Source organism: Sphingobium sp. FW305-3-2-15-F-TSA7, assembly GCF_058787155.1.
In genome coordinates this window covers 173,306-230,976 of sequence record NZ_JBYSZM010000002.1, presented here as the reverse complement: position 1 = coordinate 230,976, position 57,671 = coordinate 173,306, and the positions used below count along the sequence as shown (strand labels likewise).

Sequence of the window (57,671 nt, the reverse complement as noted above, 5' to 3'; positions counted from 1 at the left end):
CTTGAAGGTCAGGAAATTGCCGCGATTGAGCAGGGTGATGCGCTCAGGATGCGCCTGCATCTCCTTGATGTCGACGCCGCCGCAGAAACCGCGTCCCTCGGCGCGGATCAGCACGACATTGACGTCCGGATTGCTGCCGGCCTCGCGGATGATCGCGGGTAGGCTGTTCCAGATCGTGCTGTCGAACGCGTTGACCGGTGGCTGATCGAAGACGATCTCCGCGATACGGTCCTTGATCTGGGTATGGATCGGCATGGTTCAGGCCATTTTTTGCGAGGAAGAGGAAAGGGCGGCGAGGCGCGCGCGCGCCTCCGCTTCGATGCCGGCGACAAGGTCGGCGCAGCCGGGCAGGTCGCCGAGCCGCCCGGCGACGAGCCCGGTCGCCATCAGCCCGTGATCGGGATCGCCCTCGACCACGGCCTTCTGGATCAGCATCGGCGCGGAGGCCGCCATCATCGCCTGGGGCAAGGTGAGCCCACCATGGCTGGTCATGCCCTTTGCCGCCCTGAACAGATCGCCGAACGACGCGCCGGTCTGGCGCTTCATCTGCAGCCCGCTTTCGATCGCGCGCCGCCAGATGCCGATCCCGGTGGACCGCTCGATCCGGTTGAGCAGCGCGTTGCGGATCATGCGCTGGGGCATGCCATCGACCTTGGTCGAGACGAGGATGTCGTCGGTGCCGGCGGCGGTGTAGCGCGCCTTGGTGACGTCGGGGATCGGGCTTTCGCGCGTCATCAGGAAGCGCGTGCCCATCGCGATGCCGACCGCGCCATAGGCAAGGGCAGCGGCAAGCCCGCGCCCGTCGCCGAAACCGCCCGCCGCGATCACCGGAATTTTCACGCTGTCGAGCACCTGCGGCAGCAGCACGGTCGAGGCGACCGAACCGGTATGGCCACCGCCTTCGCCGCCCTGCACCGTCACCATGTCGACGCCCAGCTGCACCATTTTCTGCGCATGTTTGACCGCGCCGACGGTGGGCACGCAGAGGATGCCGGCATCCTTGAAGCGCCCGATCATTTTCGCATCGGGGCCGCGCCCGAAGCTGACCGCGCGCACCTGGTCGCCATGCTTCAGGATGATCTCGACGATCTCGGCAGCGCCCGGCTGGAACATATGGAAATTGACGCCGAAGGGGCGGCGCGTGCCCTGCTTGACCGCGAGGATCGCGGTTTCGAGTTCCGCCGGCTGCATCACCGCGCCCGCCAGGAAGCCGAAGGCGCCGGCCTCGCTCGACGCGATGACGAGCGACGGCGTCGCGATCCAGCCCATTGCGGTCTGGATCACCGGTACCCGGCAGCCGAGCCGCTCGGTCAGGATGGTGTTGAGCGGATCGGCCATCAGCCGGCGTCTCCGTCCTTCTTCGCAGCGGCATCCCTCTTGTTGGCTTCGGCCATCGACTTGCCGGTGAGCCCGGCCAGGCTGTTACCCGTCACCAGATCATTCTGGGCATGCGCGAAATGGTGCATGTGGAAAACGGCATCCATCGCGGTGCGCTTGCCGCGCAGATCCTCGACATGGTTGATCGCCTGCTTGGTCAGCGACAGGCCGAGGCGCGGCATCTCGGCGAGTTTTTCGGCGACGCGGCGTGCCTCCGCTTCCAGGTCGGCGCGCGCGACGATGCGGTTGACCATGCCCAGCTCATAGGCGCGGGCAGCGGGCATGCGTTCGCCGAGCAGCAGGAATTCCTTGGCGACGCGCGGCGGCAATTCGAAGGCATGGGCGAAATATTCGACGCCGGGAATGCCCATGCGGACGACGGGGTCCTGGAAGAAGGCGTCGTCCGATGCGATCGTCAGGTCGCAGATCCAGGCGAGCATCAGTCCGCCGGCGATGCATGCGCCCTGTACCATTGCGACGGTCGGCTTGGGCATGTCGCGCCAGCGGCGGCACATGCCCAGATAAACTTCCTGTTCGCGCGTGTAGAGGAATTCGGCGCCGGGCTTGTTGGTGTGATCGGGCCAGAGCAGCTTGCGGTCGAAGCTCTTCGTGACGTCGCGGCCCGGCGTGCCGATGTCATGGCCGGCGGAGAAATGCTTGCCGGCGCCGGCAAGCACGATCGACTTCACCTCGTCATCGTCGACGGCGCGGCGGAACGCGTCGTCGAGCGCATAGGTCATCTGGCTATTCTGCGCGTTGTTGAAGCTCGGCCGGTTCATCGTGACCCAGGCCACGCCATTTTCGACGCGGTAGAGCACGGGTTCGTCGGTTTCGTAGACGATATCGGCCATGGTCAGTGCCTCCGGCCCGCGGGATTGTCCTTGAGCACGTTCGCGCGGAGATTGTGCGGATCGAAGCGGGCGATGATCGCGAGCTGTTCGGCGCTGGGCGCGGGCGTCTGCGCGATGCTGTCCGCCGCTTCGAGTGCGAAGCCGGTGGCGTCCTGTACCTGATCGAAGCCGACGCCCGGGTGGAGCGAGATCACGCGGATCGCATGGTCGGTGCCGCCGAAATCCATGATGCAGAGATCGGTGACGATCAGCCGCAGATCGACGAAATCGAACCGGGCGCCGGGCACGCGCCGCGCGGGATTATAGCCGACGCTCGACACCATATCGACTTCGCCTTCGACGAAGACGCGCTTCGAATGCTGCGGCACGAACATCGAATTGATGTGGTAGATCGAATTGCCCGGAAAGCCGCGCGCGCCGAGCATCTGCACCTTGGGCCGATCGTACGTGCCGCCGAGATAGGAGATGTTCATCTGCCCGAACCGGTCGATCTGGCTGGGGGTGACCATGGCGTGGCGCTTGCCGGGCCAGACTGCGGCGTCGAAATAGCGCGAGAAGGGCAGATAGCCCGCGGGTTTGCGGTCGTCATAGCCGCGTGGCCCGATGGGCACCGGCTCCTCGACGAGCCAGGCCTCGCCATCGGTCATCATCAGTTCGGGCGTGTGCGTCACCTTGGCGAGCGAAGCGGCAAGCCGCGGCGCGGGGCCGATGCCGGTCGCGACCAGTTCGCCATTGCCGCGCCAGGCTTCGGATGCGGCGACGATCAGCTGTTCGCAGAGCGTGAATTCGGGTGAGGTGGTCATGATCGTCATCCCCTCAGAAAATGGGCAGGGGAAGGGCGGAGACGGCGGCAGCGCCGCCGACGCGGTCGAGATAGCCCGCCTCGTCGGCGGCGATCGTGCGGGCGGCGAACGCATCCCAGCCGCCGTCCTCGCGCGCGCTGTCGGCATAGGCCTTCAGATGCTTCATGTCCCAGCCATAGAGCGGCGGCATCGAGGTGGGATGCGCGCCCAGCGGCGCTTCGATCACGCCATGGACGAAGCAGCGCTCGACGATGTTGGCACGGGCATCCTCGGGATAGCTGTGGTCCATGCGGTCGACCACTTCCTCCGCCGAAACGAAGGTCCTGTCCGCGGCGCGCGCGAACCAGTCGTCATAATAGGTATCGGGGCCGAGCGCCTGGATATTGCCGAGCCGGTCGGCGCGATGGACGTGAAGCAAAGCGGCATCGAGCTTGAGCGCCGGCATCGCCAGCAGCACTTCGCCATCGTCATAGGGCGACTGCACCGTCCTGAAGCCGCCATGCGTCATCACATCGGTGCCGAGTCCGACATGGGTGGGCAGGAAGGGCAGGCGGAACGCCGCAGCCTTCAACCCCCATTGCAGCATGCCCTCGTCGAGTTCGAGCACATCGAGCGTGCCGGCCTCGCGGCTTTTGCGGAAATAGGGTTCGAGCGGAATCGCATCCATCGAGACGAAACCGAAGATCAGCTTCTTCACCTTGCCCGCGGCACACAGCATGCCGACGTCCGGGCCACCATAGGCGACGATCGTCAGGTCGGTGAGATCAGAGCGCAGGATGGCGCGGACCAGCGCCATCGGCTTGCGGCGTGGGCCCCAGCCGGCGATCCCGATCGTCATCCCGCTCTTCAGCGATGCGACGAACTGCTCGATGGTCAATTGCTTGTTCAACCCGCTCTCCCGTCCTGCAGACAGGTGTTGCATGGCGGGCAGGCGGTTGGTCCGCTACCACCATATGGAGAGAGACATTCGCGGCCGCCGGTAGAATGGGTGTGGCGAAGGACGTGGAGATGGCGATGGCTGAAAATGAGCGGCGCGTGGCGCTGGTGACGGGCGGTGCGCGCGGCATCGGGCGCGCGATCGCCGAACGGTTGCTGGCGGACGGCATGGCCGTCGTGATCTGCGGCCGCAATGCGCCCGAGGATCTGCCGCGCCATGGCGAGGCGGTGGTCGCGTTCGAAGCGTGCGACGTCCGCTCGGCCGAGGATGTGGACGCGATGGTGGAGCGCATCGTCGCGCGGCACGGCCGGCTCGATCTTGCGGTCAACAATGCCGGCGGCTCACCCGAGGCGCCGGCCGCCACTGCGTCTCCGCGTTTCTCGGAACGCGTCCTTGCGCTCAATCTGCTCGGCCCGCTCCATGTCGCGCAGGCTGCCAACCGGATCATGCAGGATCAGGCGTCGGGCGGCTCGATCGTCAATATCGCGAGCGTTTCGGGCACGCGCCCGTCGCCGGGCACTGCGGTCTATGGCGCGGCCAAGGCGGGCCTGCTGAACCTTACCGAATCGCTCGCGATGGAATGGGGGCCCAAAGTGCGCGTCAATGCGATCGTCGTCGGGCTGGTCGCGACCGAGGCAGCGGTCGAACATTATGGCGGAGAGGCGGGCATGAAGCGCATCGACGCGATGCTGCCGCTCGGCCGCATGGCGCGCGGCGAGGATGTCGCCAATGCCGTGCATTTCCTGGCGTCATCCGATTCCGCCTATGTCAGCGGCGCACGGATCGCGGTCCATGGCGGCGGCGAGCGCCCCCTCTTTCTGAGCCTCGCCGAAGGGCGCTGAATATCTAGAGCCTGATCGCTTGAGGTGGAAGCGCTTCGCGCTTCCGCCGATGGCGTGAATCAGGCTCTATTCATATGGTTGAGACCATGATTCACACTCCAGATTGATTCAATCTTACGTGATCATGGTCTAGGCTCAGCCGAGAACGGCGACGCTTCTCAGGATCAGGCGGACGAGATCGGCCTGGCGGCTGACGCCGGTCTTGCTGAGAATGGTCTTGCAATAGCTGCGGACCGTATTCTCGGTGAGATCGAGTTTTCGCGCGGCCTCGGCAAGGCTCAGCCCCGCCGCGAGCAGCGCCGCCAGATGCGCCTCCGACGGCGTGAGATCGAAGATCTGGCTGACCAGCCGTTCCAGCGGCTGGCCCGTTTCGAGCCCCGAGACATAGATGACGGCCGCGGGTTCGGCATCGCTGACATGGCGCGTCGGCGTCTCGATCGTGCGGACGAGCATGCCGAGCGGCCGTTCGATATCCGAGTCGACGCGCAGCGCCTCGGTAAAGCGCTCGCCGCGCCTGCGCGCGGCAATGGCGCGGGTCACCAATTGCTGAAGCGCGGTGTTGCCGGCCTTGTGCGACAGGGCCAGCCGGTCATCCGCCGTGCGGATGTCGTCGCTTGCCCCCAGCAACTTGCGCGCCGCCACATTGGTGCGGATCACCTGTCCGGTGCCGTCGAGAATGAAGGTGCAGATGGTCAGCCGGTCGAGCGTATCGATCATCGCCTGGAGTTCGGTTTCGTCGCGGCGGATGCGCGAGAAAAGCGCAAGCGCCTGTTCGAGATGCGGACGCAGCACGATCAGCATATTCTTGTGCGCCTGGGTAAAGTCCCCATCGTCGGGGCCGCTCGTCAGCCCGACATTGGCTTCCCAGCCGCCCGGTTCGCAAACATACATGCCGAGCTCATGCGCGATGCCGTAAGGCCGCATGATCTCCTGATAGAAAAGGTTCTGCGAAAGCGCCTCGGGCGAGGTCACCTCGCTCAACGTCAATATGTCGCCGGGCCGGGTCAGCGCGTTGCGCAGCGGATCGAGATGGCCGAGATCGGCATGCGTCTCGTTGATGCGGCGGGCCTGGTCGTCATCGATCGCCGGCGGGCGCCCCCATATGATCAGCGGCGGCGTGCCTTGCCGGCTCAGCCGCAGGACCAGGCCGGCATTGCTGCATCCCATGCGCTGGCAAAGGGCGGTCAGAAAACCCTGCCATGGTATCGGCTCGATGGGGCCCTTGTAGATGAGCGTCACCAGCTCATCGACCGCTTCCAATGGTGTGTCGATCCGCATGCCCCGCCTGTCCGCAGCCCCGATCCTCTACAGTCCCGCCGTACGCCGCCTTGCCATCCCCGAATAGGGGTTGTGAAGCGCCCGGGTGTCGATCAGGCGAGAATAGTGACGGAAGGCCGGACCTGTCGGGTGAGGGCCCGGTCGAGGAGAGACTGAGTGCCAGAGAGCAAACGGACAATTCCGCATATGGTTTTCGCGTCCGCGGCGCGCTTCGCCGATATCGAGGCGATCCGTGGCGAAGATGGCAGCACGCTGCTCTATCGCGACCTGGAGGCATCCGTCCGCCGCGCCGCCGCCGCCTTTTGCGCGAGCGGTATCGTCGCGGGCGACCGAGTGGCGATCTGGGCGCCCAATTCGGTCGAATGGATCATCGCCGCGCTTGGCGTGCAATCCGCCGGCGCCGCGATCGTGCCGCTCAACACCCGGCTGAAGGGGCGCGAGGCGGGCTATATCCTGCGCACCAGCGGCGCGAAACTGTTGCTGACCGTTTCGGCGTTTCTGGGCGCCGATTATCCCGAGATGCTTGTGGGCGAGGATCTGCCCGATCTGGAACGGACGATCTTGCTCGCGGGTGACAGGGGCGGAACGAATTGGGCCGACTTTCTGGCCGAGGGCGCGTCGGTCGCGGCGTCGGAGGTCGATGCGCGGCTTGCGGCGCTCGACGAGGATCAGGTCTGCGACATCCTGTTCACCTCGGGCACGACCGGGCAGCCCAAGGGGGCGGTCACGACGCATGGCCAGAATATCTGGGTCTATCTCCGCTATTCGGAAACCTATGGCCTGCGCGCTGCCGACCGGTTCCTGATCATCAATCCCTTCTTCCACAGCTTCGGCTACAAGGCGGGCTGGCTCGCCGCGTTCCTGACGGGCTGCACGGTACTGCCGCATGCGGTGTTCGATGCGAAGGCGGCGCTGCAGCGGATCGAACAAGAGAAGGTGACCGTGCTCCCCGGGCCGCCGACGCTTTACCAGAGCATGCTGGCCACGGATTATCGTAGCCATGATCTCTCCTCGCTCAGGCTGTCGATCACTGGCGCGGCGTCCGTACCGGTCTCGCTGATCGAGGAGATGCGGACCGATCTCGGCATCGATATCGTGCTGACCGCCTATGGCCTTACCGAAACCTGCGGCGTCGTCACCATGTGCCGCAAGGAAGACGGGGTCGAAACGATTGCCAACACGGCGGGGCGTCCGCTCGACGGCGTCGAACTGCGCATCGTCGACGGCGCCGGCGAAACGCTGCCGGTGGGACAGGCGGGCGAACTGCTCGTACGCGGGCCCAATGTGATGCAGGGCTATTTCAACAATCCCGAAGCGACCGCGGCTGCGATCGACGGCGAAGGCTGGCTGCGGACCGGCGATGTTGCGGTTCTGGATGCCGCGGGCAATGTGAAGATCACCGATCGCGCCAAGGATATCTTCATCGTCGGCGGTTTCAACGCCTATCCCGCCGAGATCGAAGGCCTGCTCGCCGCCAATCCGGCGGTGATGCATTCGGCGGTGATCGGCATCCCCGACGAACGGCTCGGCGAAGTGCCCAAGGCCTATGTCGTGCTGCGCCCCGGCGTCGGTGCGACACCCGAAGAGATCATCGCCTGGTGCCGCGAGAATATGGCGAACTACAAGGTGCCGCGACAGGTGGAGATCATGGATGCGCTGCCGATGAACGCATCGGGCAAGGTGCAGAAGTTCCTGCTCCGGAACTAGGCCGTGAACTCATAAACGGCCGCTTTCGGCAGAAGGGTGGAACAACTGGGATTGGGTGGTTAGCTGCCGTTTTAGGGCTTAAAGTGGCGGTTCATTGTGGGGGGGCATCCAATGGACGATGAACTGAACTGCGAAATCTGCGGAGGCGCAGAATTCAGGACTATTGTGCAGCACGGTAGCTACATCGTCATGTGCGCAAGATGCCGAACGGGGCCGGCCACAAGCTTTTTATCTGTCGCTCCACACCTTATCGGATCGTATCGAGCAATGATCGTTGATGACGAATTCAACGAAACGGAGGTTGTAGCCGAAGGTTCTGGACCATCATTCATCAGCGCCGTTCGTTCGGCCGCAAATGCCGGTAAACGGGTGGAGATTATCTCTGCGGTTGCATGATGGCAGCAGTAGAGCAGTGACCGCTAATGGGGCGTGCCGACTGGCAGGATTCGGCGGTCGTCCATGGCGAGCGGATGGCCGGAGTTGGGTGGAAAGAGGTCGTCAGGGCTTCACCGTGAAATTGGGCAAGCCAAGCTGCTTCTTGGCTCGCAGGAACGTTTCTCGCGAAAGAGGACCAACGATCTTTTCGGGGTTGTTTCCCCACCCTCGCTTTTCCTCCGGAATACGCCGAAAGTAATAATCGCCGTGGTCGGTCGCTACGACGATGTATCTCTCGCTTGCTCCTGCCGCTTTGATGCCTGGCCCAGGGAGTCCGTCGATAGCGCATCCATTTCCGGGCCCATCAGGGCATCGAAACAGGGCAATTTGCGTGTCCTCAATGTACCGGAGATAGAAGGGGTCTGAGACTTCAGTATATTGGTCACATGCGCCGCAAGTCGACAAAGCGATAAGGGGAATGAGCAAACGGCCGACCCGCATAGCCCATTTCTAACCGTTGAAAAGAGCGGCCGCAACTGAGGTGGAAGAGACCCGGCGGTTTTCCCACCCGACAGCGGATGGTCGGTGTTCGGGGGCACCGCGCCACGCCAGGGCGCTGATGGCGAAGATTGGCGGAGAACAGCCGGACGGCTTTTAGTTGAGCGATGCGTGCTAACTGCCGTAGAGACTGGCTTTCAGGAGAGGTAGATGCCCATTGTCAACAGCATCTTCGGGTTCGGGAAACAAGGTCATCCATCATTGACCTTTACCGTCGATCCCAACACCCTATCGGCCGCAGAGCGAATAGATCGTGGTGGCCACTGTTCCTGCCTGGCATCGCGCACGAAGAAGGGAAGCCCAGGCGTTCCAAGCTTGCACACGGAAACGCAGGACATTTCGGCACCGGGATGGCAGGCTGTGCTGAATCTGGTCACCGCCGGTCACGCCGAGTCAGTCACGGTGCTGGAACCGTCAGCGGCAATACCCACTGATCAGTGGTCCGACGTGATCACGTTGCCGTCCGAAATACAGTCGGTTGCGACGATACGCCACTTGCGCCTTTACGGCAGCCACTTGCGAAGGCTTCCGCCCGAGCTCGGTCGGCTAACAGTGCTTGAGAATCTGGACGTCTATACTTCCTACTCGCTGCATTGGTTACCCTATGAGGTGACTCGTTGCACGCGTCTGCGCCAAACACGGATGAGCAGGCGCGCACTCTATGGTAACATCAAAACGCGGCTGCCATTCCCAAGATTGTCAGCGCCGGTTGACACTCTGCTACCGCAAACTTGCAGTGTCTGCGATGAACCATTCGGTGAACGTGCCGTTCAGCTTTTCTGGACCACGCAGCGAATCGGAACGGACGTCGCTCCCTTGCTGATTCACGGTTGTTCTCCGGAGTGTGTAGCCCGTGTTCCCGACGCGCCTGATGGCTACCATAGGAGACCCCATCGGGGCGGCGGCGGCGTGGGTATGCCCGACCCAGACTTCGATTGAACCGCTGCTCTCAATGGTCGCCGTCACGTGTTGGTGAAACACTTCCGAGTTTGCAGAACTGGGTAGTTAGCGGACGCAGGTCTTGACGGCACTACGGTTGTCTGAGACCAATCGCCGATGCTCTTGCGCTCGGTTTGGCTCAAAAGAGGCCTTCTCCTATTTGCCGTAGCTATCGTGCTGTGGAGGCTTGCAGAACAGCGATCGGAAAGGCTGGCTATACTCTCGTTGGTCGCGGGCATTTTCGTTGCCGTTGTCGTCGCTGGCTGGCTGTTCTCGATGAGCCGTGAGCGCTGATCAACGTCCGCTATTGGGGCGGAAGCGGGCAGGCCGCTTTTATGAGTCTACGGCCTAGAGGCTGATCCAGCTAGATCAGCTCATCTTGTCATTCCCGCGTTCGCGCACTGGTGTCCGGGATTCGGCTGGGCCGTGCTGGAAGGAGGTATTTCACCTCCACCGTAGTCATTGCGAGGAGCGTAGCGACGAAGCAATCCATCGGTTGATGCATCCCTGGATTGCTTCGCTCCGCTCGCAATGACGATGGAGGGTTGTGGCGGCCCCAAATCATGTCTCGACAACGAGAAGAGCGGCTCATCACCCGGAATTGCTACCCCGCGCCGGACGCCCGAAATAAAATCCCGGATACCAATGCGCGTTCGCGGGAATGACAAGATGGTTGGTGTTTCGACTCTGATTTTTCTTTGTTTTCCACATTTTCCAAGTCGTCAGGTGATTCTACCTGACTAGAAAAGGCTCAGAGAAAATGGCGGGGGGGGCCGGGAGCCCCGCCGCCATCAATGGTCGCAGCCTTCTAATCAAAAGCCAAAGGACAAAGCGAATTTGACCGAGGGCGGCGCGCCATAGGCAATGAAGTTGCCGCCGGTGGACGCAAAATAGCGTTCGCCGGTGATGTTCTGGGCATTCACCCGGGCGACCATGTCGGTGCCGTGGAAGGTGAAGCTGTACGAAGCGCCGAGATCGTAGAGCGTATAGCTCGGCAGGAAGAGCGAGTTCTGCGGATTGATCGCGCGCTTGCCGGTATAATAGGCGCCGCCGTTGATCGAAAGGCCGGGGATGACGGCGTCGAGGCGATATTCGCCCGAGATCGACCATTGGGTCTTGGCCGTGTTCTCGATCTGCTTGCCGATGAGCGTGAGATCCGACGTCAGACCCTGTTTCGCCCTGAGGAACAGCGCGGAGGCGTAGATCGAGAAATCCTGCGTCACTTCGCCGGTCAGGCTCAGTTCGGTGCCGCGATATTTGGCCTGGCCGTCCTTCACGAACACGTTGGCGGCGTTGGTATAGGTGAGCTGGCGCGAGATGTCGAAATAGGCCGCGGTGAACAGCAGACCCTTTTTGGGCTCGATCTTGATGCCGCCTTCATATTGGGTGGAATCGCTGGCGGGCAGGATCTCTCCGGCGTTAACCGCGGTCTGCGGGGCGCCGGGGGTCGATTCCAGACCCTCGATATAGGTGCCGTAGACGCTCACCCATTTGACCGGTTTGATGACCAGGCCGCCGGAAAGCGCCAGCGGCTTGTCCTTGAAGGTCGTGCGCGTGCCCGCCGCGGCGGTCTCGGCGGTTTCCTTGTAGATCGACTTGCGCGCGCCGGCGAGGACGCTGATCAGATCGCCATTGGGGCCACCGAACTTCGCACGGTCGAAGATGTAGAAGCCGGTGTCGTGGATCGCGGTGTCGCGCGTCGGGTCATAGGCCGATGTGCCCGGGAAGGTGAGTGGGCGTAGCGCCACGGGATTATACGCATTCTGGACGCAATTGGCGGCCAGGCCGAGTGCGACGCAGTTGGTTGCGTTGGTGATGGTGAGCGCCGGAGCCGAATATTGGCGGCGATAATTTTTCGACGCGCCCAGCAGCAATTCATGGACGATCGGGCCGGTGGCGAAGGTACCGGCAATCTCGGCGCGCATATTGCGGTTGCGGTAGAGCTGGCCATCGGCGGCGGTGAGGTTGAGCGTGCCGTTGCCGGTCACCGGATCGAAATTGTTGAGCCGGCTGAAGCGGCGGTCGCGGTCGAGATAGGAGATGCCGCCTTCGACGATCGCGTTCCAGGCGGGTGAGATATCCCAGGAAATGCGACCGAGGATATTGGTGGCCTTGGCGACGTTGTAGAAGCCCTGGCCGCCGGCATTGTTGCTCGGCGACGGCAGCTTCGGGACGATCTTGAGCAGGTTTGCGACGGCGGCCGGACCCGACAGCACCGTCGGCTCGGTCACTTTCTTGTAGATGCGCTCGACGTCGAGATTGATCTGGATGTCGTCGGTCGGATCGAGCTGGAATGCGCCCGAGATGAAGGTGCGGCTGCCCTGGGTCCGGTCGATGCCCGATTCGACGCCGCCGCCCGCGATATTGATGCGTGCGCCGAAGATGCCGGCGCTCGCGCTGGCATCGACATGGGCGATCATCTGGCCGTGATCATTGCCCGACAGGTTGACGTAGAGCATCGGATCCTGGGTCGGGCGCTTCGTCGTCAGGTTGATGATGCCCGATGGCGTGGTGAAGCCGTAATAGAGTGCGGAGGCGCCCTTCAGCGCTTCGACGCGCAGCTTGTTCTCCAGCGGGATGTCGATCAGGTTGACGATCGGCAGCGATCCGTTGAGGCGGTAATTGCCGCGATTTTCCACGGGAATGCCGCGGATCGAGAGGTTGTTGTAGACGGTGGTGCTCGTCTGCGAGCTGGTCACGCCGGGCGTGTTGCGCAGCGCGTCGAGCAGACCCTGTGCCTGTTGTGACTTGAGCAGCTGCTCGCTGATGACGCTGACGGTGAGCGGCGTGTCGATCTGGAGCGCGCCACGGAAGCTGCCGGCCTGGACATAGTCCGCACCATAGCTGTCCTTGCGGTCAGCCGTGACGACGATATCCTCGAGCACCGGTTCGGCGCGGTCGCCTGGGGTGTCCTGCGCGAAAGCGGCCGGCGTCATCGCGATCATCGCGGCGGTGCTCGCCGAGATCCTGATCAGCGTCTTGAGATTGGTGTTTTTCATGATCTACCCCCCTTTTTCTCTGATTTGCCGCCCGGTTGCTCTCGGGCGTGCGTCGGTCGCCTATACGGACAACCAAGTCTTGATCATTGATAGTCGAGTCTTTCTGTCATGAGCCTGTCACGTAGACCGGGCTCATGACCGATAATCGCGCTTGTTGTCGGGCCCCCGTACGCAGCGTCAGGGCCGGATCTCGTCCGCGACGATCGGCTGCTTCTCGACACGGATATTGGTCTTGTTGTCCGAGAACGCCTTCCATTCGGGCGAGGTCGCATTGAGGTGCGCGCGAACCGTCTGCGTCACCTTGTCGCGCCGGGCGAGGCCGGTGTCGCCGCGATAGCCGAGCAGCAGCAGCGACGACCAGCTTCGCCCCGCGGCATAGCGCGGCAGATAGATGCCGTAGTTCGACAGCGCGCCTTCGCCCAGCCAGCCATCGACCTGCGGCAGCAGATAGCCGTCGACATAGCGGAGATATTCGTCGGTCGAGACGAGATAGTCATAGGGAATGACCAGATAGACCGGCGCCGGATCTCCCGCCTTTTGCGCGGCGGTGCGCGCGCGCATCATCGTGCCGGGCGCGGCCTCCGCCGATGTGACCAGGCTGAGCATTTCGGGGGACAGGCCGCCGGGCGTCCGTTCTTCGACGGTGCGCCAGCGGGCGAGTTCGGCGGCACCCCTGAAATCGAGGATCACCATCAGATCCCAGGCGGCTGAATCGATGTAGCGATTGGCGAGCACGCGATAGGACAGCAGATCGCCGCCGGCCCGGAGGGCTTCGAGCCGGGGCAGCAGCGACGCCTTCACCGCCGCGCGGAAATCCGTCCGGGCCGCCGGCGCGACCCTGTAGGTCAGGATCAGTCCCTTGGGGCCTTCGGCGCGCCAGTCGGCGACGCGCAGCGTGTCCTGCGCGGAGGCGGCGGGCATGACGAGTGCGGCGGCCGCGACCGATGCGGCGGCGAGAATGGCGCGGATGGTTTTTCTCATGGATGGCTCCCTGGGGTGGCGGCCGCGAGCGTCGGCGTCGCCGCCAGCATCTCGCGCGTGAAATCATGGTTGGGATGGTCGAAGATCGCGTCGCGCGATCCCTGTTCGACGATGCGGCCGGCGTGCATCACCAGCACGCGATCGGCGATCTGTTCGACCACGCCGAGATCGTGCGAGATGAACAGGCAGGCAAATCCGTGGCGCTGCTGCAACGATGCGAACAGCCGCAATATCTGCGCCTGGATGGTGGCGTCGAGCGCGGATACGGGCTCGTCGGCAACCACGAAACGCGGATGCGTAACCACCGCCCGGCCGATCGCGACCCGCTGGCGCTGACCGCCCGACATCTGGTGCGGATAGCGATCGGCCAGGTCGGACAGCCCGACCTCCGCCAGCACCTCATCGACCCGCGCGCGCCGCTCGCTCGCCGACAGTTCGGGATGGTGGCGCAGCGGCTGGGCGACGATGTCGCGCACGCGCATGCGCGGATCGAGCGAGGAATAGGGATCCTGGAACACCAATTGCGTCGCGCGCCGGAACGCGGTCAGCCCGGCCTTGCCACCGGCATGCGGATCGATCCCGTCGAAACGGATCGTGCCGCCGGCGATGCCGGTGAGCCCGAGCACGGCACGGCCGAGCGTCGTCTTGCCCGATCCGCTGCCGCCGACGACCGCGACGGTTTCGCCGGGCGCGACAGTCAGGCTGACGCCATCGACAGCTCGAAAACTCTCGCGTTGTCCGCGCCGGCGGAAGGAGACCGTCAGATCGTCGACCGCGAGCATGGCGCCGTCCGGCAATGGCCTGGCCGGTGCACGGCTGGGTAGCGAGGCGACCAGGCGCTGCGTATAGGGATGTGCGGGCGCGGTCAGGATCTGGCCGGCCATGCCCTGTTCGACGGTGTGGCCCTTTTCGAGCACCACCGCACGCGACGCATAGCGCGCGACCAGGCCGAGATTGTGGGTGATCAGGATGACCGCGGTGCCGCATTCGCTCGCGAGCTCGGCCATCACGTCCATCACTTCGCGCTGGCTGAGCGTGTCGAGCGCGGTCGTCGGTTCGTCGGCGATCAGCAGCTTCGGTTTGAGCAGCATCACCGATGCCAGCATGATCCGCTGGCGCATCCCGCCCGAAAATTCGTGCGGATAGGATGCCATGCAGCTTTCCGGATCGGCGATGCGCACGCGGCGCAGCATCGCGATGCACGCCTCGCGGCGCTCGGCTGCGGTCATGGCGCGATGGAGCTTGAGCGCTTCCTCGATCTGCTTTCCGATCGTCATCGACGGGTTGAGCGAGGTCATCGGTTCCTGGAACACCATGCCGATCGCACCGCCGCGGATCCTGCGCATATCGGCGTCGGGCAGGTCGATAAGCGACCGGCCCATGAAATCGATATTGCCGCTCACGCGTGCGACTTCGGGCGGCAGCAGCCCCAGGATCGCGCGCGTCGCCATGGTCTTGCCGCTGCCCGATTCACCGACGATCGCGACACATTCGCCCGCATCGACTTGCAACGAGAAATCGTCGAGCAGCACATGCGCGCCGGCAGCGATGCGGAGGCCGTCGATCCGGAGCAGCGGCGCGGTCATGACCGGCCCCGCCGATCGAAACGGTCGCGCAGCGCGTCGCTCAGCAAATTGGTGCCGAGCAATGTCGCGGCGATGCACAGGCCCGGGACGATGGCCAACCATCCGGCGGTGTTGAGATAGGGGCGGGCGGAGGAGAGCATATTACCCCAGCTCGGCGCCGGAGCGGGAATGCCGACGCCGAGAAAGCTCAGCGCGCTTTCGGACAGCAGCACCCAGCCGAACATGCTGGTGGCGAGCACTGCGACCTGGGGCAATGTGTTGGGCGCGACATGGCGGAGCATCGCGTAAGCGGCGCTGTTGCCCATCACTTTCGATGCTTCGAGATATTCGCGGGTGCGGATCGACAGCACGCTGGCGCGCACGACGCGCACGACCGAGGGCATATAGGCGATGGTCAGCGCGATGATGATGCTTGTCGCCCCTTCGCCCAATATCGCGATCAAGGTCAGCGCGAGCAGGATGCCGGGAAGCGCCATCAGCGCATCGTTCACCGTCATCAGCACAGCCTCGACGGGACCACGCAGGAAGCCCGCGAGCGTGCCGATCACCATGCCGAGCGTCGTCGCGCAGGCGACGGTGACCAACGCGATCGGCACGCTGATCCGGGCGCCGGCCATGGCGCGGCTCAATATGTCGCGGCCGAACTGATCCGTGCCGAGCCAATGCGCCGCCGACGGCCCGGCGAAGCGCGCGCCGAGATCGATCGACAGCGGATTGAACGGCGTCCAGACACAGGCGAGGAGCACGGTCAGCACCAGCCCGGCGATGAGCAATGCGCCGATCCGTTCGGACCAGGAGGAGCCGGGCATCCTCATTCGCCCAGCGCCACGCGCGGATCGAGCAGGGGATAGAGCAGGTCGGTGATCAGGTTGACGATCACATAGACGATCGCGGTGAAGAGCAGGCAGCCCTGCACCACCGGATAGTCGCGCGACAGCACGCCATCCACCATCAGCCGGCCAAGGCCGGGCAGGGTGAACAACGTCTCGACCACCGCCGCGCCGCCGAGCAGATGACCGAGCGTGAGCCCGACCAGCGTCATGGTGGGCGCAAAGGCGTTGGGAAGGACGTGGCGCACGAGCACGCGACGCTCGGACAGCCCCTTGGCGCGGGCATGGGTGACATAATCGAGCCGCAGCACGTCGAGCGCGCTGGCGCGCATCATCCGAATCAGCACGCCGCTTTCGACGGTGGCCAATGTCACCACCGGCAGGATGAGATAGGGCAGTCCCGCGGCGAGCCCGTCGCTGAGCGGGACATAGCCGACCACAGGCAACCAGCCGAGTTTCACCCCGAAGATCAGGATCAGCATCAGGCCCAGCCAGAAACTGGGGATTGCCATGGTCAGCGTTGCGGTGGTGACGATCGCATTGTCGGTCGTGCTGCCGCGCCGCGACGCCGCGATCAGGCCGAACAGTATGGCGACCAAGGTCGCCAGCGCAACCGCGGTCACCACGATCGATGCGGTCACCATGAAGCGATCGAGCACCAGCGCGCACACCGGCTCACCCGTGATGATCGACGATCCGAGATCGCCCCGCGCGACCTGGTCGAGCCAGTGGAAGAACTGCGCCCAGAGCGGCCGGTCGAGGCCCATGCGTTCATGCAGGGCCGAGATCGCGGCCGGGTCGGCGGCATCGCCCAGCATCACCTGTGCGGGGTCGCCGGGGATCAGGCGGACCAAAGTGAAGACCAGGATCGCGACGATGAGCAAGGTCGGCACGGTCAGCAGCAGCCGTCGGCCGAGATAAAGGGCGGTGGTGCGGCTCATTTGATCGCCACTCCCCACAGCCGTATCTGCGCCGCCGCCCATCCCTTGTACCCGATGACATTGGCGCGAACCGCGGCGATATGCCCCTGGTTGAACAGGATCACCGCCGGCACCTGATGCATGAAGCGGCTATGGAGCCGGTCGAGAACGGCCTGGCGTGCCGCGCGATCGCCGGTCGCGCGCGATTGCCGGAGCAGCGCCTGCGCGCCAGCATCGCCCCACACCTTGCGCGGATCGGCCGCTTTGTCGCCGATGAAGGATTCATAGCTCAGCGACGGATCGAGCCGCGCCGAATAGGCGAACATCATCGCCTGATATTTGCCGCTATAATAGCGATCGAGCTGCGCCGCCCAGTCGAGCGTCTCGATCCGGATATCGATGCCGGCTTCCAGCGCCATGGCCTGGACGAGGATCGCGGCGTCGAACAATTCGGGATAGCGGCGATTGGTGACGAGGCGGATCGGCTCGCCGCGATAGCCCGCCGCCGTCGCCAGCCGCCTGGCGGCCGCGATGTTCGGGCGCGGCATCGCCGCCTGAACGGGGCTGTGATAGGCGCTCGACGCCGGGACGATCGATCGGTTGGCGCGCGAGGTGCCTTCGCTGATCGCATTCACCAGCGCAGGCACATCGAGTGTCATCGCGATCGCCTGGCGCAGCCGGGCATCGGCCATTCGCCCATCGGCGGTCTGGAACAGCAGGGCGAAGATATCCATCGCCGGCGCGACCGACAGGCGGATATCGCGTCGCGCCTTGAGCTGCAGCGCGTCGAGCGGCTGGATATTGTCGAGCACATCGAGATCGCCGCGCAGCAATGCCGCCTGGGCGGAGACCAGATCGGGAATGACCAGGAAGCGCACGCGATCAACCAGCGCATGCTTGCCGCCGCTATTGCCGTCACGCGGCCCCGGCAGCGCGCGATAGCCGGCGAAGCGCGCCAGTTCGACATATTGATTGCGCTTCCAGCCGGCGAAGCGGAACGGGCCGGTGCCGATCGGCACGCGCCATGCGCCATCGGGGCCCACCGAATTGCGATGGAGGATTGCGGTCGCGCCGCAATCCACGCGCGCCAGCGTCTGGAGAAAGGTTGGGGAGGCGCGGTCGAGTGTGATGCGCACGGTCAGCGGATCGAGCGCGCGGACGTCGACGATTTTCGCGAAACCGCCACCGGTGAATTCGCGCAGGCAGCGCCAATGCGTCGCGGGATCGAGATAGCGGCGGAGCGACCAGACCACATCGGCGCTCGTCATCGGCGCATTGTTGTGGAAACGGATGCCGGGACGCAGATGGAAGGTGTAGTTGCGTCCGTCGCCCGACACGTCCCAACGCTGCGCCAGCATCGGGCCGATGCCGGCATCCTCGCGATAGGCGACGAGCCCCTCGACCATATGCATCAGCACGGCGTCGGTATTCTCGTCGCGGGTCACGCCGGGATTGGTGGACGCGATGTCCGAATTGAGGCGCGCGCGCAAAAGGCTTGGTTGTCCCACGGGCACGACCGCGCTCGCCGTGAGCGGCAGCACGGCCAGCAATCCAAGGTAGAATGGTCTAGCCATATTGGGTTGCGCTGCCGTCCATCTCCAGCGTGTAGCTGGTGAAATTGGGATCGATCGCCGGCAGCACCGCGATCTCCATCAGCCCGATCGCCGGTTGCATCACCAGAGTGATGACGGTGGCGGACAGATTGCTCATCGCAGAGGGGCGGGGCGGGCGGCAGATCGACCAGGGCGACGCCCAGTCGTCGAGCAAGGCTGCCTTGATGTCGTCGACGGTCAGTGCGCCGACCTTCGGCGCGACCAGCGCACGCAGGCGGCAATCGCGATACAGGCTGTCGGGCATGGACAGCAGGCCGCGTTCCTGAAGCTTCGCCAGGGCGACGGGGCTCTGCCAGTGATTGGCATGGACGAGCACGCCATCCTGCGGTTCGACCTGGAAGGTCTCGTCGGGCGCGCATTCGAAATTGAAGATCAGCCCGTCGCGGTGGGTCAGCACCATATTGTTCGAACCGGATTTGGGCGTGGTATAGGCGGAACGCAGCGCCAGCGCGAAATGCGATTGCTCGAGCGCGTGGCGGCGCAGGAGCGCGAGCGGCACGCCGATGCCGCGATAGTCGCGCTCGCTTTCGAGATAATTTGCGGTCACGCCGATCCCGACCGAATTGAAGCCGAACCGCCCGAGCGCGCCGGCTTCGGCGAACATCAATATATCGGGCCGGTCGTCGTTGCGGATGCGCAGCACGATGGAGGCGTCGGCGCTTTCCATCTTCCAATCCCAATTATGGGCATGGATCAGCCGGCCATCGGCGGTTGCCTCGGGTGCGGCGACGAGCGCGGTGCAGCCATCGGGTTCGACATCGGCCAGCAACCGGTCGCGCAGATCGCGATTGAGCGCGAGCTTGAGGATCTCGGTGCGCGCATTGAGCATGACGATGTGGTGAAAGGGCACGTCCGCGCCGGCCGCGATGCCGCGCATCTCCTCGACATAGCCGGGTTCGAATGCCTCGATCTTCGGAAGATAGGCGGCAACCACTTGCTGAAGTGCAGCATCGTCGAGCTTCAGATCGCTGACCTGCGCGGCATAATGCGAAATGCCGGCACGGATCTCCGGCTGCGCCTGGACGCCATATTGCCGGCCGCGCTCATGGGGTGCGCCCGAAATCTCGATCAGTCGGCAGTGTCGAGTCATCGACCGATTCCCTGTTCCACGTTTTCATGACGCTATCATTGTCCTTTTCGATCGAAAAGAACAAAGTTCAACGATCGGCGCGATAGACGATCCGGCCGCCGACCAGCGTCATCAGCACGCGGGTATCGGCAATGCGTTCCGGCGCGATTTTTCGGATGTCCTGCGAAAGCACCACAAGGTCGGCGAGCTTGCCCGGCGAGATCGTTCCGCGCTGCTTTTCCTCGCGCGCGGCGTAAGCGGGATTGGCGGTATAGGCGGCGATCGCCTGGTCGACGCTCAGGGCTTCGTTCGAGTGCCAGCCGGTGGTTTTGTCTCCAATATGGCGGCGGGTGACGGCGTAGTAGATATTTTCGAGCGGATCGTTGGGCGAGACGGAAATGCCGTCGAAGCTGCCCGGCCAGTCCGATCCGATATCGATCGTCATGCCGGCTGCCGCGGCACTCGCCCAGGGAAAGGCGCTGGCCGCACGTGCCGGGTCCAGCGCCGCATCGATGGATCCGAGCTGTTCGATCAGATGCGACGGCGTGATGTCCGCGATTAGCCGCATCGCGCCGGCGCGCGCGATCTGGGCGGCGGTCGGATACCACATATGGATCAGGCGGAACCGCCGGTCGCGTGCGCCATTGGCCGCGATCGCCGCGGCATAGTCGTCGAGCACCATCGCATGGCCGGCATCGCCCATCACATGAACGGCAATGTCGAATCCCGCCGCATCGGAGCCGATCATGTCGGCGCGCAGCCTTGTCGGATCGTCGACGCGGTAGCTCAGCCCGCCACGCCAGCCCGGCGCATTTGTGAACGGCGCCGACATATAGGACGCGTCCATGAACGCCTTGAGCGTGCCGAAACGGATCCGCCCCTCGGATGTGCCGGGGCGAATGCCGAGCCGCGCATAATCGCGCCATCCGGCGAGCGGCAGCAGCGCATCGACACGGACGCCGAGATCGCCCGATGCCTGGAGATCGCGGAAGATGTCGAGATTGGTGTAGCTGCGTTCGACATCGACCGAAGGTGTGCGTTCCTGTGACAGCGAGTCGATCCGCGTGATATCGTGGATGCCGGTGATGCCCTGGGCATTGAGCGCCTTGATCAAGGCGCGGGCGGCAATCAGCGCTCGGGCGCGGGTCGGCGGCGGCAATGTCGCCGCCATGCGGACGCTCGCCGATCCCCTGAGTTCTCCGGTCAGCGCGCCCGATCGGTCGCGGACATATTCGCCGTTGAGCGGATCGGGCGTGCCGCGCTCGATCCGTGCGAGCCGCAGCGCCAGCGAATTGACGAAGCTGCGCCCGTCATAGCGGCGGATCAATATGGGATGATCGGGCGCGGCCGCGTCGAGTGATGCGAGTGAAGGCGAGAAGCGGACGAATGCGGTATCGCCGCGCTTTGCCGCGGCGCCCGCCGCAAATCCCTGAAGGTCGAATGCGGTGATCCACAATCCTTTGGGAACCCGCTGCGTCGCGGCGCGCAGCCGATCGGCGAGTGCCGCGTCCGTCCCGACATCGACGACGCGGGCGGTGAAGAAAGCGTCCACCGCATTGCCGAAATGGGTATGCGCGTCGGTGAAGCCGGGAAGCAGCATCGCGCCGTGCAGATCGATCACGCGAGTATGCGCGCCGCGATGCCGGGCGACCTCCGACTCGGACCCGGTGGCGACGATCCGTTCGCTCGCGATCGCGACCGCCTGCGCGGTCGGCCGGGCGGGATCGACGGTCCAGATCGCGGCGTTGCGAAGGATCAGATCGGCGGGGGCCGGCTGTGCACCGGCGCCGGTGGACAGCAGCAATGCCAGTGCGGTGCCCCATATCGCCCGAGCTGTGCGACGCATATTTTTCCTCCCGCCCTTGTCACGCCGTTGCGTTCGCGATACCAATGTACTTATTAGTAGAAAAATACAATCACCGTTCACAACTGGAATCAGATGATGCACGCGACCGCCAACACGCTCCCCAATTCGCTCGAATCCTTCTGGATGCCCTTCACGGCGCAGCGCGCGTTCCGGAAAGCGAAGCGGATGTTCGTCGGCGCGACGGGCGCCTATTACACCACCGACGATAATCGACAGGTGCTCGACGGGATTGCGGGCCTGTGGTGCGTCAATGCCGGCCACAGCCAGCCGCATATCGTCCAGGCGATCCAGCGTCAGGCCGCCGGCCTCGATTTTGTCTCGTCCTTCTCGATGAGCCATCCCGCGGCGTTCGAACTGGCGAGCAGGCTGACGGCGGCATCGCCCGAGGGCATCGATCATGTGTTCTTCACCAATTCGGGATCGGAATCGGTCGATACCGCGCTCAAGATCGCACGCGGTTATCATCGCGCGCGCGGCGAGCCGGATCGGACGCGGCTGATCGGCCGGCACAAAAGCTATCACGGCGTCAATTTCGGCGGATTGTCGGTCGGCGGCATCGCCCGTCACAAGCGCGAATTCGGCCCGCTGCTTCCCGATGTCGATCATCTGTCGCTGCCCTACGATCCGGCGCGCTCCGCCTTTTCGCGCGGTCAGCCGACCGAGGGCGCGCATTATGCCGAGGAACTGGCGCAGCTCATCACGCTCCACGATCCCGCGACGATCGCGGCGGTGATCGTCGAGCCCATCACCGGATCGGGCGGAGTCTATCCGCCGCCGGTCGGTTATCTTGAGCGGTTGCGCGCGTTGTGCACGCAGCACGGCATATTGCTGATCTTCGACGAAGTGATCACCGGCTTCGGCCGCACCGGCCCGATGTTCGGCGCGGATCGCCTGGGCGTCACGCCCGATCTGATCACGTGCGCCAAGGGCATGACCAATGGTGCGGTGCCGATGGGCGGCGTGCTGGTCAGCGGCGCGGTCCATGACGCGTTCATGACCAAGCCGGCCGAGCAGATCGAGCTTTCGCACGGCTATACCTATTCGGCGCATCCTTTGGCCTGCGCCGCAGCGCTGGCCGCGCTCGACGTCTATCAGGACGGGCTGCTCGATCAGGGCACGGCGATCATGCCGGTGTGGGAGGATGCGATCCATTCGCTGCGCGACGCGCCCAATGTCGCCGACATCCGGACATTCGGCCTGCTGGCCGGGATCGACCTCTCCCCACGCGACGGCGCGCCGGGTGCGCGCGGCACCGCGGTCAACCAGGCCTGTTTCGACGCGGGCGTGCTGGTCCGTACGGCCGGCGACACGATGATGCTGTCGCCGCCGCTGATCATCTCGCAGGATCAGATCGGTACGCTCGTCGATACGATCCGCACCGCGCTGCGCACGGTCGATTGATCATGGCTGGCAGTTATCCGGCGCTTCACCTGTTCGTTGCCGGCGAATGGATCGGCGCGGAGGCGCGCGACACTGCGCTTGTGCTCGACCCGGCGACCGGCGAAACACTGGGCGCGCTGCCGATGGCGACCATGGCCGATCTCGACCGCGCCGCCGATGCCGCGGCAAAGGGTTTTCGCGCGTGGCGCGACACGCCGGTGATGGAACGCTACGCGATCCTGCGCCGCGCCGCGTCGCTGATGCGCGAACGGATCGAGGAAAATGCGCAGACGCTAACCCGCGAACAGGGCAAGCCGATCGCCCAGTCGCGTGTCGAACTGTCATCCTCCGCCGATTATTTCGACTGGTATGCGGAGGAAGCGCGGCGCGCCTATGGCCGGCTGATCCCGGCGCGTCCGGGCATGGCGATGCTCGCCGCGCTGCGCGAGCCGGTCGGCGTGGTCGCAGCCTTCGCACCCTGGAATTTTCCGGCGAGCCAGGTCGCGCGCAAGCTGGCGCCCGCATTGGCCGCGGGCTGCCCGTGCATCGTCAAACCGTCCGAAGAGACGCCCGGCGCCGCGCTGGCGCTGGCGCGCGCGCTCGACGATGCCGGCCTGCCAAAGGGCGTGCTGAGCATGGTCTTCGGCGTGCCCGCGGAAATCTCGGCACATCTCATCGCGCATCCCGACATCCGCAAACTCTCCTTCACCGGCTCGACCGCGGTCGGCCGGCTGATCGCGCGCCAGGCCGGCGAGCATTTGAAGCGGGTCACGCTGGAATTGGGCGGCCACGCGCCTGTCATCATCTGCGACGACGCCGATATCGAGCGCGTGGCGAAAGCGAGCGTGCACGCCAAGTTCCGCAATGCCGGCCAGGTCTGCACCTCGCCGACCCGCTTCCTGGTGCAGGACGGCGTGCATGACCGCTTTGTCGCAGGTTTCGCGCAGGCGATGGCGACAATGCGGATCGGCAACGGGCTGGATGCCGCGAACGACATGGGGCCGATGATCAATGCGCGCCGCGAACAGGCGGTCGGCGCGCTGATCGACGATGCCGTGGCACAGGGCGGCCGGCTGGTCGCCGGTGGCGAACGGCTGTTCAACGCCGGGCATTTTCGCGCGCCCGCACTGATCGCCGATGTGCCGCTGTCGGCGCAGGCGATGCATGACGAGCCGTTCGGGCCGGTCGCCTTCACCCGTCGCTTCACCGCGATCGAGGATGCGATCGTCGAGGCCAATCGACTGCCCTATGGCCTGGCCGCCTATGCCTTTACCCGGGATTGCGACCGCGCCGCGCAGATCCGCCACGAGGTCGAAAGCGGGATGATCGGCCTCAACAGTTTCAGCCTGACCTGGCCCGAAACGCCGTTCGGCGGGGTCAAGGACAGCGGCTATGGCAGCGAAGGCGGCAGCGAGGGGCTGGACGCCTATCTGGTCACCAAATTCGTGAGCGAGGCTTGAATGACGCTGCATGTGGTCAAGGACGATGCCCGTGGGGAGCCCGGCAAGCTTTCGCGCAAGGTCGTGACGCAGATCCTCGAGTATATCCGCGACCATGCGCTGCATGATGGCGGCCATTTGACCGAATCCGGGCTGGCGGAGGCGCTCAACGTGTCGCGCACGCCGGTACGATCGGCACTGGAGCAATTGACCGAGCTCAAGGTGGTCGCGCCGGCCGGGCCGCGTCGCGGCTATCATGTCACGGCGTCGGCCGACCGCATCCGCGCGCTCACCCAGGCGCCGATCGCATCGGACGAAGAAGAGGATCTCTACGTCGCGATCGCGCAGGATTTCCTGAACCATCGGCTGGAGGAGAATTTCTCCGAGGCGGACATGCTGCGCCAATATCCCGTCGGCCGCAGCACCTTGCTGCGCGTGCTCCAGCGCATGGCGAGCGACCGGGTGATCGAGCGCAATCCGGGCTATGGCTGGCGGTTCGCGCCGTTGCTGCGCTCGGTCGAAAGCCATGACGAAAGCTATCGTTTCCGCCTGGTGATCGAGCCGGCGGCCCTGGAGCAGCCGGGTTTCGAGCTCGATCGGCGCTGGGCCGCACGATCGCGGCGCGACCATGAGGCGACGCTGGCGACGCCGCCGGACCAATTGTCGATGGTGCGCTTCTTCGCGATGAACGCCGATTTCCACGAGACGCTGGCCTTGTGCTCGGGCAACGCCTTTTTCCATCAGGCGGTGCAGCAACAGAACCAGATCCGCCGCTTCCAGAATTACAGCTGGACCTATGGCAATGATCGCATCGCGGCCTGCTGCCATGAGCATATCGAGATCCTCGATGCGCTCGAAGCCGGCGACCAGGCCTGGGCGGCGACATTGATGCGCCGCCACCTCGAACTGGCCAGCCGATTGAAACCGTCACCCGACGCCAGCGAAAGGGCCAAGTCCGCATGAAGCGCATGATCCGTTCGACCCTTGCCGCTTTGGCGGCCCTTGCCTGCGCGATGCCCGCAATGGCGCAGAAGCCGGCCAAGGGCGCGCCGCCCGCCGAGGGGGCGCTTACCAGCTATATCAATCTCGATGCCAAGGATGCGGAGACCAAGCTGGAGATCATCCAGCATGAGGTGTTCGAAGCGCAGCAGCAGAATATCCGCATCGAATTCATGCTGAAGCATGGCCGCACGACCAATCTCGATTTCGTCCAATATCCCTCGGGCACCGAACTGATTCCCGGCTATGTCTTCACCCCTGCCGCCGGCGTGCCTGCGGGCGAGCGGCGTCCGGCGGTGGTGGTCGTCCATGGCGGTTTCCATGAGCGGTTCAACGTCGAATGGTTTCCGCTGATCACCAGCCTGGTGGAGCGCGGCTATGTCGTGATCTTCCCGGAATATCGCGGCAGCCGCGGCTATGGATCCAACCATTTCCGCAATGATTATGGCGTGACCGATACCGCTGACGTGCTCGCCGCCGCCGACTATATCGCGCGCAAGCCCTTCGCCGATCCCGCGCGACTGGCGATCGTCGGCGAAAGCCGGGGCGGGATGATCACCCTGCTCGCGATCCAGCAGCAGCCGACCAAGTTCAAGGCCGCTGTCGATGTCGTCGGCCTGACCGATTTCGTCGCCTATATGGCGTACAAGCCCGAATATCGGCGGCAGGAGGTCGCGCGCGAGAATCCCAGCTTCGGCGGCAAGCTGCCCAACGACAATCTCGCCGCCTATATGGCGGTCTCGCCGATCAACCATGTCGACAAGATCCAGACGCCGCTGCTGGTGATGGCAAGCACGGGCGACACGATCGCGCCGATCACCCTCCATACCGGCCGCCTGCTCGACGCGCTGAAGGCGCGCAACAAGGTCTTCGACTCCAAGATCTACGAGAATGCGCCGGGTGGCCATATCTTCATGCATGGCGACCAGCCCGAGCGCGACGACGCCTATGCGCGGATCTTCGCCTGGCTCGACAAATATGTGAAATAACTGTTCTGCCTGTCATTCCCGCGAACGCGGGAATCCAGACGATGTCGATCATAGAGCTCTACGACACTGGATTCCCGCGTTCGCGGGAATGACAATGGTATTTCCGGGATCAGCGACGCTCCATAGCGCGCCATACCGAATGCGCGATCGCATAGTCCTGGATGGCGACGCCGGTCAGGTCGGCGACGACGATGTCGTTGGCCGCGAAGATTACCGGACTGTCGAGCAATGCGCCGAGCTGAAGCAACGAAGCCCGGTCGACCAGCCCGGCGCGCACCGCCCAGCCGGCCTCTCCATGATCGACGCATTGATCGGCTGAATCGACCACAATGCGCGCCCGGCCCAGGATGCGGGTGTCGAGTTCCTGCTTGCCCGGCGTGTCCGCGCCGACGGCGACGATCCGGGCGCCTGGTCCGATCAGTCCGTCGGCAATGATCGGCGCGCGGGCGGGCGTGGTGGTGACGATCAGATCGGCGCGCGCGCAGAGCGTTTCCAGGTCGGTCGCGTGCCCACCGAGATGCGCGGCCAGTGTCTCGGCCGCGTCCGGCTTGCGCGCGTGGACGAGGATGGTCTCGAAACCGAGCCGGCGCGCGATGAGCTCGCCCTGCATCCGCGCCTGAATGCCGGCACCGACGATGCCGAGCGTCTTCGCATCCGGCCGCGCGATCAGGCGGGCGGCGATCGCGCCGGCCATGGCGGTGCGGTGATCGGTCAGCATGCCCTGGTCGTGGAGCAGGCACAGCATCTCGCCGGTGCGCGCGCTCATCAGTGCCATGAAGCCGTTGCTCGATGGGAGTCCGATCCGGGGATTGTCGTAGAAACCGGTCGCGACCTTCACGACGAACGCGTCCTCGCCCGCGACATAGGCGCTCTTGATGTGGCAATCGCCGGGCGCGGGGAAGGTGAGATGCCCGACCGGCGCGATCTGGGTTTCGCCGCGGGCGAGGCGGCGAAACCCGCCCTCGATCGCGGCGATCGCATCATCCTCGTCGAGCGCGGCGAGGATCTCGGGACGTGCCGCCACCCTCATGCCGCATCGTCCCGCATGCGGGCCAGTTCGTTATAGAGCGTCGCGCGGCTGATCCCGAGCATGCGCGCGACATAGGCGGCGGCATGCTTGCGCTCCAGCCCGCCGGAATCGCGGATCGCGCCGATCAATGCGCGGCGCTGATCGCGGTCGAGGCGGGCGATGGTCAGGCCATGCTGTGCTGTCCAGGCGGCAACGAAGCGGTTGATCCGCTCATGCCAGTCCTCATGGAATGCGGTGTCGATCGTCGTGCCGACATCCTCGCTGCCGAGCATCGTGCCTAGCAAGCGGCGAAGCGCTTCGAATTCGGTGACGTCGGCATTGATGCACAGCATCGCGCGCGGCGTGCCGGCATCGTCGCGCTGCACCACCGAGATCGAGCGCAGGCGGCGGCCGTCGAAATTCACCTTGTCATAGGGGCCGATCACGACGGCGTCGGGCGCGAAACGGATTTCGCCGAGATCGGAAGGGTCGCCGATCGTCCGCGGCGACAAAGGATTGGCGACATGCGCAACCGCATCCGACCCCAGATCATGGACGACCGCTTCGACGAAAGGGCGGAACAGCGCGGCGATGGCGTCGGCCATTCCAACCGCATTCGTCAGCACGGGGCAGGAAACCGGCATCGGCATATTCTCTATTGTCCAAATTAGACTGATATGTCTAATAGGTGAAATGGTGCAAGGCAAGGGAGGATCTCGATGACGGATTTGCTGGACCGGATTCGCGAGGCACATGCGGCGATCCGTCCCCAGGTGCCGGTGACGCCGCTGGAGCGCAGCCATGCCCTGTCGACCGAGTTCGGCGCCGATGTCTGGCTGAAATGCGAGCATCATCAGCCGACCGGATCGTTCAAGCTGCGCGGCGCGACCAACAAGCTGCGGTTGCTGGCCGAAGCCGGCGAAATGCGAGGCGTCATCACCGCGTCGACGGGCAACCACGGCCAGGCTGCCGCGCGGGCAGGGCGGCTGGCGGGCATTCCCGTGCGCGTTCATGTCGCGGCATCGACGGTGCCCTCCAAACTCGATGCGATCCGCGCGCTGGGTGCGGAACTGGTGCTGGTCGACGGACCGCCGATCCTCGCCGAAACCAGCGCGCGCGAAGCCGCCGCCGCCGAAGGGCTGATCTATGTCTCCCCCTATAACGATCTCGACATCGTCGCGGGGCAGGGCACGCTCGGCATGGAATTGTTCGATCAGGCGCCCGATCTGGACGCGGTGTTCATCGCGGTCGGCGGCGGCGGGCTGATCGGCGGGACCGGCACCGCGCTGAAGGCACTGCGGCCCGAATTGCGCGTCGTCGGATGCTGGCCCGAGAATTCAGCCTGCATGTTGCGCGCGATCGAGGCCGGAGGGATCGTCGATGTCGCGGAAGGGCCGACGCTCTCCGACGGAACGGCGGGCGCGATCGAGGCCGGTTCGGTCACCTATCCGATCTGCGAGGCGGTGATCGACGATATGGTGACGGTCGACGAGGCAGCGATCGCCGATGCGATGGCGCGGATCGCGCGCAGCGAACGCTGGATCGTCGAAGGCGCGGCCGGCGTGGCGCTTGCCGGTTTCATCGCCGCGGCGGATCGCTATCGCGGCGCCAAGGTCGCGATCGTCCTGTGCGGCCGCAATATCGGGGTGGAGACTTTCCTGTCGGCCATCGCCGGGCGCTGATGCTCAGCGTTTGAGATAGCGCCCGAGGAAATCGAACACCGCCGCCTGCGCATCGCGTGCGGCGTCGCTGTCCGCCTGCGCGAACAGATGGCCGCCGGGCGCCATGTCGTAGATCTTCGATTCGAAGACCTTGCCGCGCGCCTTGAGCGCGTCGATCAACCGGCCGGCGTGAAGCTGGACCGGCGCGGTCCGGTCTCCGGTCGTCGATTGCACCAGCACCGGCGTTTCGATCAGGTCGACATGGTTGATCGGCGACACGTCGATATAGGGCACCAGATCCTCCGAGGGCCCCTTGCCGCCGAAGCGCGGCTGCTTGGCGATGTCGTCGCCGCGAAAGGCGGGCTTATAGGCCATATAGGCGACCATGTCGGCCAGCCCGACATTGTGCACGGCGGCGGCGAACATCTTGGGAAAGCGCTCGATCGCGAGCAGCGTGATCATGCCGCCTTTGCTGCGGCCATAAATGCCCAATCGCGCCGGATCGACCTCCGCATGGGTCTTGAGCAGATGCTCGCCCGCCGCGACGACATCGTCGACTTCCTTGCCGCCGAAATCGACCGCGTCGTAATGCGCCTTTCCATAGCCGCGACTGCCGCGATATTCGGGAAAGATCACGACATAACCGCGCTCGACGGCGTTGGCGATCAGCACGAACATATTGTTGTCTAGATTGCCGTGATAGCCGCCATGGACGATCACCAGGCCGGGCTTGCTGCGCGCCGGCGTGCCGGTTTCAGGCTGGTTGCGCGCGGTGAAGATATAAGCGGGCGTGATGTCTCCATCACGATTGGGATAGAGCAATTGCTGCATCCGGACCCGGTCGCCATAGCTCTGGTTGAACTGCAAAGCGTAGAGCTGCTGCTGGATCGCATATTGGTCGTGCCGCATCGCCTCCAGCCGGGTCTGGACGTCACCTGCTTCGGTATCGACCGAGGCGTCGAGGCGGCCTTCGTTCGGTTTGACGGGAGCGGCCTGAGCCGATGCGCAGCAAAGCTGGGCAGCCATCAACAAGGCCGGCACCGCCAATAACGACCTGATCTTCATATCGCTCTCCCCCTCGACGCAATTCGTCGAGGGGAGGCTAGGCGGCATTGCTGTCACCAGCCTTACATGCGGATTTTAGAGCATCGTGTGGAAAGGTGGGAACCGGTTTTCCGCAAAACGATGCGATCACAAATATCTAACCGCCGAAAGCGCGCTGCACCGTCAATCCGAAATACGGGCCGCTGTTGAGTCGGCGCTGCTCGAGATATTTGAGCGGCGCGGTATCGCGCAGCCCGGTATAGATGGTGCGGGTACGCACCACCGGGCTGTTGGTGACGTTCTTGGCGAAGGCGCGGAGCGTCCATTTCTCGTCGGGCTTGTATTCGACGAACAGGTCGACGCGGTTGGAGACGCGATCGACCTCGATCTCGTCGATCTTGTAGCTCGTCTCCTTCTCGGCAAGCACATAGTTGACGCCCCAGCGCAGGCGCAGCGCGGTCAGGTCGTGGGTCAGGCTGATCTTGCCCTCGACCGGCTTGTCTTCCGAAATGCTGCGCCGTTCGCCAGTGACGGGATCGGCGACGCGGCTGCGCGTATAGACGCCGTTCGCCTGGACGGTGATGCCTTTTAGCCCCCATTGGTCGAGCGGCATGTTCAGGTCGATCTGAAGCTGGTCGCGCTTGCCGTCGCCGATATTGCCGACGGCGTCGAACACCCTGGTCCCGTCGAAAACGGGCACGCGATCGACGACGTCGCTGATCTCCTCGTGCCGCGCCGTCAGCACCACCGATCCGTCGCCGATATGATGTTCCCAGGCGAGCTCTCCGCGCCACAGGCTGTCGGGCTCCAGATCCTTGTTGCCGGCGGTGACGTTGCCGCCGGTGAGCGATGCGGAGCTGACGAAATCGCCGAAGTCGAGCTGGCCGACCACACGCTCGACCAGGGCGCGGACCTCGTCGCGCTTGGACGGTGTCCAGCGCACCAGCATGCGCGGCTTCAGGAAGGATAGCGATTTGCTGAGCGTGCTGTCTCCGCTCTGCGTCAGCCGCGACATCTCGAAGCGCGTGCCCGCTTCGACGGTCAGGCTGGGGGCGGCGCGCCAGGTCGTGATGATGAAGGCTTCGGCGCGCTTCTCCTCGACGCGGACGTTCGCGGCGGGAAGGGGGATGTTCACGCCGTCCTCCTCCAGCGCGTTGCGGCTGTCGAGCGTGTTGAGCGCGCCTTCCACGCCGCCCTCGAAAGAGAGGTTCCCCGCCTGATGCCGGATCACGGTGCGAACGATGGTTTCGGTCGCATCGGAATTCTCGCGCGTCACGTCGCTGCCGCCGGGAGAGAAGGATTTGTCGGTGCCGTCGACTCCGGTGGTCCGCCGCAGTGCCAGGAATTCCAACTGAGTTCGCGCGCCGAGCGCGCGGTCGTAATGCAGGCCGAGCTCGGTGGCCTCGGTGTTCACCCGTTCAGTGCCCGATGCGTCGAAGCGGCTGGGCAGGGTGACCGCGTCGCTGATGTTCGCGAACATCTTCTTCATTTTATAGAGGCCGTTCAGGCGCACCGTGCCGCCGGCCAGCCCCTGCTGATAGCTGGCGGCGGCCTCGCGGATATTGTTGCCCTCGGGCTGGCCATAGGTCGCGAGGCGGACCGGCGTGCCGTCCGCCGCGTAGCGATTGCGCGTGCCGAAGCCATGCTCGTCGTCGATCTCGCGATAGATCGCGCCGGAGACGTCGAGGATGCGGTCTCCGGTCACATAGCGCAGCTCCCCCGCCAGGCGGGGCGCGTCATAGCCATGTTTGAAATTGGCATATTCGGCCTCCACCCGCCCGTTGAGCGATGCCGAATGGTTGCGCACGACATTGGCGAGGATCGCATGTCCCTGCATGTCGAAACCCGAGCCGCTGCGGATCAGCTCGATCCGTTCGATGCTGCGCGCGGGGATGCGCTTGAGAATGGTTTCGAGCGTATCCTGCTTGCTGGCCGGACGTTGCCCGTCGATCAGCACATTGCCGCCCGCGCCCGAATAGCCGCGCAGTTCGGCATTGCCCTCGGTCAGCCTGAAGCCCGGCAGCAGATTGACCATGTCCAGCGCGGAGGAGGGCTGCGATCGCGCGAAATAATCGGCGTCGAATATGCTGACACCCGTCTTGTCCGCGGTCTGCGCCAGCACCGCACCCATAGGGGCCGCTGCCACCAACATGAAGGCGATGGTTCCGACGGCGGCGTGCGGTATGGATGGCATATGAAGGCTCCCTTGCGAACTGATGGTGCCGCATGTGCCCGATCCTCCCTGACGGCCGGCCTGCACCGGCCGTCAGCCTGGCGTCAGCAATCGGCTGATAGCGTCGTGAGGATGAAGACCCATGCCTTTCTGCGCCGCCTCGGCCTTGCCGCTGCCATATTGGCTGGCGGTGGCATTTTGGCGACGTCGTTCCCCGGCGTCGGCCAGGCCGGCGAGCGGCCCAAGATCGAAGGCAAGGCGGAGGAGCGCGCGATCATCCGCGCGGCGATGAAGCGCCGCGAGTTGCTGCCGCTGCCCAGGGTGATCGCGATCGCGAAGAAGCTGGTGCCCGGCGATGTGATCAAGGTGGATCTCGAACTGGAAAAATGGGGTATAAAATACGAGGTCAAGATCCTGACCGCCGACGGCCGGGTCCGTGAAGTCGAACTCAATGCCCGGACCGGTGCCCTGATGGAAATCGAGGACAATTGATGCGTCTTTTGCTGGTCGAGGATGATCCGGATGTCGGTGCCGACCTGGTCGATGCGCTGACCGGGGCCGGATTCCTGGTCGATCATGCCGTTGAGGGCGAGGATGCCTGGTTCAAGGGCGATGTCGAGGATTATGCGGTCGCGATTCTCGATCTCGGCCTGCCGCGGCTCGATGGCCTCACCGTGCTCAAGCGCTGGCGCGCGGCCGGGCGCAGCTTCCCCGTCATCATCCTGACGGCGCGCAGCGACTGGACGGAGAAGGTCGAGGGGATCGAAGCGGGTGCCGACGATTATCTCGCCAAGCCCTTCGCCACCGGTGAATTGATCGCGCGCGTTCGCGGGCTGATCCGACGCACCGCGGGGCATCTTTCGCCGGTGCTCAGCGTCGGCGGGCTGTCGCTCGATACGAGCCGGATGACCGCCATGGTCAACGACCGTCCCGTTCGCCTCTCACCGCTCGAATTCCGCTTTCTCGATATCCTCGCGCACCGGCCGGGCCAGCCGGTGTCGGCGGGCGAGATCGCCGAGGCGCTTTACGGCGTGGACGACGCTAACGACGCCAATGCCGTCGAGGCGCTGGTCGCACGGCTGCGGCGCAAGCTGGGGGCGGAGATGATCGAGACCCGGCGCGGATTCGGCTATATGCTGCCGGAGCCGCGACCTTGAGATTGCCGTCGCTGCGCCTGCGCCTGTTGCTGGGTGCGGCGATCGGCCTCTTCGTCGCGCTCGCCCTCGCCTGGATCGGCATGACATGGCTGTTCGAGCGCCATGTCGAACGGCGCGAGACCCAGGCGCTGATCCGCTCGGCCGAAACCCTGATCGCCGATCTCAGGATCGGGCCCGATGGCGCGCCGATCGCCGATACTCCGCTGCAGGACAATCGGTTCGAAAGCCTGGCAAGCGGCCTTTACTGGCAGCTTGCCACACCCAAAGGCGCGCAGCGTTCCTTCTCTTTATGGGACCAGTCGCTGCCGAGGCCGGATCGGCCCTCCGCGACCGCGTGGACCACCGACGAGAAGATGGGACCTTTTCGCGAGGAATTGATGATCGTGAGCCGGTTGATCCGGCCCGATCGCCACGGGCCGCAAGTGCTGGTGCAGGTGGCGCAGGACAATCGCGAGATGGAGATCGCCTATACCGAATTCGGACGCGAACTCGCCGCATCGCTGGCCCTGCTCTGGCTGGCGCTGTCGGTGGCCGCCTATGCCCAGGTCGGACTTGGCCTTCGTCCGCTTGCGCGGATCCAGGGGGAGATCGATCGGCTGCGCCGCAGTGCCGCCGCGCGCCTGTCGGGCGATTATCCGCGTGAAGTGAGTCCCTTGACCGGTGCGATCAATGCGCTGGCCGATACGCGCGAGGCCGATCTGGTCCGTGCCCGCAAACGCGCGGCCGACCTGGCGCATAGCCTGAAGACCCCGCTCGCCGTCCTCGCCGCGCAGAGCAGGCGCGCGCGGGCGGCGGGCGCGATCGAACCCGCCGATGGCCTCGATCGCGCGATCGCGGCGGTCGGCGCGGCGCTCGAAGCCGAATTGGCCCGTTCGCGTGCCGCGGCCGCGCGCGGTGCGGCGGAGATCGCCGATTCCTGTCCGGCAACGGTGACCGAAGGGCTGATCAGCGTGATCGAGCGCACCGAACATGGCGAGCGGATCGTGTTCGATACCGATTTTGCGGATGGCCTGCGCGCGCCCGTCGCGACCGAGGATCTGGCGGAACTGCTCGGCGCATTGATCGAGAATGCGGTGCGCCATGCCCGCCGCGTCGTGCGGGTTGCCGGACGCATCGAAGGCGACGGCGTGACGCTGAGCGTGGAGGATGACGGCCCGGGCATTGCCGAGGATCATGCCGCCGCGGCGCTGGTGCGCGGCGGACGGCTCGACGAAGCAGGCCCGGGCCATGGCCTCGGCCTCTCGATCGTCCGCGATCTGGTCGAGGCGACTGAGGGAAGCATTGCGCTCGGCCGGTCGGACATGGGGGGACTGCGCGTCACTTTGGTCTGGCCGAACGAACCGCGCTGACAGGTCAGTGAAAGGCAGCCCCGCTATCTCACCCTCGATAAGAGAGGGAGGTTGAATGCACTGGCTGATTCCAGGCATGGCGGCATTGGCGTCGGCGGTATCCGCGGCGCCGGGCGGTCGGCATATCGAAGCGGAGATCGCGCCGCAGACCGTGCGCGGGGACCGATTTCCCGAAACCCCGGCGGCTTTCCCCGGCGATATCGTGGCGCTGCCCAATGTCGAATTCGCCAATCTCGTCGGGTATCGGCCGCTGACGCTCGATCTCTATCTTCATGCCGGCCGTGCGCAACAGGCGCGGCGGCCGCTGGTCATCTGGGTGCATGGCGGCGGCTGGAGCCGTGGCGATGCCCGTACATCGGCGGCATTTTCGGATTGGCCCGGCGTGCTCGGGGCGCTCGCGGGGCGCGGCTATGTCGTCGCTTCGGTCAATTATCGACTGACGGGTGAGGCGCGCTACCCTGCGGCGGTCAAGGACGTGCGCGCCGCGGTTCGATATCTCCGCGCCAATGCGGACCGCTATGGCATCGATCCCGATCGCGTGATCCTGTGGGGCGGATCGGCCGGCGCCTATCTGGTCGCGATGGCGGGCCTGACCTGCAACGATCCCGCATTCGTACCCGAACCCTCGACCGGCCGCGCCGAGCGTGGCGAAGCAGCCGCGGCGTCGGTCGCACCCGATTGCGTGCAGGGGATCGTGACCTGGTATGGTCCGTTCGACCTGGCGCAATACAAGTCGACCAATGTGACGGCGCTGCTGGGATGTGACGGCGACTGCGCGGCGCTTGCGAAGTCGGCGAGCCCCATCACCTATGTCGCGAAAGGCGCGCCGCCGATGCTCCTGATCCATGGCAGCGGCGATATGACGGTTTCGATGGCGCAGTCGGAAGCGATGGCGGCGCGGATGCGCATGTTCGGCAATCGCGTCGAGACCCTGTTCATCCCCGATGCCGATCATGGCTGGATGCGTGAAACCCCGGATGCGACGCGTGACGCGCATCTGGTCGCGTTGCGCAGCAGTTTCGCCTTTATCGACGCGATCGCACAAATCGATGGCCCGGATGGGACAGCGCGATGAGAGGGCTTCGGGCTAGAGCTGGAGTGATTTCGAGGCAGGTGGAATCACCTGCCGGCCTGGAAATCATGGGAAACAAAGGAAATCCAGAGTCGATCCGGTTTAATCCGAACCGGATCGTCTCTAAGGCGCGTCTCGCGGCGAACGGCAAACGGAAGGAGAGGGGGATCATGCGCCGGAAGCACGGCATGTTTGGCGGATTGGTCGTCCTGTTCGGCCTGGCATGGGCGGTTCCCGCGCTGGCCGCCGATGACGAGGCGCGTTTCCGCGACCTTTATCGCGAGTTGATCGAAACCAACACGACGCTGTCCGAGGGCAGCTGTACGGTGGCGTCCGAAAAGATGCGCGCAAGGCTGATTGCGGCCGGCCTGCCGCAAAGCGACGCCGAAGTGGTGGTGCCGCCCGATTTCCCCAGACAGGGCAATCTGATCGCGCGACTTCCCGGCAGCGATGCGAAGGCGCCGGCCGTCCTGCTTGTCGCGCATATCGATGTGGTCGAAGCCAAGCGTTCGGACTGGAAGCGCGACCCGTTCAAGCTCGTCGAGGAGAATGGCTATTTCTACGCGCGCGGCGCGATCGACGACAAGGCGATGGCGTCCGCGTTCGTCGATGCGCTGGTCCGTTATCGCGAAGAGGGATTCAAGCCGCGGCGCACGATCAAGCTCGCGCTGACCTGTGGCGAGGAGACCGACTCGGTTTTCAACGGCGTGCAATATCTGCTCAAGACGCGGCCCGATGCGTTGAAGGCGGGCTTTGCGGTCAATGAGGGCGGCAAGGGTTTTCTGGACGAAGCGGGCAAGCCGGTGCTGTTCGGCGTCCAGGCCGGCGAGAAGATCTATCAGGATTATAAGCTGGTCGCGACCAGCCCCGGCGGGCACAGTTCGCGCCCGGGCAAGGACAATGCGATCACCCGGCTCGCCAATGTGCTCGGCCGGATCGGCGCCTTCACCTTTCCGACCACCCCCGGCGAAGTGACCCGCAGTTTCTTTGCGCAGTCGGCCGCGCTCTATCAGGGCCAGCAGCGCACGGACATGCAGGCGATCGGCACGGGCAGCGCGGATGCGGCCGCCTATGCGCGTATTTCGGACGCATCGCCGGTCTGGAACGCGACGCTGCGCACCACTTGCGTCTCGACCATGGTCAATGCCGGCCATGCCCCCAACGCGCTGGCCCAGCATGCCGAAGCCAATGTGAATTGCCGCATCCTTCCCGGCCAGTCGGTCGACGATATCCGCAAGATGCTGGTCGAGGTCGCCGCCGACCCTTCGGTGGAGCTGACACTGGCCGGAGAGCCGGGGCCGGTTTCTCCCGCGCCGCCGCTCACCCGCGCCATCATGGGACCGGTCGAGGCGATCGCAAAGCAGCTCTGGCCGGGCGTGCCGGTGATACCCAGCATCTCGACCGGGGCGACCGACGGCCGTTTCCTTCTGGCCGCGGGCATTCCCACTTATGGCATTTCGGCGGTGTTCGTCGATCCGGACGGCAATGGCGTCCATGGGCTCGATGAGCGTGTGCGAGTCAAGTCGTTGCTCGATGCGCGCACTTTCCTGTACCGGCTGGTGAAAATCTACGCGGATGGAAAGGATGGACACTGATGTGGGCGGTTAGACCGATCGAGACGGGCGACCTGGATGCGCTGATCGATCTTGCCGAGAGCCTGGGACCGGGCATGACGACGCTGCCGGCGGATCGCGACAGCCTGGCCGCGAAGGTCGAGGGGTCGGTCGCCAGTTTCCGTGGCACGATCGATCGCGGCGACGCGCATTATCTGCTGGTGCTCGCCGATCCCGAAAGCGGCGCGCTGCTCGGCACCGCCGCGCTCTATCCGCATGTCGGCGCGCCTTATGGATTCTTCTCGTACAAGCGGCTGAAGCACGTCCAGCGTTCGCAGGCGCTGGGTATCGCGACCACGGCGGAGACGCTGTCGCTCGCCAACGACTATACCGGCACGACGGAGGTGGGCACGCTGGCGGTTCGCCCCGAGCTCAAGGGGACAGGGGCCGGACGCCTGCTCGCGCGCAGCCGCTACATGCTGGCGGCGGCCTTTCCCGATCTCGTCTCGCCGCTGGTGATGGCCGAGATGCGCGGATGGCAGGATGCGGAGGGGAAGAGCCCCTTCTGGGACGCGGTGGGCGCGCGCTTCTTCAACATGGATTTCGCCACCGCCGACCGGATCAGCGCCGTGCGCGGGTCGGATTTCATCGCCGACCTGATGCCCAAGCATCCGATCTATATCGACCTGCTGCCCGAAAGCGCGCGCGAGGTGATCGGCAAGCCGCATCAGGACAGCGCCCCGGCGATGGCGATGCTCAAGCGCGAGGGGTTTCGCTTCGAAGGCTATGTCGACGTGTTCGACGCCGGCCCGCAGGTGCATTGCGACCGCGATTCGATCGCGACCGTCCGGCTGAGCCGCGAAGGCCCGCTGACCGCGCTTTCGCCGGCCGCCGAACCCGGCGCGCCCGAGCATCTGGTGTGCAACACCATATTGGACCGGTTCCGCGTGGTCATGGCGGCGGGTCGCGTTTCGGAAGGCGAGATCGCACTCTCCGCCGACGCCGCGCGCGCGCTCGACGTCATGGTCGAGGACAATGTCCGCTGGTCCCCCGGTTCGCTTTCAGGCGTGGCTTGAATTGTTCGGAGAATATGCCTGATGCTTCGTGGGTTTGGACTGCAACATTGCCTGTGCGCCGCCGGCCTCGCGCTTGTCGGCGAAACCGCCCGGGCAAACGAGGGTGAGGATCCGGTCAAGCTCGGCGGCAGCTATGTCACCGATCTTTTCGGGCTGATCGACGGCGGCGAGGATCGTGGTTTCGACTGGATGGGTCGCGCGGACCTGACCGCCGAGTTCGACGGCAATGCCATCGGGCTCGACGGCGTGACCGGCTTTGCCGATCTGATGTTCACCCAGGGGCCGGAATTTTCCGGTCGGCATGTCGGCGACGCGCAGGTCGTGAGCAATGTCGAGGCGCGGCGCGGATTGCGGTTGCTCGAGGCGTGGATGTCGGTGCCGGTCGGCAAGGGCGGCCTGTCGGTCAAGGGCGGGTTGATCGACCTCAACACCGAATTCGACGTCCAGGATGTCGGCGCCTTCTTCATCAACAGTTCGCATGGGGTGGGCCCCGAATTCTCGCAGTCCGGCGTCAACGGCCCGTCGATCTTCCCGGCGACCTCGATCGGCTTCATGATCAAATCCGAACGGCCGGGCTATACGCTGCGGCTTGGCGCGTTCGATGCCATTGCGGGATCGCATGTCGATCCGCGCGACGTGGTGATCCGCTTTCCCGGCCAGCGCGGCGCGCTGATCGTTGCCGAGGCCGATGTGAAGCTGGCGCCCGATGCCAATTTCCAGCTCGGCTTGTGGACCTATACGTCGCGTTTCGACACGCTCAGCGGAACGCCTGAAAAGCTGCGCGCCAGCCGGGGCGCATATGCGCTTGTCGAAGGCAAGCTCGCCGACAAGCTCGACGGCTGGATCCGCATCGGCATCGCCGATGATCGCGTGAACCTGATCGGCCGCTATCTGGGGGGAGGCCTTACCTGGGGCGTGGACGGTTCGCGGTTCGGCGCCGCCATTGCGCATGCCAGGCTGGGCAATGACGCGCGTCGGACGGCGCCGCTCGATCGGGCCGAGACCGCGATCGAACTGAGCTACGAACACAGGATCGGGCCGAATCTGTCGGTTCAGCCCGATGTGCAATATGTGATCAACCCCGGCTGGGAACCCACGCGCCGCAACGCGCTGGTCGCGGGGTTGCGATTGAAGTTCGCCTATCCGGGCGACTGATCGCGTCGAACCTTCGCACGGCTTCAGCGCGGCGCATAGGTGAGGACGGTGAAGCGGTTCGGGTGATAATAGGGCGTTGGCGGGCCGCCATCGGGGCCGGCGATCAGGCTGTGATCGGCGGTCACGATGAACAGCCGTCCGTCGCGCTCGTCGATCTGCATGATCTTCGCGTTCGGACGCGTCATCACATTGCCGAGCAGGCGATAGCCATCGGCGCCGGTCTGCTCGATCACCGAAAGATTGGCATCGACGCCGTTCGAGGTGAGGACGCGGTGGCGCTTCTCGTCGACGGCCAGGCCATCGATGCCGCGGCCGATCGGCACGGTGGCGACGATCCGGCCGGTGTCGGCGTCGATCGCGAGAAACACCGCCTTGTCGCCACGGCATCCGACCAGCAACCGGTTGCTGTGCGATTGATATTCGACCGCGGTCGGCTGAACGCAATCGCCGACGGTCCAGCGCGCCCTTTCCTCGAGCGTCCTGGCATCGAGCTTGAGGATGACATTGTCGTAGCGGGCGGGTGCGAAGAGATTGCCGCGCCCGTCGCTCGCCGGATCGTCCATCTTGGTGAAGGGGAAGGTCCTGGTGCCCAGCAGCTTGCCGGTCGCGGGATCGATCCGATACCAGGTGGAGTGTTGCGGGCGTTGCCCCGTCACCACGATCAGCTGGCGGGTCGCGGCATCGTACATGGCGCCGTTCAGTCCGCCGTCCTCGGCGAGCTTCACGCGATCGATCAGCTTGAGCGTCTTGAGGTCGAAGCTAAGCAGGCTTCCGTCGGTCATCGCGGCATAGCCGCGATTATAGGCAGGCAGCAGCAGCGGCCCGTTGGCGCCCAGCGAATTCTCGATGACGGCGATCTGGCGATGGCTGTCCACGTCATAGACGACCAGCCCGTCCTTGCGGCGCGCCATGAACAGACGGGATCCGCCCGGATCGAGCTTGCTATAGTCCCAGTCGGTGTTGGTGCTGGGAAGCGCCGTTTCATGGTCGAGCACGTAAAGCGGGCCGTTATCGGCCAGGGCCGGGACGGCGGCCAGCGCCAGCGCCGTCGCGGCGCAGATGGAATGAAGCAGCTTCAACGAAACATCCCCAATTTTTTACGCCATCGCTCTGCGTGTCGGGGCTGCGCCGAGGCGATGGTCATTTGTTGTTTTCGGTGCGCACCGACAGCCTGCGTTGCGTGCCGTGAACGCTATTCGCGTCGCCTGACACCAAGCTGTCGCAAGAGCCGGGGGAAGGGTCAGCGTTTCCGTGCAAAGAGGATTTCGACCCGCAGCCCCTTGTGCCGCCGCGGGTCGTCGAGTGTGACGCGCGCGCCGATCGTGTCGCTCAGCGACTTCACGATCGCGAGGCCGAGGCCGCTTCCCGCGCGCGACTGATCGCGATCGAGCCGGCGAAAGCGGGTGAACACCGCTTCGCGATCTTCGGCGGCGATGCCCGGGCCGTCATCCTCGATGCTGACCAGCACGCCATCGGCATGATGGCGGACTTCGATCAGCGTCTCGCCGCCGGGCTCGTTGTAATGGACGGCGTTGTCGACAAGGTTCGCGATCAGTTCGACGGCAAGGCTTTCGACGGTGTCGGCGACGATGGTGTCGGCATCGCATTCGAAGATCAGTTCGACATCGGCCTTCAATGCCAGCGGCGCCTGTTCGGCGGCGATGCGGCGCGTCAGCGCGACGATATCGACCGGCGCCGGTGAAATGCCCTTGGCCGGATGCATGCTGTCCGCACGGGCAAGCGCCAGAAGCTGGATGAGCAGGCGTTGCAGCCGGTCGGTCGCCGCTTCGATATCGGCGAGCGAGGCCTTGCCCTGATCGCTGTTCGTGCCCGCGCTGCGCAACACCGCGATATGGGCGCGGAGGATGGAAAGCGGGGTGCGCATCTGGTGCGACGCATCCGCGGTGAAGCGGCGCATCCCCTCGACCGCCAGGTCGAGCCGCGCCAGCAGGCTGTTGAACGCGGTGATCAGATTGCCGAGTTCGAGCGGGACATACTGCATCGGCAGCGGCGCGAAATCGTCCGGCCGGCGCGTTTCCATATGCGCGCGCACGGGTTCGAGCGGATGCAGGCCGAGGCGGACCGCCTGGGGCAGGATCAGCACGACCAGGCCGAGCAGCAGCAGTTCGAGCACGATCAGCCCGGTCATCATCTGTTCGCGAAGCTGGCGGCGTGCTTCCAGGGTTTCGGCGACCTCGATGACCACGGGTTCGCCGAAACTCGGCAAATTGCGCCTGATCGCGGAGATCCGGACCCGCATTCCCCGATATTCGGCATAGCCGAAACTGGCGTCGCCCTCGTCCGGCCTGACGTTCGCGATCGAGGGCAGGTCGCCATAGCCGGTGATCAATCGCGGGCCGAGGCGGACGCTGTAATAGATATTGTCGCGGGAATCATTCTCCAGCATGCCGAGCGAGAAGGGGGGCAGGTCGACGACCGGCTGTCCGTTTTCGACGGACAATGTCTCGGCGATCGAGCGCACCGATGCGGCGAGCAGCCGGTCGTTCACACGCTCGACAATGTCGTTGATCAGCAGCGACCCGCCAATGCCCAGCGCAAGCGCCAGGCCTGCCATCGGCACGACCAGCGCGAACAGCAGTCGCCGGGTGAGAGACGTGCGGCGCGGGGACGCCAAGGGTCAGTCAGCTTCCATCATATAGCCCAGGCCGCGCAATGTCCGGATCGCCGGACCATGGGGCATCAGCTTCTTGCGCAGGCGCGCGATATAGACTTCGATCGCATTGGGGGCGACGGGTTCGTCATAGCCGAACACCTCCGACGCCAGCCGGTCCTTGGTCACCACCTGGCCCAGCCGCGCGACGAGGCGTTCGAGCACCACCCATTCGCGCCGCCGTAACTCGATCGCTTCGCCATCGATCGATGCGACGCAGCGCGTCCGGTCGATCTCGAGCCGGCCGATGCGGATCACGGGGGAGGGATCGCCGGGCGGGCGGCGGAGCAGCGCGCGCAGCCGCGCGGCCAGCTCGATCGGCTCGAAGGGTTTCAGCAGATAATCGTCGGCACCCAGATCGAGGCCCTTGACCCGATCCGCCACGGTATCGCGCGCGGTCAGGATCAGGATCGGAATCCTGCACCCGTCGCGCCGCAACTGGCGCAGCACCTCGAAGCCCGAAATATCGGGCAGGCCGACATCGAGGGTGATGATCGCATAGGGCTCGTCCTTTGCCATCATCAGCGCGGATGCGCCGTCATAGGCCGGATCGATCGAATAGCCTTCCGCGCTCAGCGCGCCGACCAGCCCGCGCGAGAGGGCCCTGTCATCCTCAACCAGCAAAACTCTTGCCAAGACTATGTCCTTCTTGTTCCGCGCCACTTTGTATAGCATCCGGAACAGGTTTCATCGAAAGAAGAGCGTGCAGTCGGACCATATCCGCACATGATGAGCAAGCCGTTCCGCATCCTGCTGCTGCTTGGCGCCGCGATCGTCTCGATCCCGGCGCATGAGGCGCCCTATGCACGCATCGAGGAAGGGGCGAGGGAGGATGGTCGCCTCACCATCTACTCGACCGCCGATACCCAGGAAATCGCGCCCTTGCTGGCCGAATTCGGTCGCAAATACCCGTTTCTGAAGGTCGATTATGTCGATATCACCGCAGGCGATCTCTACGCCCGCTTCATGCATGAGAGTGCGATCGGCAAACCGCGCGCCGACCTGTTGTGGAGCGCGGGCATGGACCTGCAGATCAAGCTGGTGAATGACGGCTATGCCCAGCCCTATGTCTCGCGCGAAAAGGCGGCGCTGCCCGATTGGGCGGTGTGGAAGAACGAAGCCTATGGCATCACCGCCGAGCCGATCGTCTTCACCTATAACAAGTCGCTGATGCCGGCGTCCGAGGTGCCGCGCAGCCATGCCCAGTTCGCCGAATTGCTGGCCGGCAAGCCCGATCTCTATCGCGGCAGGATCGCCTGTTACGATCCCGAATTGTCGGGCACGGGATTCCTCTATCTGACCTGGGATCTCCACACCAATCGCGATCTGTGGAAATTCGTCGAGACATTGGGACGCGCCCGCCCGACCGAACATGCGACCAGCCGCGAAATGCTCGATCGCGTCTCGGACGGCCGCAGCCTGATGACGTACAACATCATCGGTTCCTACGCGCTGGAACGGCAATCGCGCGATCCGGCGGTGGGAGTGGTCATGCCGGAGGATTATACGCTGGTGATGTCGCGGATTGCGATCATCCCGCGCAGCGCGCCGCACCCCGACGCCGCCAAGCTGTTCCTGGATTTCATGCTGTCGCGCCAGGGGCAGGGGCTGCTGGCCGATCGTTACATGACGCCGGTGCGCGCCGATGTGCCGGCGCCGGCCGGCACCCGCGCCGACGCCAAGGCCGCGCGCGCGATCCGGGTGGGGCCGATGCTGCTGGTCTATCTCGACCAGCTCAAGCGTCGCCGTTTCCTGGAGGAATGGAACAACAGCATGGGGCAGAACAATGCACCGATGTCGGTCAACCGCTGAACCGTCCGATCAGGCTCTTAGCGGAAAGATGCCGATCAGCAGGCAGGCCGCCATGAACACCACACACGAACCGAGCGCCCATTTGAGCGTGAAGCGCTGATGCTCCCCGAATTCGATTCCCGCGATCCCGACGAGCAGATAGGTCGACGGCACCAGCGGGCTGAGCAAGTGGATCTGCTGGCCGACCAGTGACGCCTGCGCCATGTCCATCGGCGAGACGCCGTAGCGCGCGCCGGTTTCGGCCAGGATCGGCAGCATGCCGAAATAAAAGGCGTCGTTCGAGATCAGGAAAGTGAAGGGCAGGCTGAGGACCGCGGCGATCGGCGCCATATAGGGGCCGAGCGCGGTCGGCAGGCAGTCGATGATCGCGGCGGCCATCGCGTCGATCATCTTGGTGCCCGACAGGATGCCGGTGAAGATGCCCGCGGCGAAGACCAGGCTGGCCACGGCCAGGGCGTTGCCGGCATGGGCGTTGATCCGGTCCCTTTGCTGCTGGAGCGTGGGATAGTTGATCATGATCGCGAGCGCGAAGCCCAGCATGAACAGAATGGCGAGCGGCAGCACGCCGAGGATCAGGCAGACCATCAGCACCGCGGTGAGCAGGAAATTGACCCACATCAGGCGCGGGCGCCGGGCGCTGACGTCGCCGGCATCCTGTGCCACGATCTCCTCGCCCGTCGCATCCTCGTCGACCGCATCGGCGGGGAGCTGCGCCAGCCGGCGGCGCTCGCGAATGCCGAAGCGATAGGCGACGAACAGCACCCAGACGGCGGTCACGAGCATGGCCGGGATCAATCCGACGAACACGTCGCGCGGATCGAGATGCAGAGCGGTCGCGGCGCGTGCGGTCGGGCCACCCCAGGGCAGGATGTTCATCACCGCGCCCGACATGATGATCAGGCAGGCCATCATCCGCACGTCCATCTTCATATGCCGATAAAGCGGCAGCAGTGCGGAGGCGGTGATCATATAGGTGGTGGTGCCGTCGCCATCGAGCGAGACGAGCAGCGCGAGCACCGCGGTGCCGATGGTGATGCGCAGCGGATCGCCGTGCACGATGCGGACGATCGTCTTGATCAGCGGATCGAACAGCCCGACATCGATCATCAGCCCGAAATAGAGGATGCCGAAGATCAGCATGACGCCGGTGGGGGCGAGTTCGCGCACGCCCGCGATCATCATGTCGCCAAGGCCCTGGGTGAAGCCGGCCGCGATCGCGAACAGCGTCGGCACCAGGATCAGCGCGACGACCGCCGACAGCCGCTTGGTCATGATCAACGTCATGAAGGTCGCGACCATCGTGAAGGCGAGTATTGCCAGCATCTCTCTCTTTTCCCCCGGCGGCGGCTGGCGCGTGCGTCGACCGCCCCGCCTTGTCATATGCTGCTTAGGGCCGCTCGCCTGTCATCAGCCTGTCAAGAAAAGCGGGAGCGTTATCGATCGCGATCGGGCGGGAGAGTCTTCTTGGCGAGCCAGGCACCGGCGATATGATCGTGCGCGAAGCGTGCGGCATCGTCGTTGCGGCCGCGCTCGATCATGTCGAGCAATGCCAGATGGTCGCGGCATTGCTGTCCCAGCCGGCTGCGATCGATCGTTGCACGATATTCGATCAGCCGCCTTAGACGGTTCACCCGGCGGATCGCGTCGAGGAAGAAGCCATTGTGCGACCAGCCGACGATGAGTTCGTGAAAGCGTGAATTGATCTCGAACAACCGGTCGCGCGGTAAAGTCATCATCTGCCCGTCGAGCAGGTCGCGCTGCTGCTGTCGTGCCGCCTGCAACGCATCCGTGTCCGGCCGATATCCCGGCTGACGCAAGGCTTCCGCCTCGATCGATGCGCGAAAGCGATAGATTTCCTCATAATCGCTGGTGCTCGATATGATCGGCTGGAATTCCCAGCCATGGCCGGGCAGGCGGATGACCCAGCCTTCCTCGGCGATCTGTGCCAGCAGCACCTGCAACCGGATCCGCGTCGCGCCATAGAGCCGGATCAGCTCGTTCTCGCTGACGCGCGCGGGCAATTTGCCCGAGAGCCAATCCTCGGCGATCGTGAAATAGAGTTGATCCTCCTGGCCGTCGCCAGCGGATGGCGGCGGCGGATCGTCGGCGACCGTCGCGGCGACGAAGAAACCGCGATTGGGATGGAAGACGACCGTGCCGGTGTCGGCGAGCATCTTCAGCGCCGCGGTGACGGGCGCGCGAGAAACCTTGAAGAGATTGGCCAGGTCCTGGGCGACAAGATGGTGTCCCTCGGCCAGGCCGGCCTCGCGGACATGCGAAACGATCTGTTTGGCGATCCGCGCCGATAGCCTTTCCTTCATTCCGTTTCCTGTCCGAACCGCCAGCACCTGCCATGGCACATTCCGCGGCATCTTCCAAAATTGTTCACTTGTAATTTAAAATGCAATATGACATCTGGCCGTGACCATAAGGGACACAGCCATGCAAATCCTGATTCTGCCCGGCGACGGGATCGGCCCCGAAATCGCGGACGCGACTTTATCGGTCCTGCGCATGGCCAACGAAACGCTTCAACTCGGACTGGAACTCGAGGAACGCGCGATCGGGCTGGCAAGCCTGGCGGCACAGGGAACGACGCTGTCGGATGAAGTGCTCGCACGCATCCGTGCGGTCGATGGCGTGATATTGGGGCCGGTATCGCATTATGACTATCCGCCGCGCGCAGAGGGCGGCATCAATCCGTCCGCCGAACTGCGCACGGTGTTCGAGCTTTACGCCAATATCCGCCCGTGCCGGTCGCGTGCCGATCTCTCGATCCTCCGCAAGCCGATGGATCTGGTGATCGTGCGCGAGAATACGGAGGGCTTCTACGCCGATCGCAACATGTTTGCCGGGCCGGGCGAATTCATGCCCGACGCAGATACCGCGCTGGCGATCCGCAAGATCACCGCGCGCGGCTCCAGCCGCGTCGCGCGCGCTGCTTTTTCCCTCGCACGCGAGCGGCGCCGGACCGTCCATGCCGTCCACAAGGCGAATGTGCTCAAGCTCACCGACGGCCTGTTCCTGCGCGAAGTGCGCAAGGTGGCGGCGGATTTCCCCGATGTGACGCTGCAGGAGACGATCGTCGATGCGGCGGCGGCCTTGCTCATCCGCACCCCCGACATGTTCGATGTCATCGTCACCACCAACATGTTCGGCGACATCCTCTCCGACGAGGCGTCAGAACTGACCGGCAGCCTCGGGCTGGGCGGATCGATCAATGCCGGCGACGATATCTGCGTCGCCCAGGCGCAGCACGGTTCGGCGCCGGATATTGCGGGGCAGGGCGTCGCGAACCCGACGTCGCTGATCCTGTCCGCCGCGATGCTGCTCGACTGGCTCGCGCGGCGCCATGCGCGGCCCGATCTGGCGGAGGCGGCCAGGCGGATCGACGCCGCGGTCGAGACCGCGCTGGCCGATCCGGCGAGCCGGACCCGCGATATCGGCGGCACGCTGGGCACCGCCGATTTCACCCGGGCGGTGTGCGGGGCGCTGTGATGTTCGTTTCGATCGATCCGGCCGATGGCCGCGAACTGGCGCGGTTCGCACCGCATGACGCCGACGCGATCGAGCGGGCGCTGGAGACGGCTGCGGCCGCGCAGGCATCATGGCGTTTCGTGCCGGTGGCGGAGCGGGCGGAGCTGCTCGACGCGATGGCGGCCGTCCTGCGCGCGCGCAAGCCGGCGCTGGCCCGGCTGATCACGCTCGAAATGGGCAAGCCCATCGCCGAGGCCGAGGCCGAGGTCGAGAAATGCGCGCTCAACTGCGATTTCTACGCGCGTTCGGCCCCCGCCATGCTGGCCGACCGGCAAGTGACCGATATGGGCCGGGTGGTGTTCGAGCCGCTCGGTACGATCCTGGCGATCATGCCCTGGAACTATCCCTTGTGGCAGGTCTTCCGCTTTCTCGCCCCGGCGCTTGCGGCGGGCAATGCCGCGATCCTGAAACATGCCGCCAATGTGCCGCAATGCGCACTGGCGATCGCCGAGGTCATGATCAAGGCGGGATGCCCCGATGGGCTGTTCCATAGCCTGCTGATCGATCCAGCCGAGGTAGAGACGCTGATCGCCGACGATCGGATCGCCGCGGTCACGCTTACCGGATCGACGCAGGTGGGTGCGATCGTCGCCGCGCAGGCCGGCCGCGCGATCAAGAAGCTCGTGCTCGAACTGGGCGGATCGGATCCCTTCATCGTCCTCGCCGATGCCGATCTGGATCGTGCGGCAGAGGCGGCGGTGAAGGCGCGTTTCATCAATGCGGGGCAGAGCTGCGTCAACGCCAAGCGCTTCATCGTGGTCGACGCCATCGCCGACGCCTTTGTCGATCGTTTCGTCGCGGCGTGCCGGACGGTCGAGATCGGACCGATGGCGCGCGCCAATCTGCGCGACGCGCTCCACGCTCAGGTCGCGCGCACGCTGGCGGCGGGCGGTCGGCTCCGGCTCGGCGGTGCGCCCGGTCCCGGCCCCGGGTTCCATTATCCGCCCACGGTGATCGATCATGTGACGCCCGATATGGCGGCGGGCTGCGAGGAGACGTTCGGCCCGCTTGCCGCGATCATGCGCGTGCCCGACGAGGATGCGGCGATCGGGCTCGCCAACGCGACCGAGTTCGGCCTGGGTGCATCGTTGTGGACGCGAGACGCCGAGCGCGCGGACAGGCTGGCACGGCGGATCGATGCCGGTGCGGTGTTCGTCAATGCGATCGTCGCTTCGGATCCGCGCCTGCCGTTCGGCGGCATCAAGAAATCGGGTTATGGCCGCGAACTCGGTGAAGCCGGGCTCCGCGAATTCACCAATATGAAGACACTCTGGAGCGAACGCCAATGACCGCGAAACCCGCCATTCTCCATCCCGCTGCCTTGCCGGTGAAGGATCGCGGCAACGGGATCCGCACGACGCCGCTGGTGACCGCTGGCGTGGGATCGACGCAGATGCTCAACGGTATCACCACGCTCGATCCCGGCGCGGCGGTGCCGCTGCATTTCCACAATTGCGAGGAAAGCGTGCTGCTTCTCACCGGCGACGCGATCGCGACGATCGACGGGATCGAGCATCGGCTTGTTGCGGGCGATACGAGCTGGATTCCGGCGGGTGTGCCGCACTTCTTTCGCAACGTCTCGGCGTCAGAGCCTATGTCGATCTTCTGGACCTATGCATCGATCGACGCGACCCGCACCATCGTAGCGACCGGGGTCACGACGCGGATCGATGAGGAGCATGGGGCGGGCTAAGCCCTTTTCGTCAGGCACTCTTTGGCAGATCGCCCGGCCAATCACCGAGGGCGACGAGTTCCTGTATCGTTTTACGCAGCACCGCTTCGACGGCGGCGCAGGCGCTGCCTTCCGGATCGCCGTTGCGCACGAGCACGACCGCACGATGAATCTGTGGATCGACGATCTCCCGGGCGACGACTTCGCCTCGCCGCCATTCCTGCAGGAATGCGGGCGGTGTCAGGATCGCATGCGCCCGCCGTTCCTTCACCAGATCGAGGATGCCGCCGAGCGAATCGAGCTCATATTCGACCTTCAGGTCATGGTGCTGCGCGCTTGCCTGCGCAGATATGAAGGCGCGTGCATTGTTGCTGCCGGAGGGGAGGGCGAGGGGAAGTCCGGCGAGCGCGCCGAAGCGGATCGTTGCTTCGTCCGTGCGCTCATGTGCGGGCGACACCAGGTAAAAACTCTCCCTGACCAGCTGGGATTCCTGATCCGAGCCGTTCCACGGCCGATAGAGGACGGCCAGGTCCAGCCGGCCATCGGTGAGCCAATCCTCGAGATATCCCGTCATCGCATCGACGATGCGGATCGAGATCCGCGGCAGTTCCTTCTTGCCCGCGCTGAGCAATGGGCCCGCCAGCACACGTGCTGCGCCGGAGGGAATCCCGATCGATACGATTCCGCTCGGGTTCGCACGTTCCTCGCCGACCTCGCGCTCGGCGAGTGCGAGCTGGCCGAAGATGATCCGCGCATGATCGAGCAGCTTGGCACCGGCGACGGTCGGGCGGACGCCGTCGGCCTCGCGCACGAACAGCTTCACGCCCAGATGCTCCTCCAGCCGCCTGACGTGCAGGCTGAGCGCGCTCTGTGCGACGTTCAGCCGCGCCGATGCCCTGGTGAAGCTGCCTGCCTCTGCGACACCCCTGAAATAGCGGAGCTGGCGAAAGTCGATCATTCCCACCATGTCCAAATGCCATCGGAAATCGAGATTGAGGGTATTTCAGATTCTCTCGGAAATACATGAAATTCTGGCGTATCAGGCGATATGCATATCTCGTTTCGAGATGATCCTTTGCACGAAGCGCTATTTGCTCGCGCATGGTCGGGATCCTAATCTGCGCGCAGAACGCCCGCGTCGCGCCAACACGGCATGCAGGGCGTCCCCGAACTGGCGGAGAGGCGAAGATGGCACTGGCCGGGATCGACCTGGACGAACTGCAACGGCTTGCCGTCGAAGAGCTCGGTGAGGATGTGCGGAGCGAAGCGCTCGACCTTGTGGCGGTGATCATCACGCATGTCGGCGACATGACGATCCCGGACGACGAGGCTGGCGCATGACGCTAACCCGGCTCCGCAATGCCGTCGCTGCGGGAGAAGTGTCGCGCACCGATCTTTTTGCGCGGACGGTCCGCGCGATGGCCGAGCTCGACAGCGTCCTCAATCTGGCGATCCCCATTGAGAGTCCGGAACCACCCGGCTTGGCGCCTGAGCATAAGGGCGCGAGCGGTCCGCTTGCCGGGATACCGCTTGCCCATAAGGACATGTTCGACAGGCGCGGCCATCGCTGCTCGTTCGGCGCGCGGATGGGCCAGCAGCGGCCGGCCCGACGGACGGCGACCGCGATCGCGCGGCTGGAGGATGCCGGGTCGATCACGTTCGGCGCGCTGCAGATGGCGGAGTTCGCGCTGGGGCCGACCGGGCACAATCTGGTCTTTGGCGATTGTCGCAACCCGTGGAACCCCGACCATATCACCGGCGGGTCCTCAAGCGGCTCGGCCACGGCGGTTGCAGCGGGCATCGTCGCCGGGTCGCTGGGGTCCGATACCGGGGGATCGATCCGTATTCCCGCGGCCTGTTGCGGTGTGACCGGGCTGAAACCGAGCTGGGGCGCGGTCGATGCCGCAGGTGCCATGCCGCTATCGGCTTCGCTCGATTGCATCGGCCCGATCGCGCGCACGGTCGAGGATTGCGCATTGCTCTTCGATCTGATCGCCGCACGACCGCCCGCCGGGCCTTTCGAGGGAGAGGTGCGCATCGGTTATGCGCTGCGGTCGGCGGGCCGGCCCGTGGATCCGATCGTCGAACGGACGGTGCGATCCGCCATCGACACGCTCGCCGCGACGGGGATGCGGGTGACGGAGGCGGCGCTGCCCGACATCGCCAGGCTGCATGGCCTGGCCGATCTGGTGCAGAAGGTCGAATCGAGTACCGTCCACCTGGCCGGACTCCAGTCACGGCGGCAGCTTTATTCCGAACATGTCCGCAAGCGCCTGTCGGGTGGCCTGTTCGTGCCCGCTATCGCCTATCATCAGGCGCTCCGCGAGCGGTCGGCGCATCTGGCGCGTTTCGTGCGGCACAGCCTGGCCGATATCGACGTGCTGGTCGTCCCCACGCTCGGTTTCCCGACGCCGTCGCGCGCGGAAACCGACGAGCGCCGGTTGGCCGGCACCTTCGAACGTGTCGCCGCGATGACGGGGTGGACGCGGTGGCTGAGCTATCTGGGCGTACCCGTGCTCGCACTGCCCTGCGGTATCGACCCGAACGGGATGCCGATCGGCATGCAACTGGTGGGGCGGCCGAACAGCGAGCATCTGCTGTTCCATGTCGGGCGGATATTCCAGTCGGTGACCGACTGGCATCTGCGGGAGCCGCCGCATTTCATTCGAATCCTCTGACCTGATGGGTGGTAGCAATATGCAGATCGCGGACGTCATCTTCGCGCGTGGAACCGGCGCCTATTTCTACGACGACCAGGCTGCCATCCGGGCGGGCGTGGAAAGCGACGGCTTCGCCTATCGCGGACAGGTGCTGACGCCCGGCTTCCGCCAGATCAGGCAGCCCGCCGAGGTTCTTGGCATCGGCCTGCGGCTTTCCGACGGCGCGACGGTCTGGGGCGATGCCATGAGCGTTCAATATTCCGGGGCGGGCGGACGCGATCCGCTTTTCTATGCGGCGGAGGCGGAGGCTTTTGCGCGCGCGGCGATCCTGCCGGGACTGATCGGCCGGGACGTGATCGATTTCCGGTCGACCTGCGAAGCCGTGCTGACTCCGGTCGAAGGACTGCCTGCGCCGGGAATGGCTCTGCAATATGGCGTCAGCCAGGCGCTATTGCGCGCCAGCGCGCATGCCCGGCGCGAAACCATGGCTGAGACCATCTGCCGCGATTTCGGCCTGCCGATCACGCCCAGTCGGGTGCCGATCTTCGCGCAGAGCGGCGACGATCGCGTGGTCAATATCGACAAGATGATTCTGAAAGGCTGCGATATCCTGCCGCATGGGCTGATCAATGCCGCCGCCAAATTCGGCCGGCGCGGCGAAGCTTTCCGCGAATTCATCCGTCATGTCGCCGCGCGGAGCATCGCGCTGGGCGGTGCCGATTACCGGCCGATCCTGCATTTCGACCTTTATGGCTGGGTCGGGCTGGAATTCGGCCTGGATGTGGAGGCGATCGCCGATTTCCTGGCGGCGGCGGCGGAGGATGCGGCGCCCTTTGCGCTGCAGATCGAATCCCCCGCCGATTTCGGCAGCCGCGATGCGCATGTGGCCGGATACAAGACGCTGGTTGAACGGCTCGATGCCAAGGGGGTGTCGACACGGATCGTCGCCGACGAATGGTGCAACACGCTGGAGGATGTCGAACTGTTCGCCGCCGAACGCGCGGGGCATATCCTGCAGATCAAGACGCCCGATCTCGGCAGCATCGCCAACAGCGTGCGGGCGGTGCTCGCGTGCCGGCAGCATGGGGCAGGGGCCTATCTGGGCGGCAGTTGCGTGGAAACCGAAGTGTCCGCGCAGGCCTGCGTCCATGTCGCGGTCGCGACGCAGGCGGACATGATGCTCGCCAAGCCCGGCATGGGCGTGGACGAAGCGCTGACCATCGTCGGCAACGAGCAGAACCGGCTGCTGGCGATGCTGGCGACGGGCGGAGATCGATGATGCAGGACCTGTCGGGATTGACGGTGGTCTCGGTCGAACAGGCCGTGGCCGCGCCCTATGCGTCGTGGCGATTGGCCGAGGCGGGCGCGCGGGTGATCAAGGTCGAGCGGCCCGGCGGCGATTTCGCGCGGCGCTACGACGATTATGTGAAGGGCCAGAGCGCCTATTATGTCTGGCTCAATCGCGGCAAGGAGTCGGTCCGCATCGATCTCGACGATGATGAGGATCGTGCGCTGCTCGACGCGCTTATCGGCCGCGCGGACGTCTTCATCCAGAATCTGAAGCCCGGCGCGCTTGCGAAAAAGGGGTTCGCATCGGCGGCGCTCCGGCAGCGTTTTCCCCGGCTGATCACCTGCGACATCACCGGCTTCGGCACGAGTGGCCCCAATGCCAGGCTGAAGGCCTATGACTTGATCGTCCAGGCGGAGGTAGGATTGTGCGCGATCACCGGCAGCGCCGACGAACCCGCGCGGGTCGGCGTATCGGTGGCCGACATCAATGCCGGAACGACCGCCTATTGCGCGATATTGGAGGCGCTGCTGGGGCGGGAGCGCTCCGGCGTCGGGCGGGCGATCGACGTGTCGCTGTTCGACAGCATCGCCGACTGGATGAATGTGCCGCTGCTGCAATATCTGCACGGTGGCCATGAAGTCGCGCGAAGCGGCGTCGCGCATCCCACGATCGCCCCCTATGGCGCATTCCGGTGCGCCGGTGGCGAACAGCTTATCATCTCGGTGCAGAACGATGCCGAATGGCTGCGGTTCGCCGCGGATTTCCTCGGAACGCCGGCGGTCGCGTCGGACCCGCGATTTGCGACCAACATGGATCGCATCGCCAATCGTACGGCGCTGGACGCGGTGGTGGCGGACGCCTTCCGGTCGATGCGCCTGGACGGTGCGGTGGCCAGGCTGGAACGGGCCGGCATCGCCTATGGCCGGTTGAACGACATTGCTCAGGCGGCCCGGCATCCGCATCTGCGGTTCGCCGAGGTGGATACGCCGGCCGGCCGCGTACAGGTCGTCGCGCCAGCCGCCATCCATGACGGGCAACCCGCGCGGGCGGGGCGTGTCGCAGCACTCGGCGAGCATGATGCGGCCGTTCGCGCCGAATTCATGGCCGGGGCCGGCACACAGGGGATCTAGATCTTGGTCGCGTTCAACTGGCGCCGGAACTGGCCCGGCGCGGCGCCATAGGCGGACCGGAAGGCATGGTTGAGATGGCTCTGGTCGGCGAAGCCGGTGTCGAAGGCGACGTCGCAGATCGGGATGTCGTTCCTGCGCAGCGCTTCCGCGGCCGCCGATAGCCGGACATAGCGGATATATTCGAGCGGCGTGCATCCCATCAGCTTGCGGCAGACGCGGGTCAGATGGATCGGGTGCACCCCGGCCTCGCGCGCGAGGCCGTTCACGCTGAGTGACTCGCCATAGCTTTCGCGGACCTGTTCGCGGAAGCGCCGGAACCAGCCGGGTGCGCCGCTCTCACCGTCGAACGCGCAGACTTCGGAGAGCAGTTCGAAGCAGAGCGACTGGATCTCGCCATCGTCACGATCGTCGGTCGATCCGCACAGGCGCAGCAGATCGCGCAGGATCCAGCGCGCGCGCCAGCTATGCGGTTGCAAAGCCCGGTCGGGCGGACGGAAATCCTTGATTTCGCCCAATATGTCGTTGGTGACCGAGACCGAAAAGAAGCTGCCATTGCCGATGAAGCGATCGCTATGGACGATATCGGCGGGCGTGTAGATGATCGGCGGTAGCGAGCGGTTGGGTGTGGCGGTCTCGGATTCGAAATGTCCGCTGGTGATCCACAGGAAATGCGCGGATTCATGCGAGTGGGGATGTGTGGAGCCGTCCGGATTGTTGGCGAACCAATGGCCGATCGTGAACCGCCCGCTGGCGCGCGACTGGGTGGCGCGGCCTCTGAAACGGCCTTGCGACAGGGGTTCTGCGTCTCGCGTCATACGCGCTCGGGCTCTCTTGCTCCACCGGATCGGGTGACATGAAAACTGTGCGCCCCCTCGATCCAAGTCAATCTGGATGTTTGATCGAGACAAGACGTCGACCCGCTTCCGCCGCAGGGTGAGGCTGCAGGATAGAACATATCGCATGTCGAGGATGTTCAGGGGTGTCGGTATCGCGACCGGAAAGGCCGAACCGTACCCACTGACAAGATGGGGGGAGTGAGCATGAGCATCTATTCGTCGAATGATACGGGGCGCCGTCATATGAGGACGATGCTGATCGGGACGGCGCTTTGCAGCCTGATGGCGTCCGGTGCCGTCCATGCGCAGGCAACGGCACCGGAAGAGGCGCCGGCAACCGATATCGTGGTGACCGGCACCAGGCTGATTTCGCCCGGCCTCCAGTCGGCGGCGCCGATCAGCGTGACATCCTATGAGGAGATCAAGACGCAGGCGGTGGTCAATGCCGAGGCGCTGATCCGCGACCTGCCGTCCGCAACGCCGGGCCGGTCGGCCGCGACCAACAATAACGGCAATGGCAACACCACGATCAACCTCCGCAACCTGGGCGACCAGCGGACCCTGGTGCTGATCGACGGCAAGCGGCTTCCCGCCGTCGATTTCTCGGGCGTGCCCGATGCGAACACGGTTCCGGTCAACATGATCAAGCGGGTCGAAGTGCAGACCGGCGGATCGTCGGCGGTCTATGGTTCGGATGCGATCGCCGGTGTCGTCAACTTCATCCTGCGCCAGGATTTCGAAGGCATCGAGATCGATGCGCAGAACAGCCTTTACGGCGGAGGCGACGGTTATTCGTTCGACGCGAACCTGATGATCGGCGTCAATACCGGCGACGGGCGCGGCAACATCACCGCTTATGCCGGCTATACCGATCGCAATCCGATCCTGGCGTCGAGCCGCGATTTCTCGCGCACGATCTTCACCTCGAACGGCACGTCGCTGATCCCGACGGGCAGCAGCATCATCCCGGCGGGGCGCGATCTCGATCGCGGGCTGATGTTCAACGCCAACCGGCAACTGGTTCCTTATGACGGCAGCCGTTTCAACAACAATGCCAATCGCTATCTGATCGTGCCGCAGCAGCGCTATCTGCTGGGCGCGGTGGGCCATTACGACGTCGCGCCGGCATTCGCGCCCTATTTCCGGTTCTCCTTTTCGCAGAACAAGGTGGATCGCCAGCTGGGCGAGCCGGGTTTCGCCGGTGTCGTCGACGTCAATTACGGCAATCCCTTCCTGTCGAACCAGGCACGTAGCGTCCTCTTTGGTCCCGGTGTCTTCGGCCCGAACGATGTGACGTCGATCAATCTCGGCCGTCGCTTCATCGAGAGCGGATTCATCCAGGAACGCAATAATTACCAGCAGTTCCAGGTCGTGATCGGCGCCAAGGGCGATCTGGGATCGGGTTTCTCCTACGATGTATCCGGCCAATATGGCCATGTTGACTGGACGCAGCGGCTGCTCGGCGATTTCTCGTTCAATCGCGTGCAGCAGGCCTTGCTCGTCAATCCCAATGGCAGTTGCATCGATCCGAGCGGCGGTTGCGTGCCGCTCGACATCTTCACCACCGCGCCGGGCGCGGTCAGCGGTGCGGCCGCGAATTTCGTCGCGCTCGAGCAGCAGGCCAATTCGGAATCGTCGCAATATGTCGTGTCGGGTTCGCTGTCCGGCGATCTCGGCAAGGTCGGCATCCGCAGTCCATGGGCGGAGGATGGCCTCGCCATCGCGATCGGTGCCGAATATCGGCGCGAAAGCGCGTCCTATCGGCCCGACGACAATCTGGCGGTCGGCAACAATGTCGTCTTCGGCGCGATCCCGGCCACGGCGGGGCGGATCAGCACGCACGACCTGTTCGTGGAAGCGAACGCGCCGATCGCGCAGGACGCTCCGTTCATGCATCTGCTGGCGATCAATGGCGGCTATCGCCGTTCGGACTATAATCTGGCGGGCAAGGTCAGCGCGTATAAATATGGCGCGGTCTGGGCGCCGATCGAGGATATCCGCTTCCGCGGCTCGTTCCAGCGCGCGGTGCGCGCGCCCAATATCGGGGAATTGTTCGCGCCGGCCCAGCCATCGGCGGATATCGCGCTCGATCCCTGTTTCGCCAGCGATACCGGGGCCGCGACCGCGTCGTCGGCGCTGTGCCGGGCGACCGGCGTTCCGGCGGCCAATTTCGGCAATATCAATTTCCAGTGCTTCAGCACCCAATGCACCACATTGGTCGGCGGCAATCGCCGGCTGCGGCCGGAGAAATCGGACACGATATCCTTCGGTGTCGTGCTGCAGCCGCGCGTCCTGCGTGGGCTTTCGGCAACGATCGACTATTACGACATCAAGCTCAACGGAGCGATCGCGCCGTTCGGTGCCTCCGCCCAGAATATCTTCGACAATTGCTACGGTACGGGAGCGGGGCAGAATCCGACCCAGGACGCCGCCAACATCTATTGCCAGCAGATCGTGCGCGACGATTCGGGCCG

The 57,671-nt window shown here is 64.9% G+C and carries 49 protein-coding genes (2 of these 49 running past the window's edge); 24 read left to right on the top strand and 25 right to left on the bottom strand.

Translation table 11 applies throughout. The features are described 5' to 3' along the window. The 5 genes in view from AC3WN8_RS02355 to AC3WN8_RS02335 are tightly spaced (at most 13 nt apart) and all read right to left on the bottom strand, a layout consistent with a single transcriptional unit that may run on beyond the window. Positions 1-255, bottom strand: partial view of an enoyl-CoA hydratase family protein gene (locus AC3WN8_RS02355; protein WP_492667768.1) — the 5' end (the start) only. 495 nt of this gene lie to the left of the window's left edge; the window shows 255 of its 750 coding nt (coding positions 1-255); it begins with the start codon at positions 253-255; its stop codon lies off the left edge, out of view. Between the two features lie 3 nt (positions 256-258). Next, entirely contained in the window at positions 259-1,338 is a 1,080-nt protein-coding gene (locus AC3WN8_RS02350) for an NAD(P)H-dependent flavin oxidoreductase (protein WP_492667767.1), read from the bottom strand. Further along, on the bottom strand, positions 1,338-2,228 hold the full coding sequence (locus tag AC3WN8_RS02345) for an enoyl-CoA hydratase (RefSeq protein ID WP_492667766.1): 891 nt from the start codon (positions 2,226-2,228) through the stop codon (positions 1,338-1,340). The genes AC3WN8_RS02350 and AC3WN8_RS02345 overlap by 1 nt, the downstream gene beginning before the upstream one ends. A gap of 2 nt (positions 2,229-2,230) precedes the next feature. Continuing rightward, positions 2,231-3,031: a CoA-transferase subunit beta gene (locus AC3WN8_RS02340; RefSeq protein ID WP_492667765.1), complete on the bottom strand. Its 801-nt coding sequence runs from the start codon at positions 3,029-3,031 to the stop codon at positions 2,231-2,233. A 13-nt stretch (positions 3,032-3,044) separates the two neighbouring features. After that, complete coding sequence (locus AC3WN8_RS02335; RefSeq protein ID WP_492667764.1) at positions 3,045-3,920, bottom strand: CoA transferase subunit A; 876 nt, start codon at positions 3,918-3,920, stop codon at positions 3,045-3,047. 125 nt (positions 3,921-4,045) lie between these two features. On the opposite strand from AC3WN8_RS02335, the gene AC3WN8_RS02330 reads away from it, so the two are divergent. Further along, positions 4,046-4,810, top strand: coding sequence for an SDR family oxidoreductase (locus AC3WN8_RS02330; RefSeq protein ID WP_492667763.1), 765 nt, complete (start codon positions 4,046-4,048; stop codon positions 4,808-4,810). Between the two features lie 135 nt (positions 4,811-4,945). Here AC3WN8_RS02330 and AC3WN8_RS02325 read toward each other — a convergent pair whose 3' ends face one another. Then, positions 4,946-6,088, bottom strand: coding sequence for a helix-turn-helix transcriptional regulator (locus AC3WN8_RS02325; protein WP_492667762.1), 1,143 nt, complete (start codon positions 6,086-6,088; stop codon positions 4,946-4,948). 156 nt (positions 6,089-6,244) lie between these two features. Here AC3WN8_RS02325 and AC3WN8_RS02320 point away from each other — a divergent pair, with 156 nt between their 5' ends. Then, positions 6,245-7,795 (top strand): FadD3 family acyl-CoA ligase, encoded by a 1,551-nt coding sequence (locus AC3WN8_RS02320; RefSeq protein ID WP_492667761.1) that lies wholly within the window; start codon positions 6,245-6,247, stop codon positions 7,793-7,795. Between the two features lie 111 nt (positions 7,796-7,906). Continuing rightward, positions 7,907-8,191: a hypothetical protein gene (locus tag AC3WN8_RS02315; protein ID WP_492667760.1), complete on the top strand. Its 285-nt coding sequence runs from the start codon at positions 7,907-7,909 to the stop codon at positions 8,189-8,191. Positions 8,192-10,479: 2,288 nt separating this feature from the next. Here AC3WN8_RS02315 and AC3WN8_RS02310 read toward each other — a convergent pair. The 8 genes from AC3WN8_RS02310 to AC3WN8_RS02275 form a co-directional block, all read right to left on the bottom strand. Then, positions 10,480-12,666 carry a TonB-dependent siderophore receptor gene (locus AC3WN8_RS02310; RefSeq protein WP_492667759.1) on the bottom strand — a complete coding sequence of 729 codons (2,187 nt, stop codon included), beginning with the start codon at positions 12,664-12,666 and terminating at the stop codon, positions 10,480-10,482. Between the two features lie 177 nt (positions 12,667-12,843). After that, entirely contained in the window at positions 12,844-13,647 is an 804-nt protein-coding gene (locus AC3WN8_RS02305; protein ID WP_492667758.1) for a hypothetical protein, read from the bottom strand. Then, positions 13,644-15,233, bottom strand: a complete 1,590-nt coding sequence (locus AC3WN8_RS02300) for an ABC transporter ATP-binding protein (RefSeq protein ID WP_492667757.1) — start codon at positions 15,231-15,233, stop codon at positions 13,644-13,646. The genes AC3WN8_RS02305 and AC3WN8_RS02300 overlap by 4 nt, the downstream gene beginning before the upstream one ends. After that, positions 15,230-16,042: an ABC transporter permease gene (locus AC3WN8_RS02295; RefSeq protein ID WP_492667756.1), complete on the bottom strand. Its 813-nt coding sequence runs from the start codon at positions 16,040-16,042 to the stop codon at positions 15,230-15,232. Before AC3WN8_RS02295 ends, AC3WN8_RS02300 begins: the two co-directional genes overlap by 4 nt. 2 nt (positions 16,043-16,044) lie before the next feature. Beyond that, positions 16,045-17,004, bottom strand: coding sequence for an ABC transporter permease (locus AC3WN8_RS02290; RefSeq protein ID WP_492667755.1), 960 nt, complete (start codon positions 17,002-17,004; stop codon positions 16,045-16,047). After that, positions 17,001-18,557 (bottom strand): ABC transporter substrate-binding protein, encoded by a 1,557-nt coding sequence (locus AC3WN8_RS02285; RefSeq protein ID WP_492667754.1) that lies wholly within the window; start codon positions 18,555-18,557, stop codon positions 17,001-17,003. The genes AC3WN8_RS02290 and AC3WN8_RS02285 overlap by 4 nt, the downstream gene beginning before the upstream one ends. Continuing rightward, positions 18,550-19,686: a C45 family autoproteolytic acyltransferase/hydrolase gene (locus AC3WN8_RS02280; protein ID WP_492667753.1), complete on the bottom strand. Its 1,137-nt coding sequence runs from the start codon at positions 19,684-19,686 to the stop codon at positions 18,550-18,552. Before AC3WN8_RS02280 ends, AC3WN8_RS02285 begins: the two co-directional genes overlap by 8 nt. A gap of 67 nt (positions 19,687-19,753) precedes the next feature. Next, positions 19,754-21,511 (bottom strand): amidohydrolase, encoded by a 1,758-nt coding sequence (locus AC3WN8_RS02275; RefSeq protein WP_492667752.1) that lies wholly within the window; start codon positions 21,509-21,511, stop codon positions 19,754-19,756. A gap of 96 nt (positions 21,512-21,607) precedes the next feature. Here AC3WN8_RS02275 and aptA point away from each other — a divergent pair, with 96 nt between their 5' ends. The 4 genes from aptA to AC3WN8_RS02255 are packed head-to-tail and all read left to right on the top strand — an operon-like array spanning position 21,608 to position 26,339. Continuing rightward, a complete protein-coding gene (gene aptA / locus AC3WN8_RS02270; protein ID WP_492667751.1) occupies positions 21,608-22,933 on the top strand; it encodes an omega-aminotransferase AptA in 1,326 nt (441 codons plus the stop codon). A 2-nt stretch (positions 22,934-22,935) separates the two neighbouring features. Further along, positions 22,936-24,372, top strand: coding sequence for an NAD-dependent succinate-semialdehyde dehydrogenase (locus tag AC3WN8_RS02265; RefSeq protein WP_492667750.1), 1,437 nt, complete (start codon positions 22,936-22,938; stop codon positions 24,370-24,372). After that, positions 24,373-25,314, top strand: coding sequence for a GntR family transcriptional regulator (locus AC3WN8_RS02260; protein WP_492667749.1), 942 nt, complete (start codon positions 24,373-24,375; stop codon positions 25,312-25,314). Further along, positions 25,311-26,339, top strand: coding sequence for an alpha/beta hydrolase family protein (locus AC3WN8_RS02255; protein ID WP_492667748.1), 1,029 nt, complete (start codon positions 25,311-25,313; stop codon positions 26,337-26,339). Before AC3WN8_RS02260 ends, AC3WN8_RS02255 begins: the two co-directional genes overlap by 4 nt. A gap of 109 nt (positions 26,340-26,448) precedes the next feature. On the opposite strand, the gene AC3WN8_RS02250 is transcribed toward AC3WN8_RS02255, so the two are convergent. Next, positions 26,449-27,369 carry a Rossmann-fold NAD(P)-binding domain-containing protein gene (locus tag AC3WN8_RS02250; protein ID WP_492667747.1) on the bottom strand — a complete coding sequence of 307 codons (921 nt, stop codon included), beginning with the start codon at positions 27,367-27,369 and terminating at the stop codon, positions 26,449-26,451. Beyond that, complete coding sequence (locus AC3WN8_RS02245; RefSeq protein WP_492667746.1) at positions 27,366-27,992, bottom strand: helix-turn-helix transcriptional regulator; 627 nt, start codon at positions 27,990-27,992, stop codon at positions 27,366-27,368. Before AC3WN8_RS02245 ends, AC3WN8_RS02250 begins: the two co-directional genes overlap by 4 nt. 75 nt (positions 27,993-28,067) lie before the next feature. Between AC3WN8_RS02245 and AC3WN8_RS02240 the strand changes: the two genes are divergently transcribed. Then, positions 28,068-29,030, top strand: coding sequence for a threonine/serine dehydratase (locus AC3WN8_RS02240; RefSeq protein ID WP_492667745.1), 963 nt, complete (start codon positions 28,068-28,070; stop codon positions 29,028-29,030). Positions 29,031-29,033: 3 nt separating this feature from the next. On the opposite strand, the gene AC3WN8_RS02235 is transcribed toward AC3WN8_RS02240, so the two are convergent. Then, positions 29,034-30,074 (bottom strand): alpha/beta hydrolase family protein, encoded by a 1,041-nt coding sequence (locus AC3WN8_RS02235; RefSeq protein WP_492667744.1) that lies wholly within the window; start codon positions 30,072-30,074, stop codon positions 29,034-29,036. 136 nt (positions 30,075-30,210) lie between these two features. Next, positions 30,211-32,247: a TonB-dependent receptor plug domain-containing protein gene (locus AC3WN8_RS02230; protein WP_492667743.1), complete on the bottom strand. Its 2,037-nt coding sequence runs from the start codon at positions 32,245-32,247 to the stop codon at positions 30,211-30,213. Positions 32,248-32,358: 111 nt separating this feature from the next. Between AC3WN8_RS02230 and AC3WN8_RS02225 the strand changes: the two genes are divergently transcribed. The 7 genes from AC3WN8_RS02225 to AC3WN8_RS02195 all read left to right on the top strand — a co-directional run bounded on the left by AC3WN8_RS02225 (position 32,359) and on the right by AC3WN8_RS02195 (position 39,588). After that, positions 32,359-32,718, top strand: a complete 360-nt coding sequence (locus AC3WN8_RS02225) for a PepSY domain-containing protein (RefSeq protein WP_492667787.1) — start codon at positions 32,359-32,361, stop codon at positions 32,716-32,718. After that, positions 32,718-33,383 (top strand): response regulator transcription factor, encoded by a 666-nt coding sequence (locus AC3WN8_RS02220; protein WP_492667742.1) that lies wholly within the window; start codon positions 32,718-32,720, stop codon positions 33,381-33,383. Before AC3WN8_RS02225 ends, AC3WN8_RS02220 begins: the two co-directional genes overlap by 1 nt. Continuing rightward, entirely contained in the window at positions 33,380-34,732 is a 1,353-nt protein-coding gene (locus AC3WN8_RS02215; protein WP_492667741.1) for an ATP-binding protein, read from the top strand. Before AC3WN8_RS02220 ends, AC3WN8_RS02215 begins: the two co-directional genes overlap by 4 nt. Positions 34,733-34,787: 55 nt before the next feature. Beyond that, complete coding sequence (locus AC3WN8_RS02210) at positions 34,788-35,807, top strand: alpha/beta fold hydrolase (RefSeq protein ID WP_492667740.1); 1,020 nt, start codon at positions 34,788-34,790, stop codon at positions 35,805-35,807. A 167-nt stretch (positions 35,808-35,974) separates the two neighbouring features. Next, positions 35,975-37,399 carry a M20/M25/M40 family metallo-hydrolase gene (locus AC3WN8_RS02205; protein ID WP_492667739.1) on the top strand — a complete coding sequence of 475 codons (1,425 nt, stop codon included), beginning with the start codon at positions 35,975-35,977 and terminating at the stop codon, positions 37,397-37,399. Beyond that, a complete protein-coding gene (locus AC3WN8_RS02200; protein WP_492667738.1) occupies positions 37,399-38,433 on the top strand; it encodes an arginine N-succinyltransferase in 1,035 nt (344 codons plus the stop codon). Before AC3WN8_RS02205 ends, AC3WN8_RS02200 begins: the two co-directional genes overlap by 1 nt. A 21-nt stretch (positions 38,434-38,454) precedes the next feature. Continuing rightward, the gene (locus tag AC3WN8_RS02195) at positions 38,455-39,588 is read left to right on the top strand and encodes a carbohydrate porin (RefSeq protein WP_492667737.1); all 1,134 of its coding nucleotides are present in this window, start codon (positions 38,455-38,457) and stop codon (positions 39,586-39,588) included. Between the two features lie 23 nt (positions 39,589-39,611). On the opposite strand, the gene AC3WN8_RS02190 is transcribed toward AC3WN8_RS02195, so the two are convergent. The 3 genes from AC3WN8_RS02190 to AC3WN8_RS02180 form a co-directional block, all read right to left on the bottom strand. Continuing rightward, positions 39,612-40,667, bottom strand: coding sequence for a YncE family protein (locus AC3WN8_RS02190; RefSeq protein ID WP_492667736.1), 1,056 nt, complete (start codon positions 40,665-40,667; stop codon positions 39,612-39,614). A gap of 161 nt (positions 40,668-40,828) precedes the next feature. Beyond that, positions 40,829-42,223: a sensor histidine kinase gene (locus AC3WN8_RS02185; protein ID WP_492667735.1), complete on the bottom strand. Its 1,395-nt coding sequence runs from the start codon at positions 42,221-42,223 to the stop codon at positions 40,829-40,831. A 3-nt stretch (positions 42,224-42,226) separates the two neighbouring features. After that, positions 42,227-42,895, bottom strand: coding sequence for a response regulator transcription factor (locus tag AC3WN8_RS02180; protein ID WP_492667734.1), 669 nt, complete (start codon positions 42,893-42,895; stop codon positions 42,227-42,229). A gap of 90 nt (positions 42,896-42,985) precedes the next feature. Here AC3WN8_RS02180 and AC3WN8_RS02175 point away from each other — a divergent pair, with 90 nt between their 5' ends. After that, entirely contained in the window at positions 42,986-44,071 is a 1,086-nt protein-coding gene (locus AC3WN8_RS02175; RefSeq protein ID WP_492667733.1) for an ABC transporter substrate-binding protein, read from the top strand. Positions 44,072-44,080: 9 nt separating this feature from the next. On the opposite strand, the gene AC3WN8_RS02170 is transcribed toward AC3WN8_RS02175, so the two are convergent. Both AC3WN8_RS02170 and AC3WN8_RS02165 read right to left on the bottom strand, forming a co-directional pair. Next, positions 44,081-45,394 carry a CitMHS family transporter gene (locus tag AC3WN8_RS02170; RefSeq protein ID WP_492667732.1) on the bottom strand — a complete coding sequence of 438 codons (1,314 nt, stop codon included), beginning with the start codon at positions 45,392-45,394 and terminating at the stop codon, positions 44,081-44,083. Positions 45,395-45,504: 110 nt separating this feature from the next. After that, positions 45,505-46,392, bottom strand: a complete 888-nt coding sequence (locus tag AC3WN8_RS02165) for a GntR family transcriptional regulator (protein ID WP_492667731.1) — start codon at positions 46,390-46,392, stop codon at positions 45,505-45,507. A 121-nt stretch (positions 46,393-46,513) separates the two neighbouring features. Between AC3WN8_RS02165 and AC3WN8_RS02160 the strand changes: the two genes are divergently transcribed. The 3 genes from AC3WN8_RS02160 to AC3WN8_RS02150 are packed head-to-tail and all read left to right on the top strand — an operon-like array spanning position 46,514 to position 49,301. Beyond that, entirely contained in the window at positions 46,514-47,569 is a 1,056-nt protein-coding gene (locus AC3WN8_RS02160) for an isocitrate/isopropylmalate dehydrogenase family protein (protein WP_492667730.1), read from the top strand. Next, a complete protein-coding gene (locus AC3WN8_RS02155; RefSeq protein ID WP_492667729.1) occupies positions 47,569-48,897 on the top strand; it encodes an NAD-dependent succinate-semialdehyde dehydrogenase in 1,329 nt (442 codons plus the stop codon). The genes AC3WN8_RS02160 and AC3WN8_RS02155 overlap by 1 nt, the downstream gene beginning before the upstream one ends. Next, on the top strand, positions 48,894-49,301 hold the full coding sequence (locus tag AC3WN8_RS02150; protein WP_492667728.1) for a cupin domain-containing protein: 408 nt from the start codon (positions 48,894-48,896) through the stop codon (positions 49,299-49,301). The genes AC3WN8_RS02155 and AC3WN8_RS02150 overlap by 4 nt, the downstream gene beginning before the upstream one ends. A 10-nt stretch (positions 49,302-49,311) precedes the next feature. On the opposite strand, the gene AC3WN8_RS02145 is transcribed toward AC3WN8_RS02150, so the two are convergent. Continuing rightward, positions 49,312-50,238 (bottom strand): LysR family transcriptional regulator, encoded by a 927-nt coding sequence (locus AC3WN8_RS02145; RefSeq protein WP_492667727.1) that lies wholly within the window; start codon positions 50,236-50,238, stop codon positions 49,312-49,314. A 230-nt stretch (positions 50,239-50,468) separates the two neighbouring features. Between AC3WN8_RS02145 and AC3WN8_RS02140 the strand changes: the two genes are divergently transcribed. The 4 genes from AC3WN8_RS02140 to AC3WN8_RS02125 are packed head-to-tail and all read left to right on the top strand — an operon-like array spanning position 50,469 to position 54,361. Next, complete coding sequence (locus tag AC3WN8_RS02140) at positions 50,469-50,621, top strand: hypothetical protein (protein WP_492667726.1); 153 nt, start codon at positions 50,469-50,471, stop codon at positions 50,619-50,621. Then, positions 50,618-51,958, top strand: coding sequence for an amidase (locus AC3WN8_RS02135; protein WP_492667725.1), 1,341 nt, complete (start codon positions 50,618-50,620; stop codon positions 51,956-51,958). The genes AC3WN8_RS02140 and AC3WN8_RS02135 overlap by 4 nt, the downstream gene beginning before the upstream one ends. A gap of 19 nt (positions 51,959-51,977) precedes the next feature. Then, positions 51,978-53,219 carry a methylaspartate ammonia-lyase gene (locus tag AC3WN8_RS02130; protein ID WP_492667724.1) on the top strand — a complete coding sequence of 414 codons (1,242 nt, stop codon included), beginning with the start codon at positions 51,978-51,980 and terminating at the stop codon, positions 53,217-53,219. Then, positions 53,219-54,361, top strand: coding sequence for a CaiB/BaiF CoA transferase family protein (locus AC3WN8_RS02125; RefSeq protein ID WP_492667723.1), 1,143 nt, complete (start codon positions 53,219-53,221; stop codon positions 54,359-54,361). The genes AC3WN8_RS02130 and AC3WN8_RS02125 overlap by 1 nt, the downstream gene beginning before the upstream one ends. On the opposite strand, the gene AC3WN8_RS02120 is transcribed toward AC3WN8_RS02125, so the two are convergent. Beyond that, positions 54,358-55,176, bottom strand: coding sequence for a helix-turn-helix transcriptional regulator (locus AC3WN8_RS02120; protein WP_492667722.1), 819 nt, complete (start codon positions 55,174-55,176; stop codon positions 54,358-54,360). The two genes, AC3WN8_RS02125 and AC3WN8_RS02120, sit on opposite strands and share 4 nt — an antisense overlap. A gap of 264 nt (positions 55,177-55,440) precedes the next feature. Here AC3WN8_RS02120 and AC3WN8_RS02115 point away from each other — a divergent pair, with 264 nt between their 5' ends. Beyond that, positions 55,441-57,671, top strand: the 5' portion of a protein-coding gene (locus AC3WN8_RS02115; RefSeq protein WP_492667721.1) for a TonB-dependent receptor domain-containing protein. It continues 616 nt past the right edge of the window; the window shows 2,231 of its 2,847 coding nt (coding positions 1-2,231); its start codon is at positions 55,441-55,443; its stop codon lies off the right edge, out of view.

Coding starts and splice junctions, on each gene's coding strand:
- AC3WN8_RS02250 (WP_492667747.1), bottom strand. CDS start 27,369: ATGAGGGTGGCGGCACGTCCCGAGATCCTCGCCGCGCTCGACGAGGAT.
- AC3WN8_RS02145 (WP_492667727.1), bottom strand. CDS start 50,238: ATGATCGACTTTCGCCAGCTCCGCTATTTCAGGGGTGTCGCAGAGGCA.
- AC3WN8_RS02275 (WP_492667752.1), bottom strand. CDS start 21,511: ATGCGTCGCACAGCTCGGGCGATATGGGGCACCGCACTGGCATTGCTG.
- AC3WN8_RS02350 (WP_492667767.1), bottom strand. CDS start 1,338: ATGGCCGATCCGCTCAACACCATCCTGACCGAGCGGCTCGGCTGCCGG.
- AC3WN8_RS02230 (WP_492667743.1), bottom strand. CDS start 32,247: ATGCCATCCATACCGCACGCCGCCGTCGGAACCATCGCCTTCATGTTG.
- AC3WN8_RS02120 (WP_492667722.1), bottom strand. CDS start 55,176: ATGACGCGAGACGCAGAACCCCTGTCGCAAGGCCGTTTCAGAGGCCGC.
- AC3WN8_RS02305 (WP_492667758.1), bottom strand. CDS start 13,647: ATGAGAAAAACCATCCGCGCCATTCTCGCCGCCGCATCGGTCGCGGCC.
- AC3WN8_RS02205 (WP_492667739.1), top strand. CDS start 35,975: ATGCGCCGGAAGCACGGCATGTTTGGCGGATTGGTCGTCCTGTTCGGC.
- AC3WN8_RS02135 (WP_492667725.1), top strand. CDS start 50,618: ATGACGCTAACCCGGCTCCGCAATGCCGTCGCTGCGGGAGAAGTGTCG.
- AC3WN8_RS02280 (WP_492667753.1), bottom strand. CDS start 19,686: ATGACTCGACACTGCCGACTGATCGAGATTTCGGGCGCACCCCATGAG.
- AC3WN8_RS02160 (WP_492667730.1), top strand. CDS start 46,514: ATGCAAATCCTGATTCTGCCCGGCGACGGGATCGGCCCCGAAATCGCG.
- AC3WN8_RS02265 (WP_492667750.1), top strand. CDS start 22,936: ATGGCTGGCAGTTATCCGGCGCTTCACCTGTTCGTTGCCGGCGAATGG.
- AC3WN8_RS02150 (WP_492667728.1), top strand. CDS start 48,894: ATGACCGCGAAACCCGCCATTCTCCATCCCGCTGCCTTGCCGGTGAAG.
- AC3WN8_RS02245 (WP_492667746.1), bottom strand. CDS start 27,992: ATGCCGGTTTCCTGCCCCGTGCTGACGAATGCGGTTGGAATGGCCGAC.
- AC3WN8_RS02175 (WP_492667733.1), top strand. CDS start 42,986: ATGATGAGCAAGCCGTTCCGCATCCTGCTGCTGCTTGGCGCCGCGATC.
- AC3WN8_RS02170 (WP_492667732.1), bottom strand. CDS start 45,394: ATGCTGGCAATACTCGCCTTCACGATGGTCGCGACCTTCATGACGTTG.
- AC3WN8_RS02125 (WP_492667723.1), top strand. CDS start 53,219: ATGCAGGACCTGTCGGGATTGACGGTGGTCTCGGTCGAACAGGCCGTG.
- AC3WN8_RS02240 (WP_492667745.1), top strand. CDS start 28,068: ATGACGGATTTGCTGGACCGGATTCGCGAGGCACATGCGGCGATCCGT.
- AC3WN8_RS02330 (WP_492667763.1), top strand. CDS start 4,046: ATGGCTGAAAATGAGCGGCGCGTGGCGCTGGTGACGGGCGGTGCGCGC.
- AC3WN8_RS02295 (WP_492667756.1), bottom strand. CDS start 16,042: ATGCCCGGCTCCTCCTGGTCCGAACGGATCGGCGCATTGCTCATCGCC.
- AC3WN8_RS02220 (WP_492667742.1), top strand. CDS start 32,718: ATGCGTCTTTTGCTGGTCGAGGATGATCCGGATGTCGGTGCCGACCTG.
- AC3WN8_RS02155 (WP_492667729.1), top strand. CDS start 47,569: ATGTTCGTTTCGATCGATCCGGCCGATGGCCGCGAACTGGCGCGGTTC.
- AC3WN8_RS02195 (WP_492667737.1), top strand. CDS start 38,455: ATGCTTCGTGGGTTTGGACTGCAACATTGCCTGTGCGCCGCCGGCCTC.
- AC3WN8_RS02285 (WP_492667754.1), bottom strand. CDS start 18,557: ATGGCTAGACCATTCTACCTTGGATTGCTGGCCGTGCTGCCGCTCACG.
- AC3WN8_RS02140 (WP_492667726.1), top strand. CDS start 50,469: ATGGCACTGGCCGGGATCGACCTGGACGAACTGCAACGGCTTGCCGTC.
- aptA (WP_492667751.1), top strand. CDS start 21,608: ATGCACGCGACCGCCAACACGCTCCCCAATTCGCTCGAATCCTTCTGG.
- AC3WN8_RS02255 (WP_492667748.1), top strand. CDS start 25,311: ATGAAGCGCATGATCCGTTCGACCCTTGCCGCTTTGGCGGCCCTTGCC.
- AC3WN8_RS02310 (WP_492667759.1), bottom strand. CDS start 12,666: ATGAAAAACACCAATCTCAAGACGCTGATCAGGATCTCGGCGAGCACC.
- AC3WN8_RS02235 (WP_492667744.1), bottom strand. CDS start 30,074: ATGAAGATCAGGTCGTTATTGGCGGTGCCGGCCTTGTTGATGGCTGCC.
- AC3WN8_RS02200 (WP_492667738.1), top strand. CDS start 37,399: ATGTGGGCGGTTAGACCGATCGAGACGGGCGACCTGGATGCGCTGATC.
- AC3WN8_RS02260 (WP_492667749.1), top strand. CDS start 24,373: ATGACGCTGCATGTGGTCAAGGACGATGCCCGTGGGGAGCCCGGCAAG.
- AC3WN8_RS02130 (WP_492667724.1), top strand. CDS start 51,978: ATGCAGATCGCGGACGTCATCTTCGCGCGTGGAACCGGCGCCTATTTC.
- AC3WN8_RS02165 (WP_492667731.1), bottom strand. CDS start 46,392: ATGAAGGAAAGGCTATCGGCGCGGATCGCCAAACAGATCGTTTCGCAT.
- AC3WN8_RS02300 (WP_492667757.1), bottom strand. CDS start 15,233: ATGACCGCGCCGCTGCTCCGGATCGACGGCCTCCGCATCGCTGCCGGC.
- AC3WN8_RS02210 (WP_492667740.1), top strand. CDS start 34,788: ATGCACTGGCTGATTCCAGGCATGGCGGCATTGGCGTCGGCGGTATCC.
- AC3WN8_RS02345 (WP_492667766.1), bottom strand. CDS start 2,228: ATGGCCGATATCGTCTACGAAACCGACGAACCCGTGCTCTACCGCGTC.
- AC3WN8_RS02290 (WP_492667755.1), bottom strand. CDS start 17,004: ATGAGCCGCACCACCGCCCTTTATCTCGGCCGACGGCTGCTGCTGACC.
- AC3WN8_RS02315 (WP_492667760.1), top strand. CDS start 7,907: ATGGACGATGAACTGAACTGCGAAATCTGCGGAGGCGCAGAATTCAGG.
- AC3WN8_RS02325 (WP_492667762.1), bottom strand. CDS start 6,088: ATGCGGATCGACACACCATTGGAAGCGGTCGATGAGCTGGTGACGCTC.
- AC3WN8_RS02340 (WP_492667765.1), bottom strand. CDS start 3,031: ATGACCACCTCACCCGAATTCACGCTCTGCGAACAGCTGATCGTCGCC.
- AC3WN8_RS02225 (WP_492667787.1), top strand. CDS start 32,359: ATGAAGACCCATGCCTTTCTGCGCCGCCTCGGCCTTGCCGCTGCCATA.